This is a genomic window from Micromonospora sp. NPDC003816, from assembly GCF_042874705.1.
Lineage (GTDB): Bacteria > Actinomycetota > Actinomycetes > Mycobacteriales > Micromonosporaceae > Micromonospora.
The window spans coordinates 57672-114210 of the sequence record NZ_JBIANP010000008.1; the positions used below are offsets into that span (position 1 = coordinate 57672).

The following is a 56539-nucleotide window of genomic DNA, read 5'->3' on the forward strand; positions in this document are numbered from 1 at the left end:
CGGTCGGATCGACATCGCCGACCTCTACTCCTACGCGAGCGTCGTCAGCCTCGCCGGCTACATCGACGAACGCGTCGCGGCGGAGTCCGGTCCGGCCGCGCCGGGCGCGGCGCACCTCGGAGAGATGGACCAGTCGCTGCAGGACGTCCTGGCAGAGATCGGCGACGCGGAGCTCACCACCATGTTCGCCGCCGAGACCGGCGGTGCGGGGAGGAACCAGGGATGACGTCGAACGCCGAGCTGAGGAAGGACCTGCTGCGGTACCTGCTCATGCAGGTCAAGCAGGAGGCGCTGGACGTCGACCGGGCGAAGGAGTTCATCCGGGCGATCGGAGACGAGGGCCGGGACGCCGACGACCGCGTCGCCGTCGTCGGTATGGCCTGCCGCTTTCCCGGCGCGTCGGACAAGGAGCAGTTCTGGCGCAACCTGGTGGAGGGCCGGGAGTCGATCGGTGACTTCCCGCCGCTGCGCCTGGACGACCTGCGCCGCGTCGAGGGCGGCACCTCGGCCGTGCGCCGGGGCGGCTACCTGGACCGCATCGACCTGTTCGACGCGGAGTACTTCGGCATCCCGCCGCACGTGGCGACGCAGCTCGACCCGTACCACCGCAACCTCCTGGAGGTGCTGGTGGAGACGATGGAGGACGCCGGGTACGCCAAGAGCGAGTTGTACGGGTCGAGGACCGGCGTCTTCGTCGGCAACGATCACACGCACCGGCTGATCACGTCCTACCTGCCGTTCCTGTCGGAGCTGGACTTCGCGGCCATCACCGGCTCGTGGTCGGGCATCCTGGCCAGCCGGCTGTCGTACCTGCTCGACTTTCGCGGACCGGCCTCCGTCGTCGACACCGGATGTTCGTCCGGGCTGGTCGCGGTGGACGCGGCGATCAAGGCCCTGCGCAACGGCGACTGCGACACCGCGTTCGTCGCCGCCGTCAACCTGTTCCTGTCGCCGTCCAGCCTCGGCAACGAGACCGAGTCGGCCGGCCACCGGGTGCGGGCGTTCGACGCGGCGGCCGACGGCACGGTGTGGAGCGAGGGCGTGGCCGGGGTCTACCTCAAGCCGCTGTCGCGTGCGCTGGCCGACGGCGACCACGTCTACGGCGTGCTCCTCGGCAGCGCGGTCAACAACGACGGCCGCAGCAACGGCCTCACCGCCCCGAACGCGCAGGCGCAGAAGAACCTGCTGGTCAGCGCGTGGAAGCGGGCCGGGATCGCGCCGGAGTCGGTGTCCTACATCGAGGCCCACGGCACGGGTACCACGCTGGGTGACCCGATCGAGGTCAAGGGTCTGACCAGCGCCTTCGCCGAGTTCACCAGCCGCCGGCAGTTCTGCGCGATCGGCTCGGTGAAGACCAACATCGGCCACACCGTCGGGGCCGCGGGACTGGCGTCGCTGATCAAGACCCTGTTGTGCCTGGACCGTCAAACCATTCCGCCGTCGATCCACTTCGACGTGCCGAACGAGCTGCTCGACCTGGCCAACGCCCCGGTCTACGTCGCCGACCGGCTCACCGGGTGGGAGCAGGGCGACACCCCGCGTCGGGCCGGCGTGAGCAGCTTCAGCCTGAGCGGGACGAACTGTCACGTCGTGCTGGAGGAGGCGCCCGCCCGCGCGGCGGTGCCCGCCCCGGCATCGCCGCCGCAGGTCTTCCCGATCTCGGCGCGTACCGAGGACCTGCTGGCGCGCACCGCGGCGCGGCATCTGGAGCACCTCGACCGTCATCCCGAACTCCGCCTGGCCGACGTGTGCTTCACCCTGCAGGTGGGCCGCGAGCACCAGGCCGTGCGGGCGGCCATCCTGTGCGAGAGCCGGGCCGGTCTGCGCGACGGGTTGCTGCGGCTGCTGCGCCCGGAACAGGTCGACGACTCGCCGCCGGTGGACGGTGCCGTCGTGCTGCGCGAGGACGCGCCGGCCCGGTCCGGCGGCACGCCCGGTCACCTCCGCGACGCGGTCGCCGCCTTCCTGGCGGGTCGCGCGCGGCCGTTCGCCGGCCTCCACCGGGACGCGGACGTGCGGCGGGTGCCGATGCCACCCCAGATGTTCCAGCGCGTACGCCACTGGGACGAGACGGTCCGGGCGCAGCCGGCTCCCGGCGAGGAGAGGTCGGCACCGGCGGACCCGGTCGACCGGCTCCGGGGCATCCTGTCCCGGCCGCCGCACCTCGAAGGGCTCCGGGAGTCCGACGTGGACGCGGTGCCCCGCACGGTGATCGCCGGGGTGTGGTCCGGCATCCTCGGTTACCCGACGATCCGTGGCGCGGACGACTTCTTCGCCCTCGGCGGCGACTCGATCTCGTCCGTGAAGATCACGCAGTTGCTCAACGCGGTGCTCGACGTCGAGATCCCGCCGACCACCCTGCTGGCGAAGCCGACGTTCGACGAGTTCGCGGACGTGGTGATCCGGGTCCACGGGGTGGACGAGCACCTGGTCCGGTCGCGGCTGAGCGGGGCGGCCCGCCGCCCGGCGCACGCGGAGCACGTGGTGGAGTCCTACGAGCTGCCGCTGACCGCCGCGCAGCGCAGCATGTTCGTCTCCAGTCAGGTCGACGAGGAGTCGGTGACGTACAACGTCAGCGGCCTGACGATCCGCTCCGGCACGCTCGACATCGGCGAGCTGGAGGCGTGGCTACGCGTCCTGGTGCGACGGCACGACAGCCTCCGCTCGACGTTCCATCTGCGGGACGGGGAACCGTTCCAGCGGGTGCACGCGGAGGTGCCGGTCGCGGTGGAACACCGCCGGCTCGGTGCCCTCCCGCCAGGTGAGAGCCACGAGAGCGCGGCCCGCCGGGCGATGCGGCTGTTCGTGCGTCCGTTCCGACTCGACAGCGCCCCGTTGTTCCGCTTCGGCTACTTCGAGTTCGACGACGGCGTGTCGTGCGTGGCGATCGACATCCACCACATCATCACCGACGGCACGTCGATGGGCATCCTGTTCCGGGACCTCGGCGCCGTCGCGGACCGGGCCGCGCTGCCGCCGTTGCCGGTGAGCTACCGGTCGGCGATCCGTGGGCTGCTGGAGCGGCAGAACAGCGCCGGCATGGCGGCGCACCGCGACTACTGGGTCGCCCGGTTCGCCGACGGCGCGCCGACGCTTCAGCTCACCACGGACTGGCAGCGGGCGGAGGTCGCCACGGCGGCGGGCGCGACGCTCTTCGCGTCCGTGGACGGCGAGACGCTGGAGGCCGCCAAGCGGTACGCCCGCCACCACAACCTCACCCTCTACATGGTGCTGCTGGGCGTGTTCCAGCAGGTGTTGTCCCGGCTGAGCGGACAGGGTGACGTCGTGATCGGCGCGCCGGTGATGGGTCGGCCCGACCTGGCCTACCAGGATCTCGTGGGCATGTTCGTCACCACGCTGCCCATCCGGGTCACCGCCGCGCCCACGACCGGCGTCGGCGACTTCCTCACCGGCCTGCGGACCACCCTGCTGGAGGCGTTCGCGCACCAGGAGTACCCGCTGGAGTCCCTGGTTGAGGAGCTGAACCCGCCACGGGTGCCGGGCCGCCGGCCGCTGTTCGACGTCTGCTTCGTGCACCAGAACACCGACATGGGTCTGGAGCCCGACGACGAGCGGATCCTCCCGTTCGACGACGGCAGCGCCAAGTACGACATCACCCTGAGCACCCGGGAGGCCGACGGCGCGCTGCTGCTGGAGTGGGAGTACTCCACCGCACTGTTCCGCGAGGAGACCATGGCGCTCTACTCGGAGCGCTACGCGACGCTGCTCCGGTCCTTCCTCGCCGCCGCCGACGGCACGCCGGTGGGCACGCTCGACCTGATCCCCGTCCGGGAGGCCGAGCTGATCCGGACGTTCGCGACGGTGCCCGCGCCGACGCCGGACACCCGCAGCATCGCGCGACTGTTCGAGGAGCACGTCGCCGCCGATCCCGGCCGCACGGCGCTGATCGCGGACGACCGGAGCCTGACGTACGGGGAGCTGAACGCCAGGGCCAACCGGATCGCGCACGGTCTGGTCCGGCTGGGCGTGGCCCCCGGCGCACCGGTGGCGCTGCTGTTGGACCGTTCGATCGACATGGTCGCCGCCATCCTCGGTGTGCTCAAGGCGGGGTGCTTCTACCTTCCGCTGAACACCGACTTCCCGTCCGAGCGGCTGCGGGTCATGGTCGAGGACGCGGGGGCCGGTCTCCTGCTCACCTCCGACGCGCGCAGCGGGCAGGCGGCGGAGCTGGTCTCCGAACGGCTCCGGATCGTCGGCGTCCACCAGCTCGCGGAGTCGACGGCCGAGCGCGGGAACCCGGGGCTGCCGGGCAGCAGCGCGGACGAGGCCTACATCATGTACACCTCCGGGACCAGCGGTGCGCCGAAGGGGTCGGTGATCCGGCAGCGGAGCGTGCTGCGCGTGGTCCACCAGTCGGTCTGCTACGCCGCTGATCCGAGTGACGTCTTCCTCATGATCTCGGACTACTCGTTCGACGGCTCCATCTACGACATGTTCGGGGCGCTCACCAACGGCGCGTCGCTGGTGTTGCTGGACAAGGCGTCCGTGCTGGACCTCGACCGGCTCGGTGCCGCGATCGAGCGGCACAAGATCACCAGCTTCTTCATCACCACGGCGATGTTCAACGCGCTGATCGACCACGCGTCGGACTCGCTCGGCGGCGTCCGCAGGGTGATCTTCGGCGGCGAGATCGCCTCACCGGCGCATGTCCGGCGGGCGTTCGAGCTGCTCGGGCCCGGCCGGATCAGCCACGCCTACGGCCCGACGGAGACCACGGTCTTCGCGACCATCCACCGCCTCGACGTGTGGGACGCCGACGACGCCCTCCCGATCGGTACGGCCGTCAACGACACCTCGCTGTGGGTGCTCGACGAGCGGTTGGAGCCGGTGCCGGTCGGCGTCAACGGCGAGCTCTACATCGGTGGATCCGGCCTGTCCGACGGCTACCTGAACCAGCCCGAGATGACGGCCCAGCGGTTCGTGTACTCGCCTGCGGTACCGGGGGAGCGGCTCTACAGGACCGGCGACATCGTCACCTTCAAGACCAACGGTCTGCTCTACTACACCGGCCGCCTCGACCAGCAGATCAAGCTCAGGGGCTACCGCATCGAGCTGGCGGAGATCATCCAGGTCGCCCTGAACGAGCCCTTCGTCCGCTGGGCGCACGCGGGACTGTACGAGACCACCGAGGGCAGCCGGAGTCTGTGTCTCTGGGTCGGGTATCTGGACGACCAGGACCACGGGCCGGCGCTGCGGGCGGCCCTGTCCCGACGGCTGCCCGACTACATGGTGCCGTCCTTCATCGTCAGGGCCGACACGGTTCCGCTGAACGCGAGCGGGAAGGTCGACGTGGCGGCGCTGCCGAAGCCCGACTTCACGGCGGGGGCGACGGCTGTGGCACCGGAGACCGACTCGCTGCGCGTGGTCGCCGACGCGTGGCAGCACGTGCTCGGTGTGCCGGTGGAGGACATCGACGCCGACTTCTTCGCGCTGGGCGGCGACTCGATCAAGGCGATCCAGATCGTGGCCCGGCTCCGCGAACAGGACATCACGATCCGGGCGGCGGACCTCCTCGGCAACGCGACCATCCGGTCGCTGGAGGAGAAGCTGTCCGAGTCCGCCGGCGCCGGGACCGGAGTGCGGGTGTACGACCAGAAGCCTCTCTCGGGACCGATCACGGCGAGCGCGATCCAACTGGCGTTCCTCGACGACCCGGCGGCCCGCAACCGGGTCTTCAACCAGTGCCTGCTGGTCACGACGGCCGAGCCGGTGTCGCTGGATCGGCTGGTACACGCGGTGCAGCGGCTCGTGCGCCAGCACGACATGCTCCGCGTCGAGGTCGACGAGCAGGGTGCTCTGGTCCTGCGTGACGTCGACGCCCTGGGGCTCGTCCACGGTGACCAGCCGCCGGCCGGTCTCTCCGACGAGGCCCTGGCGGACTACCTGCGGACGGTCCAGGCGCGGGTCGACGTGCGCGGTGGCCCGGTCGTCAGCCTTGCCGCCGGGCTGGGGGAGGGGGGCGTGCAGTTCGCCATCGCCATCCACCACCTGGCCGTCGACGTGGTGTCGTGGGGCGTCCTCTTGGAAGACCTGGCCACCTGCCTCGCCGACCCGGACGCCGAGCTGCCCGCCAAGACCATGCCGTTCCCGGCGTGGACGAGCGAGGTCAAGCAGCGCGCCGAGGACGGCGGCCTCCGTGCCCAGTTGCCCTACTGGCTCGACCTGGCGCGCAGCGCTGGTGCGGCGGGCGAGGTGTTCGTCGAGCGTGACGTGAAGCGGTCCGAGACCGCCTCGACGGTGGTGCGCCTGACCGAGACCGACGACTTCGCCCTGTTCGACGCCGCACGGAAGGCGCACGGCGCGAGCCAGGTGGAGACCGTCCTCACCGTGGTGGCACGGGCGTTGGCCACCGTGACCGGCGAGCAGCGGGTGCTGTTCACCCTCGAAGGGCACGGCCGCGAACCCATCGCGGGTGACCACGAACTCAGCCGGACGGTGGGCTGGTTCACCAGCACCTTCCCGCATCTGGTGCAGGTGGAGCAGAGTGTGGCGGACACCGTGGACACGGTGCGGCGGTCGTTCGAGCGACTGCCGGACAAGGGTGCCGGCTTCGGCCCCCTGCTGCGCTTCGACACCGGCCTGGACGCGGAACGGGCCGTGCTGACCGCGGTCCGGCCGCAGATCGGCTTCAACTACCTGGGCGGTCAGGACAGCGCCGACGGCATCACCTTCACCCACCTCCCGCTGGACATCACCACCGACGGGGAACACCGCTCGCCGTACGCCCTCGACATCGTCGCCTCCCGCAGCGGGGGTGAACTCCTGATCGAGGTGCGGTACCCGCGCGCATGGGAGGCGAGCGGCGTCGCCAAGCAGATCATCGCGGCCCTGGACGAGTCGTTCCACGAGGTCCGGGACGCCCTGAGGTCCGGTGAGCCGAGAGGCTTCCAGGTCTCCTCGCCGATCCGTCAGGACGTGCTCGCCGACATCCTGCTGGACGTCGAGGGCGGGATCTGACGGTGGGCACCACGACGATCGCGCGTCCGGGCGCCGGCCGCCGGACACCACGACCTGAGCACCGCGTCAGTGTCAAGTAGAGAGCCTGGTTCATGGTTGACAAAGACAACATCGAGTCCATCTCCGGCCTGGCCGCGATGCAGAAGGGCATGCTCTTCAGCCACGCCGTGGACACCGGCTCGGACGCCTATGTGGAGCAGTTCGACTTCGTGATCTCAGGCGAGGTCGACGTCGCGCACCTGCGGACGGCGCTGGCGGGTGTGTCACGCACCTACAGCGTCCTGCGGACGATCTTCTCGTACCGCAACACCGACCAGCCGTACCAGATCGTGTTGAAGGAGTGGGCGCCGCAGCTCGACGTCCTCGACTACCGGGACCGGGGCGACCAGGACCGGGACGTCGAGGAGTTCAAGGTCGCCGACCGCGCGAAGGGTTTCGACCTCAGCGCGGACGTCCTGCTGCGGGCGACCCTGATCCGGCTGGGCGACCGCCGCTGGCGTCTCGTGTTCACGTTCCACCACATCATCCTGGACGGCTGGTCGCTCAGCCCGCTGTTCGGGACGCTGATGGGCTACTACGAGGAACTGACCCGCTCCGGCGCGTACCAGCCGCAGCTCGAGGCGATGCCGTACCGCGACTACGTCGCCTGGTACGAGCGGCAGCACGACGAGGACGCCCGACGGTACTGGGCGGAGGCGCTGGAGGGCTACGAGAACGAGGCGGTCCTGCCGGCGAGCCCCCGTCCCGGCGGCTACCGTGGCGTGACCCACCGGTTCACGCTCCCCGCCGAGCTGCACGACGAGCTGAAACTCTTCGGACAGAAGGCCGGGGTGACCCAGAGCGCCGTCTTCCAGGCGGCCTGGGGTGTCGTGCTGCAGAAGTTCACCTACGCCGACGACGTCGTCTTCGGCAGTGTGGTGTCCGGGCGCGGCATCGAGATGGCCGGCGTCGGTGACGCGGTGGGGTTGTTCTGCAACACGCAGCCGGTCCGGGTGACGACCACGCAGGACCAGCACTTCACCGGCCTGTGCCGGGACGTGCAGCAGTCGTACCTGCGGGCGAGCGCCTTCGAGCACTACGCGTTGCACGAGATCCAGGGCCTCACCCCGCTGCGGAACCGGCTTCTCAACCACGTCGTGGCCTTCGAGAACTACCCGCTGTCGGAGCAGTTGCGTGACTTCGCCGGCGACAGCGGCGAGGGGCTCGCGTTCGACGGGGTGGAGGTCTTCGAGCGGACGAGCTACGACCTGCACATCGTGGTCAATCCCGGCGCCGACTTCGCGATCACGTTCGTCTACAACGAGAACGCCTACGCGCCGGAGTTGATCCGGTCGCTGGAGCGCTGTCTGCTGAACGTCTTCACCGCGGCGGTGCGCAACCCGCGGGCGCGGGTCGCGGACATCGCCCTGTGGGAGAGCGGTGCGGTGGATGCCCCGGCGCTGGGGAGTCCTCGTTCGCGCATGTTGGACTCGTCGGTGGTGGACGTGTTCGCCGAGCGTGCCGCGACCCACGCCGGGAGGACCGCGCTGGTGTGGCGGGGCAGGGAGCTCAGCTACGCGGAGGTGGACCGCTGGTCCGATGCCGTGGCCTGGGAGCTGAGGAGCCGTGGTGTGGCGCCGGGCGCGGGGGTCGGCGTGCTCGCGGACCGCCGTCCGGAACTGATCGTGGCGATCCTCGGCCTGTTGAAGAACGGGAACTTCTACGTCCCGATCGACACCAAGGACGCCAAGCCCAGGATCGAGTACGTCGCCGCCGACGCGGGCGTACGCGACCTGTGCACGGTGGCGGAGTTCGCCGACCGGGTGCCGGCGGGGGCCCGTGCGCTGCTCGTCGAGGAGCCGGCCGGGGAGGTGCCCCCGTTTCCCGGTCGGCGCGACCTGAACGGCGCCACCGCGTACCTGATGTACACGTCGGGCTCCACCGGCAACCCCAAGGGCTGCAAGATCACGCACCGCAACATCATGCGTCTCTTCGCGGACCAGGAGTTCTTCGACTTCGACGACCGTCAGGTCCTGATGTTCACCGGTTCGCCCGCCTTCGACGCCAGCACGTTCGAGATCTGGGGGACGATGCTGTTCGGCGCGACCCTCGTACTCGCCGACGAGCTGGACGTGCTCGACGGTGACCTGATGCGCGAGGCGATCAAGCGCAACGAGGTGACCGCCATGTGGCTCACCGCGCCGCTCTTCAACCAGCTGTGCGACTACGACCCGGCGATCTTCGACCGGCTGGGACACCTCGTCGTCGGCGGCAGCGCGTTGTCGGTCCAGCACCTCGCGAAGGTCCGCGGCGTCTGCCCGGGCCTGCGGATCACCAACGGCTACGGTCCCACCGAGAACACGACGTTCTCCACGACGTACCAGGTCCGCGACGAGGATCTCCGCCGCGAGCGGATCCCCATCGGCCGTGCGCTGGCGCACTCCTCTGCCCACGTCCTGGACCGCGGCCTCAACCCGCTGCCGCCCGGCGCGATCGGCGAGCTGTGCGTGGGAGGTGACGGCGTGTCGACCGGTTACCACAACCGGCCGGACCTCGACCGGGTCGCCTTCGTCACGGTGCCGGCGTTGTCCGGCCGGCGTCTCTATCGCACCGGTGACCTCGTGCGGGAGTTGCCCGATGGGTCGCTGGACTATCTCGGACGAGCGGACGACCAGGTCAAGATCAGCGGCTTCCGGGTCGAGTTGGGCGAGGTCGAGAGTCTGCTCCGGTCCGTCGAGCATGTCGAGGACGCCGCCGTGATCTGCGTCGAGGTGGACGGCGAGAAGAGCCTGCGCGGCTACTACGTCGCCGGTGCGCGGATCGCACCGGAGGTGGTCCGGCAGGGCATGGCGCAGCAGGCCGCCCCGTACATGATCCCCGCCGGGCTGGTGCAGCTCGACCGGATCCCGTTGACCAAGAACGGCAAGGTCGACCGTACCCGGCTGGCGCAGATCCGCCCCGAGCCGGAGTCCCGCCCCGAGGCACCGGACCTCGGACCGGTCTCCGACGTGACGCGGATCCTCTTCGAGATCATCTCGGACCTCGTCCCGGTCGAGACGATCGACGTGAACCGCAACTTCTTCGATCTCGGGATCAACTCGCTCAACCTGTTGACCATCAACAACCGGCTGCGCAAGGCGCTGGACCGGAACGTACCCCTGGTGCAGCTCTTCCAGCACACCTCCATCGCCTCCCTCGCCGCCTATCTCGACGGCGCGGACAGCGCCGACGAACCGGCCACCCCCACCGACGACGCCGACGCCGAGGACGCCTTCGCCGAGCAGGACGAGGAGCACGCTTTCGCTGCCAGCGCGCTGCTGCGCGAGATCGCGGACGAGTTCGCCGAGGAACTCGCCGCCGAGCTTGAAGAGGAGCGCTGACCATGCCGCAGAGCAAGGCCGTCACGCGTCGTGACACCGGCCTGGAGATCGCCGTCGTCGGCATGGCCGGCCGGTTCCCGCAGGCCGAGGACATCGACCGGTTCTGGGCGAACCTGGTCGACGGCGTCGATGCCATCTCCCGTTTCACCGATGACGAGCTCGTCGGGGTGGGCGTGGCCGGGGCAGCGCTCGCCGACGAGAAGTACGTCCGGGCCAAGGGTGTGTTCCCGAACATCGAGTACTTCGACGCGGAGTTCTTCAACTACGCCCCGGCCGACGCCACCCTGCTCGACCCCCAGGTCCGTGCCCTGCACGAGGAGGTCTTCCACGCCCTGGAGGACGCGGGCTACTCGGCGGAGGGTCGGCCCGAGGCCATCGGGCTGTTCCTCGGTGCCACCAACAACCTCCCCTGGGAGACGCACACCCTGACCAGCCACATCCTGGAATCCGGGATGACGTTCACCGGCATGCAGCTCAACGACAAGGATTTCGCCGCCACCCGGATCGCCTACGCCCTGGACCTGAAGGGCCCGGCGTTCACGCTGCACACGGCGTGCTCGACCTCGTTGGTCGCCATCGACATGGCGTGCCGCAACCTGTGGACCGGGTCGTGTCAGATCGCGCTCGCGGGTGGGAGCGGGCTGACGCTGCCGCACAAGAACGGGTACCGCTACCAGGAGAACATGATCCACTCGCCGGACGGCCACTGCCGGCCGTTCGACCGGGACGCGGCCGGCACCGTCGAGGGCAACGGCGTCGGTGTCGTGGTGCTCAAGCGCCTGGAGAACGCCCTCCGCGACGGCGACCACGTCTACGCGGTGATCAAGGGCTCGGCGGTCAACAACGACGGCAGCCGCAAGGTCGGCTACACCGCGCCGAGCATCGAGGGACAGGCCGAGGTCATCCGCAAGGCCTATCGTGTCGCCAACGTCCGCCCCGCCGAGGTGTCCTACATCGAGACGCACGGCACCGGCACCTCGCTCGGCGACCCGATCGAGGTCGAGGCGCTGCGCAAGGCGTTCGGCACGGGTGCGCCGGGCACGACCGGGCTCGGCTCGCTCAAGGCGAGCATCGGCCACCTCGACACGGGCGCCGGTGTCGCCTCCCTGATCAAGACGTGCAAGATCCTGCAACACCGGACCGTGCCGCGCAGCCTGCACTTCCAGGAGCTGAATCCGAACGTCGACCTCGACGGCAGCCCGTTCTACGTCGTCGCGGAGAAGCAGGAGCTGCTGCCGAAGCGGTCGAAGACCGACGAGGTGCTGCCCTTGCGCGCGGGTGTGAGCTCGTTCGGTATCGGCGGCACCAACGCGCACGTGGTGCTGGAGGAGGCACCCGGGGCGAGGCCGGTCTCGGGCAAGGGGCGGGCGTACAACACGTTCGTCGTCTCGGCGACGTCCGCGCAGGCCATCGGGCGGATCAAGCGGAACTTCGTCGACCACCTGGCCGCGTACCCGGATATCGACGGCTCGGACCTGGCCTGGACCCTCCAGAATCGCCAGCGCCGCCTGGCCTACCGGTACGCCGTGGAGTTCGGGAACGTCGAGGAGCTGCGCCAGCGGATCCAGGAGTCCCTGGACACCGAGGAACCACCCGCGCAGGTCCACAAGAACGCGCGTCGCGACGTCTACTTCCTCTTCAGCGGTCTCGGCGCGCAGCACCTGCGGATGGCCCGTGGCCTCTACGAAACCGAACCCGACTTCCGGACGCACCTGGACGAGTGCTTCACGATCAGCGCGGACCAGGGCAACGATCTGCCCCGCGAGGTCTTCTTCGGCGACTCCCCGGCGGCGGAAGAGCAGCTGAACAACATCGGGACCACCCAGATCCTGTTGTTCATGCTGGAGGCGTCGATGGCCCGGACGCTGATCGGGTGGGGCCTCAAGCCGAAGGGGATGATCGGGCACAGCACCGGTGAGTTGGCGGCGGCGTACGTGGCGGGCGTGTTCTCGCTGGAGGACGGCATCCGTCTGGTCCACGCCCGGGGCAGCCTGATGGACACGACGGTCGAGGGCGCGTTGACCTCGGTGCGGGCGTCCGAGGACGTGGTCCGGGGCATGCTGACCGACGAGTTGGCCATCGCCGCGGTGAACGGCCCGGAGGACTGCACCGTCTCCGGCACCCCGGCGGCGATCGCCGAGGTCGAACGGCAGTGCGCGGAGCGGGAGATCAGGTTCTCGCACATCGAGGCCGACCACGCCTACCACTCGCAGTACATGGACTCCATGCTCGTCCGGTTCCGTGAGGTGCTGGAGCAGGTGACCCTGCACCAGCCGAAGATCGCGTACCTGTCGAACGTGACCGGAACGTGGATCACCGCGACGCAGGCGACCGACCGTGAGTACTACTGTTCGCACGCCCGGGAGACGGTCCGGTTCGCTGCCGGCGTCGAGGCGATCCTGGAGCGGGGCGGCACCCTGTTCGTCGAGGTCGGACCCGGCAAGGCGCTGTCCTCCTTCGTGCGCGCCATCGCCCGGGACACCGAGGTCACCACGGTGAACATGCTGCGTCACCGGATGGAGGAGATCGGGGACGAGGAGCACCTGGCCCGTGCGGTCAGGAAGCTCTGGGAGAACGGAGTCTCACTGGACTGGACGACGTTCCACAGTGGTCGCTCGCCGCGTAAGGTGACGCTGCCGTTGTACCCGTTCGAGAAGGTCGAGTATCCGGTCGACATAGAGCAGTTTCAGCGGCTGGTCGAGGGCGAGACCGACGGTGGCCTGCGCGTCGCGACCGTCAAGTCCACCCGGCGGGCCGTCACCGGCGCCGTCACCGCGACCGGGCCGGCACCGGCCGCACAGCTTGCCTGGTCACGATCCGTGCGTCCGTCCTCGACCGGGAAAGAGCAGCCGAAGGTCCTGATCGTCCTCACCGACGACCGCCGTGGGATCAGGCGCGTACTGGACGAGGTCGCGCACTGGCGGACGCTCTACGTCTCGTTCGGCGCGCAGTACCGGTTCGACCGGCAGTCCGGCGCGGTGATCCGCCCCGGCCACGACGACGACCTCACGCGACTGCTCGACGACCTGGAACGGCACGCCCTGGCCGGTGACACGGTCGTGGTGGACCGCACGGAGTACGCGTCCCTGGTGACGACGCTGCGCGGCCTCTGCGCGGCCATCCCCGAGATGCGGGAGCGCTGCGTGAAGGACGTCGTGGTGCTGGACACCGCCGGCTTCCTGGGCACGCGCGGTGACCTCGTGCCACTGCTCATCGGTGTCAACCACGAACATCCGACGTTCCGGGTCCGGGCCGTGCGGTGCGACGCGTCCCTCGACGACCGGGCCGGACGCGCCGCGTGGCGCGAGCATCTCCAGACGGAGTTGGAGGCGCACCGGCCCGACGACGTCGCGGTCCGCTACGAGCGGGATCGGCGACTCGTGCCCCGGATGGTCCCGCTGGACGGTGCCGACGCGGCGGCCGGGCGGCCGACCAGGACGGTGGTCCTCACGCGCCGCGGTGACGTCGAGGACGTGGTGCGCGACCTGGTCGGGGTGAATCCCGCCCGGACCGTCGAGGTCCTGCCGTTCGACCTCGGCGCGGACCCGGCGGAGGCCCGGGTCGGCGTGGTGGACGAGCGGATCACGGTGCTGCCCGTGGTCACCGGGACCACCGGGGAGGAGCTGGCCGGCAGGCTCTCGACCGGGTTGCGGGCGCTGCCCGCCGTGGACGAGGTCGTCCTCTGGGACACGCCCCGCCGCGACGGCGTCACCGACGGTCTCGACCAGCGTCGGCTGCTCGACCTGCTGACCGAGGTGGCCCGGGACCGGCGGATCCCGTGCCACGTCCTGTCCCGCCCGGGTCTGGACCGGGACGGGTGGGACCGGGAGGTCACCACCTGGTTCGCGGACAACGAGCGCGACGCCGCCGAGGTGGGCGTCACCCGGCTCTACTCGTTCGCCGAGCTGTGTGCGGCCGACCGCTCGATCCTGGACCTGTTGCCCAGGATGCGCGAGGCCGGTATCCGCACGGCCTACCACGGTGTGGACCTCCTGCGGGCGCAGGCGGCGGCCAAGCTGGTCGATGCCGAGGTGGAGCCCGGCCGGGCCGACGCGCGGCAGGCGATCGCGGCGATGATCGAGCGCGAGATCCGGACGCTGCTCGGCTTCAGCGAGATCAGCGACCGCGCGGACATCTTCGACATCGGCCTGGACTCGGTGAAGCTGGTGCAGTTCACCAACGCCCTGGACCGCAACGGATACAAGATCCTCGCCAAGGAGGTCTACAACCACCCGACGGTCGCCGGCCTCGCCGCGTTCCTCGAGCGGACGGCGAAGGGCGGCGGAGCGGAGGACATGTCCTTCGACGGCCTCGCCGCGCTCCTGGAACAGCGCCTCGGCGCACCGTGTGCCTTCCGTGAGGTGAAGTCGGGTCGTGACGAGGACACGCTGGTCGTGCTCGGCGTGGCGGGTCTGGACGACGCGCTGAAGACCCGGGTGGTCCGGGAGTTCAACGAGCTGCGGGTGCCGCCCGAGTTCCTGCCGCACTACGTGGTGCGGGGTGGCCCGGAGGAACTCGACACGGGCCTGGACTTCGAGGCGTTGAAGGCGCGTGCGGGCCTGCCGTCGTACCCGGGAGGCTACGCCGCGGTCTTCGAGGAGATCGACCGTCGGCAGGAGGAGCTGCGCAGCTCCATCGGCGCCCGGCCGGTGAAGTGGACGTACCCGATCAGCGCGATGCAGAAGCAGCACTTCGCCACCGAGTCCCGCCTCCAGCTCTACCTGATCCAGTTCCGTGAGCTCATCGACCTCGACGTGCTCCAGCAGGCGCTGTGCGACGTGATCGGGCGGCACGGGCTCATGCGCAGCTTCCTGACCCGGTCGTTCGGGCGGTTCCGGTGGAAGGAGTTCGAGGCCCCCGAGGCCATCGCGCTGCCCCGCCTGGACATGTCCGGCCTGGAGCCGCACGAGCAGGAGGAGTTGCGGGCGGAGCTCGTCAAGCGCGAGTGGAGCATGGACTTCAAGGTCGTCGACAAGCCGATGTACCAGGTCGTCCTGATCACGTACAACGACAGCTCGCACGACCTGCTCTTCCAGTTCGACCACTCGATCTTCGATGCGGCGTCCGGCCAGTTGTTCCGGGGTGACCTGCTCAGGCGCTACGAGGAACTGGCCGCCGGCACGAGTCGGGCGATGCCGATCGCCAAGAGCTACCGGCACCTGCAGGACCAGATCGCCAAGGGCCCGGTCGACATCACCTCGGACGAGCTGATCGAGAAGTTCGACCTGGTGGAGTACGTCCGGTACGCGAAGACCATCCAGGACAGATCGGCCCGGTACGCGGACAGCCAGATCCGGGACGTCCGTTACTCGGTCGACCTGGACCGGCTGCGGGCCGCCGACGGCACCGAGCCGGACCTGTTCTATGTGGTCGTGCACCTCTACGCCCGACTCGTCAGCCGCCTGCTCGGCATCGACAAGGTGGCGTTGATCATGCTGCTCCAGTCGCGTGTCTTCGAGGACAAGGACTACTCCGAGGTGATGGGCATGGTCCTCGGCAGCCTCCCCGTGCTGGTGCCGGCGGAGCGCGGCACGATGCAGGACCTCGACGGGATCATCACCGACAAGGTTCGGATGATGAACAAGAACAACGTGAGCTTTCTGAACCTCGTGCAGAATGTCCGGTCGATTTTCAAGCATCGGAAAGTGCTGTCCGTGATGGGTAAGACGCTCCGACCGACCTGCTTGTTGAACTTTGTCGGAAATGTCGAGGATGAATACGACGCGATCTGGGACATGACCCTGGCGCAACTGACGGACGATCAGACCAAATTGGACTATGCGGACTGCTACTGTGTCTCGAAGGTGGGCAACGGACGCCTGGATCTGCTTGTCCTGAGCAAGTGGGTCGACGACCCGCGTGACCTGGTCCGTGTGCTGGATGACGAAGTCGAGTATCTGACCAGCGGCATTTCCGCTGGGTGAAGTGTTGATTGTCGAAGGAGGGTGATAATGGCTGTAATCGAACTGGACCACGTTACGAAGACGTACAAATCAAGGGGTCGTCGAACGGTCGCCAACGACGACGTGAGCCTGCGCGTCGACGAGGGCGAGGTGTTCGGCCTGTTCGGCCACAACGGCGCGGGCAAGACGACGATCGTGAACCAGCTGCTCGGCCTGTTGAAGCCCGACTCGGGCTCGATCGTGATCGACGGCAAGGACATCACGAAGAACCGGAACCTGGGGCGCTACCTGTGCTCGGTGCAGCCCCAGTCCAAGACCCCGCTCGGTGAGCTGACGCCGCGTTCGGTCACCCGGGTCATGGGTCAGCTCCGGGGGATCAGCGCCGCCGAGGTGGACCGCCGCACGACCGAGCTGTTCGAGAAGCTCGACATCATGCAGTGGGCGGACGTGCAGGGCACCAAGCTCTCCGGCGGGGTCCTGCGCCTCACCGGGTTCTGCATGGCCGCCGTCGCGCCGGGTCGCGCGGTGATCCTGGACGAGCCGACCAACGACGTCGACCCGGTCCGGCGGCGGTTCCTCTGGAGCGCGATCCGCGACCTGACCAACGACGGCACGGCCGTCGTGGTGGTGACGCACAGCATCCGGGAGGCCGAGAGCGCTGTCGACACCATGGCCATCCTCGACGAGGGCAAGGTGCTCACGCAGGGCAACGTCCGCCGGATCAAGGGCGAGACGGCCGGCAACCGGATGAAGCTGGAAGCGGTCGCCCTCGTGCCCAAGGACCGCTTCGTGCGGCCCGCGTGGAGCGAGAGCCTGAAGGTCTCGGCCGCGGAACTGACCCTCACCTTCGAGCGCGAACTCGCCGCCGAGGCCCTGAAGTGGGCCGCCGAGCAGCGTGACGGCGGCCTGCTGGCGGAGTACTCCCTCACGGAGATCACCCTCGAAGACATGTACATCGAACTCGTCGGCAACAAGGGAGCGGTCGCAGGTGTCCACCGGTAGCAAACTCAAGTACGTGATCGAACTCCAGGCCCGGAAGCAGGGCAGCTACCTGGTCGTCTTCTCGATCATCATGACCGTGATCGCCCTCGGCGTGGCGATCGGCTTCTCCTACCTGATGTCGTCGCCGGACGGCAGCGGCATGCTCTACCTCGCGACCGGCGCACCGACCATCGTGCTGATCATGACGGCTCTGGTCACCGTGCCGATGCAGAACGCGGGCGCGAAGATGACCGGCTACATCGACTTCGTCAAGGCGCTGCCGGTCAGCCGCAAGCTGTTCCTGATCGCCGATGTCGGGATCTGGGCAATGGTCACCATCCCGGCCATCGCCATCTCGGTCTTCGTCGCGCACCTGATCTTCGCGCCCGGTTACGCGATCTCGTGGAACATCATCCCGTCCTTCGTGCTCATGGTGCTGTCCTGCTTCGCCATCGGCTACGGATACTCGTTCGTCATCCCGGCCGAGCCCGCCATGGCCCTGTCGCAGCTGATCGCGTTCACCTCGCTGATGTTCTCGCCGATCAACTTCCCGATCGAACGGCTGCCCGGCTGGGTCCAGGCGGTGCACGAGGTGCTGCCGATCTACCACATGGCGGAGGTGATGCGGGCGTCGCTGGCCCACACGACGTTCGAGGCACGGCCGATCAGTTACATCATCCTCGGCGTGTGGACGGTCGTCGGGTTCTTCGGCGCCGCGAGGTTCCTGGAAAGGGCCTGACCGAGTCGGTCGGCGACACGGCCACGCGGTGTCACGGACGTGGCCGTGTCGTTGCTCCGTGGCGATCCGGGTGAACCGCTCGACAGCTAGACAGAGAGAGTGCCAGTGAGCATCGTGGAAAAACTCCCGCTCGTGTGCTTCCCGCACGCGGGTTCGGGAACGTTGTACTACAGCAAGTGGAAGTTCGCGCTCAGCGACGGGATCGACTTCCGGGTCGTGCAGTACCCGCTGCGGGAACAACGGGCCAACACCCCGATGCCGGCGTCGTTGCCCCTGCTCGCCCGGGACATCTTCACCGAGCTGGTCGACTCCTTCCGCGGGACGTACGCCATCTGGGGACACAGCATGGGCAGCATCATCGGCTACGAGGTGGCCAAGCTGTGCCAGCAACGCCTGGACAACCCGCCGTTGATGTTCTTCACCTCCGGGTCGGCCGCGCCGTGCGACCGGGGCTTCACCTCGGTGTCCGACCTGGACACCCAGGAGGGCATCAGGAGGGTGTTGCGCGAGTACGGCGGGCTCAGCGAGGAGAACCTCGCCGACCCGGACTTCATGAACTTCTTCGCGCCGATCATCGGGGGCGACCTGAGACTGCTCGGCGGCTACCAGGACCTGGCCTTCGCGCAGTTGCAGTGCCCGATGGTGGTGATGAAGGGCCGTGACGACCGGGTCGTCACCGACCAGTGGCAGCGGTACACCGAGTTCCCCGTGGAGACCACCGAGTTCGACGGCGGGCACTTCTTCGTCGAGGAGCGAAGGCCGGAGGTCGCCGCGTTCATGGAGTCGAAGATCCAGCTGATGTGGCAGCGGAAGAGGGCCTCGGTCAGCTGACAGGAGCCGGGGCGCCCGGCCGTACCCACGCGTCGGCCGGCCGCCCCATACGGCAGCGCACACCTCATCGACCGACCCCCGCCTCCCGACCTCGCCGGTCGGCCGGCATCACCCAGGCGGTGCGAACGCGCAGAACTCGTTGCCCTCCGGATCGGCCAGCACCCACCAGCTCACCGTGTCGTCCGGTTCCCGCAGCAGGCTCGCCCCGGCGGCGATCAGCGCGGACGGCTCGGGATCGACGAGATCGACATCCCAGTGCAGCCGGTTCTTGACCGACTTGCCTTCCGGCACGGTGTCGAAGATCCAGAAGTCCCACGGGAAACCGCCGGCACCGACGATCTTCGCGTACCCCTCGTCGCTGGGGTGTACCTCGCCGCCGACGACGCCGGACCACCAGGCGGCCTGCGCGGCCGCGTCGGCGGAGTCGACCACCAGCTCGAACGGTCCGGGAGCGACATCCTCACCGGGCGGGACGGCACAGAACTCGTTGCCCTCCGGATCGGCCAGCACCCACCAGTCGATCTCCGAGTCGGGCTCGCGGACGATCCGCGCCCCGGCCGCCAGCAGCGCCGTCGGCTGCGGCTCGGCCAACCACAGATCAAGGTGTACGCGGGTCTTGACGCTACGTGGCTCGGGCACCCGGTTGATCCAGATCGACTCGGCCGAGGAGCGCCCAGCCGGCGGATCGACCCTCCCGTCGCCGTCCCCGGTGTCGACCAGGCTTCCGCCGAGCACCCCGGCCCAGAACCCGCCGAGAGCGTTCGCGTCAGTGGCGTCGAGACAGAGGTCCTTGAAGCGCGCGAGCATACGCCGATCATGCCCCTTGTGATCGGTATTGTCCGCAGGGTCGCGGTGATTCACCGGCGGTTCCTAGCGCCAGGGATCGAGGGCATGCTTGCCGCGGGTCTGACCGGCTTCGAGTTGCCGCAGCACCGCCGGCCCCTCGGCCAGGGGATGCACCTGGGGGGTGCCTGGTGGGTACACGCCCTGGGCGATGAGTGCCTCGATCTCGTCGAGCAACCATCGATAGATGGACGGGACCACGGCCGCCAACGCACCGATGTGCAGGCCCTTGACCTGGACCTGGTGGGTGAAGACCAGGTCGTGCGTACTGAGGTGGGCGTTGCCGGAGGCGGCACCGAACACGACGACGCGCCCGGTGAAGGGTTTGGTGGCCGACAGGCTGGCCGTGAACGTGGCGCGGCCCACCGATTCCAGGACCAGGTCCACACCGCCGGTCAGGCGGATGATCTCCTCGGCCAGATCGGGGCGGTGGCTGTCGAGGACCTCGTCGGCACCGAGTGCTCTGACGGTGGAGTGCTTGTCCGGTGACGCTGTGGCGATCACGCGCCCGCCGTAGTGGCGGGCGAGCCGGACGGCCGCCTGCCCCACGCCTCCAGCCGCCGCATGAACGAGCACCACGTCACCTGTCTTGATCTCGCCCAGCGGCTTGAGTGCCGCCAATGCGGTCGCCCAGTTCAGCACCAGGCCGAGAGACTGGGCATCGCTCCAGCCGGAAGGCACGGGGAACACACCCGTGGCCGGCATGGTCATGTACTGCGCGAAGGCGCCCGGTCCAGTGCCGACGACGCGGGTGCCGAGTTCCAGCGGGCTCTGCACTTCCGGGCCGACACCCACGATCTCGCCGGCGGCTTCAAAGCCTGCCACATAGGGTGCCGGGGGACCTCCGCCGTAGGTGCCACAACTCTGCATGACGTCCGCGAAGTTGACCCCGGCGGCGCCCACTCGGATCAGGTACTCGTCGGCACCCGGCGTGGGACGGCGCTGAAGGGTCGTGAGCGTCAGATCCTTCGGTCCCTGGAGCGACCGTTGGACCAGTACCCGTACTGGCTGCGGGGCGTGTTGCTGCTCGTTGATCTCCATGTACCGGACCGTAGGAGCCTCACACTTGCGTGAAGGTCAAGTCCCGGTCATCGATCAGTCCGACGAGTCTCGCGCAGGTAGGTGTCGAGGGCCGCCTGCTGATCGCGGAGACTCGCGATGCGTGCGGCGAGCCGATCGCGATACGCCTGCACCTCCCGCAGGAACTCCGCACGCACCACACCCGCATCAGCGTCAAGGTCAGCAGTGACGTGGGGCAGGACATCTCGGATCAACCGTACGGGCAGCCCAGACTGCAACAGTGACCGGATAACGCGGACCCGGTCGACAGTGGAGCGGCAATAGTCACGGTACCCATTACGGCACCGACCAGGGATGATCAGGCCCTCGTCCTCGTAGTACCGCAACGACCGGGCACTCACACCGCTGACCCGGGAGGCTTCGCCGATCCTCATGCCCAGAGACAACGTCCGGGTGCTCCGCGATCTTCCAGCCTCCGCGCTGCCGCGAAGCGCAGGCCCCGCTCAGGGGCACCCACCTCCCGGACCCGCGACATCCAGCCGGCGGGTCCGGGCCCAGTCGCCAGGTGCAGCCAGGGAGCCGGTCGAGGTGCCGGTCAGCGGCGGCCGCGCTTGACCTCGTGGAAGGCGGACATGCGGAGCAGGGGGAGCAGGTTGTCCCAGAGGGTCAGGGTGTCGTCGAGGTCGGGTACCTCGGTGAGGATCGGGCCGTGCAGACCCCGGTCGGCGCCGGGGATCATCAACACCGGCGAGCCGATGTCCGGCCCGGCCGAGCCGAACGCCAGCGCGTGTGAGGAGTGCACCTCCGCGTCCCAGCGGTCGTCGTCGAGCGCGGAGGCCGCCTCGTCGAGACCGGCCGCCGTCACGGCCTCCGCGACCAGCTTGTCGCTGGGCGGGTTGCCGGCGTCGTGGGTACGGGTGCCCAACTCGGTGTAGAACCGGCCGGCGTCCTCGTGGCGGCCCTCCGCGCGGAGCGCCTCCACCAGCCGCAGCGCCCGGCTCGACGCCGCCATCGCCTCGGCGTACTCCGGTGGGGCCTGCCCCCCGCTGAGAATGCTCAGGCTGAACGCCCGCCACTCGATGCGCAGGTCACGGGCTTCGGCGGCGGCGACCAGCCAGCGCGACGTGCGCCAGGTCCACGGGCAGGCGGGATCGAAGAAGAAGGTGGCATCCACCGCCCGAGAGTAACGCCCACCAATCGGGCCGGCCTCCGGTGTGACCCGGACCACGCAAAGTGACGTTTACGTCGTGTCACGCGGTGGGTTTCGCGGCTTCCCGGCTCGGGCAGTGTTCCAGGCACGAGACGCCAGGGCGGCGAACCAGCAGGTCAGAAGCCCTGGCCGTGTCGTCGTGCGCCGGGGCACGAGACCTTCTCCCCGGCTGTTGGTCGAGACCGAGGGAGGGGTCATGGATCAGCCGTACAGCAGGCCCGGCGTCGTGGTGCCGGGCGGCGGCCCGGAGCGCGGCGGAGTGCCGGTATGAGCAGACGCCGACCTCGGGCACGTGTCGCGGCGGCGACCGCCGCGCTGACGTTGCTGGCACCGATGGCCGCGTGCGCCTCCGGCGACGACGGTGGGGTGCCCACGATCAACCTCTACTACCCGCCGGAGCAGAACTTCCAGCAGGTGGTCGACCAGTGCAACACGCAGGCCGGTGGCCGGTACCGGATCGACTACCGGGTGCTGCCGCGCGAGGCCGACGAGCAGCGGGTGCAGATGGTGCGCCGGCTCGCGGCCAACGACGACGGCATGGACGTGCTCGGTCTCGACGTCACCTGGACGCAGGAGTTCGCCGGCGCGAAGTGGGTCCTGGAATGGACCGGGCAGGACCGGGCCGAGGTCGAGGACGGCACCCTGGAGGGGCCGCTGGAGACCGCGCGGCACGAGGACAAGCTCTACGGCGCGCCGAAGAACACCAACGTCCAGCTGCTCTGGTACCGCAAGGACCTGGTGCCCGAGCCGCCGACCACCTGGAACGAGATGATCCAGATGGCGCAGCGACTTAAGGAGCAGGGCCAGCCGCACCAGGTGCTGACCATGGGTGCCCAGTACGAGGGCCTGGTGGTGCTCTACAACACCCTGGTCGCCAGTGCCGGCGGCAACATCCTCAACGCCGAGGGCACCGAGGCCGCGATGGACGAGGGTGCCGTGCGGGCGCTGGAGCAGCTCCGCGACTTCGCCACCTCCGGGGTGACCTCGTCGTCGTTCAGCAACGCCATGGAGGACCCGGTACGGCTGGACTTCCAGGCCGGTAACGGCGCCTTCCAGATCAACTGGCCGTTCGTCTATCCGGCGATGCAGGAGGCCAACCCGCAGTTGGCCGAGCAGGTCGCCTGGGCGCGGGTGCCCGGCATCGACGAGGGCACGCCGGGCCGGGTCACCATCGGCGGGATCAACCTCGCGGTCAGTTCGCACTCGAAGCACCCGGCGGAGTCCTTCGAGGCGGCCAAGTGCCTGCGTAACGCGGAGAGCCAGAAGTTCTCGGCGATCAACGACGGCGTGCCGCCGACCATCGAGAGCGTGTACGACGACCCGGAGATGGACGAGGCGTACCCGATGAAGGAGACCATCCTCGAACAGTTGCAGGACCCGGCGGTCCGGCCGCTGACTCCGGCGTACCAGAGCATCTCGACGGTGATGTCGGCGATCCTGTCGCCGCCGTCGGCGATCGACCCGCCCGCGACCGCGGACGAGCTGCGCGACGCCATCGCGGACGCGCTGGAGTCGAGGGGGGTTCTGCCGTGACCGAGCGAACCACGACGAGCGGCACCGACACGGTCGACGAGACGACCGACGCGGCCCGATCGGTGCCCGCGCAGCGGTCCCGTCGTTCCGGTAAGGCCCCGCTGAGCGAGAACAAGCGGGCCGAACGGAAACTGGGCTGGCTGCTGTGCGCGCCGGCCGCGCTGGTCATGGTCGCGGTGACCGGCTATCCGATCCTCTATTCGGTGTGGCTGTCGTTGCAGCGCTTCGACCTGCGTTTCCCCGACGAGCGGGAGTTCGTCGGCCTGGACAACTACGTCACCGTGCTGACCAACGACTTCTGGTGGACCGCGTTCGGCGTGACGATGCTGATCACGGTGGTCACCGTCGCCGTGGAACTGGTGCTCGGCATGGGGCTCGCGCTGGTCATGCACCGGACGCTGGTCGGCCGGGGCATCGTGCGGACGGCGGCCCTGATCCCGTACGGGATCGTCACGGTCGTCGCCGCCTTCTCCTGGCGGTACGCGTGGACCCCCGGCACCGGTTATCTGGCCAACCTCTTCTCCGACGGCGCACCGTTGACCGAACGGGCCAGTTCGCTGGCGATCATCATGCTGGCGGAGATCTGGAAGACCACGCCGTTCATGGCGCTGCTGCTGATGGCAGGGTTGGCGCTGGTGCCGGAGGACCTGCTCAAGGCGGCCTCCACGGACGGAGCCACCGCGTGGCAGCGGTTCACCAAGGTGATGCTGCCGGTGATGAAGCCGGCGATCCTGGTCGCCCTGCTGTTCCGCACCCTCGACGCGTTCCGGGTCTTCGACAACATCTATGTGCTGACCAACGGGGCCAACGAGACCTCGTCGGTGTCGATGATCGCCTACAACAACCTGATCCGGGGCCTGAACCTCGGCATCGGCTCGACCATGTCGGTGCTGATCTTCATCGCCGTGGCGATCATCGCGTTCATCTTCGTGAAGCTGTTCGGTACCGCTGCCCCCGGCAGTGACGACGGGGAGAGGCGCTGAGATGGCTGACACCACCAAGGCCAAGCTCCAGTGGGGCGTGATGAACACGATCGTGGTCGTGTTCGCCCTGATCCCGGTGCTATGGATCATGTCGTTGTCGTTCAAGACGCCGGCCACGCTCACCGACGGCAACTTCATCCCGCGCGAATGGACGCTGGAGAACTACCGCAACATCTTCGCCACCGACCAGTTCGTCCGCGCGTTGATCAACTCCATCGGCATCGCGCTGATCGCCACCACGATCGCCGTCGTGCTCGGCACCATGGCCGCGTACGCGATCGCCCGGCTGGACTTCCCCGGCAAGCGCCTGCTCGTCGGCGTCGCCCTGCTGATCGCGATGTTCCCGCAGGTGTCGCTGGTCTCGCCGCTGTTCGAGATCGAACGGCAGTTGGGGCTTTTCGACACCTGGCCGGGGTTGATCCTGCCGTACATCACCTTCGCGCTGCCGCTGGCGATCTACACGCTGTCCGCGTTCTTCAAGCAGGTCCCCTGGGATCTGGAGAAGGCCGCGAAGATGGACGGCGCCACCCAGGGCCAGGCGTTCCGGCGCGTCATCGCCCCACTCGCCGCACCCGGGGTCTTCACCACGGCGATCCTGGTCTTCATCTTCTGCTGGAACGACTTCCTGTTCGCCATCTCGCTGACCTCCACCGAACGCTCGCGCACGGTGCCGGTGGCGTTGTCGTTCTTCACCGGCGAGTCGCAGTTCGAGGACCCCACCGGGGCGATCTGCGCGGCCGCCGTGGTGATCACCGTACCGATCATCCTGTTCGTCCTCTTCTTCCAACGCCGCATCGTCTCCGGCCTGACCTCCGGCGCCGTCAAGGGATAGGTGATTACTCGTGGCTGACATCGTGCTCGACAAGGTGAGCAAGAAATTCCCGGACGGCACCACAGCGGTACGGGACGTCGACCTGGAGATCGCCGACGGCGAGTTCGTGATCCTGGTCGGTCCCTCCGGCTGCGGCAAGTCCACCACCCTGAACATGATCGCCGGGCTGGAGGACATCAGCTCCGGTGACCTGCGCATCGGCGGTGAACGGGTCAACGACAAGGCCCCCCGGGACCGGGACATCGCGATGGTGTTCCAGTCCTACGCGCTGTACCCGAACATGACCGTGCGGGAGAACATGGCGTTCCCGTTGCGGCTGGCCAAGCTGGACAAGGAGACGATCAACCGCAAGGTCGACGAGGCGGCCAAGGTCCTCGAACTGACGTCGCTGCTGGACCGGCGTCCGGCCAACCTCTCCGGTGGGCAGCGGCAGCGGGTCGCGATGGGTCGGGCGATCGTCCGTCAGCCCAAGGCGTTCCTGATGGACGAGCCCCTGTCCAACCTGGACGCCAAGCTGCGGGTGCAGATGCGGACCGTGGTGTCCCGCCTGCAGAAGAAGCTCGGCACCACCACCGTCTACGTCACCCACGACCAGACCGAGGCGATGACCCTCGGCGACCGCGTGGTGATCATGCGAGGTGGGGCGGTCCAGCAGGTCGGCCCGCCGCAGGAGTTGTACGAGAACCCGAACAACCTCTTCGTGGCCGGGTTCATCGGCTCCCCGTCGATGAACTTCCTGCCCGCCACCATCGAACAGGGCACCCTGCGTACCGCCCTGGGTGACGTGCCGATCGGCGACCGGATCCGCCGCGAACTGGAGGCCGCCGACGCCTCCCGGGACCTGATCCTCGGCATCCGGCCGGAACACTTCGAGGACGCCGAACTGATCGACGACGAGACCCGCCGCCGGGGCATGGAGTTCGAGGCGCCGGTGGACATCGTCGAGTCGATGGGTTCGGACAAGTACGTCTATCTGACCGTCGAGGGGGAGCGGGCCACCGCCGCCGAGCTGGAGGAGTTGGCCGCCGACACCGGTGCCGCCGACTTCGCCGGTGGCGGATCGAACCTGGTCACCCGCCTGTCGGCCGAGTCGACGGTGACCGAGGGGGAGAACCGGCGGGTCTGGTTCAACCTGGAGAAGATCCACCTGTTCGACCCGTCCGACGGCCGCAACCTCACCCTTCACGAGGGCCGCGCGGCCGGCACCCTGGACGCCTGACCGCGTACGCCTGACACACCTCGTGCCCCCGACGGACCCGTCGGGGGCACGATTCTGTCTACCCACGGCGCCCGCAGCAACGATGCCGACCACCAGGCACGCGGCAGCCGCCGATGCCCCCGCATCCGGTGACCTCCACGGGTGGACGGCCCTGAAGCGTGCAGGCACTAGGTATGCCTAGGCGGCCCGCGCACTCCGCTAAACCCCGGTGAGCAGTGAAGATAGGTACGTGTTGCCCGATGTGGCCGCACCGGTGTCAACCGACGATTGATCCATCAGCGGTTGACAAGGAGACAAGCCATGTTGATGGACCCGGGCACGATGCTGGCTCTGGCGAACGATCGTCGCCGCGAACTGATCGCCGAGGCCGACAGCGAGCGCCTACTCACCACCGCCCGCCGGGCCCGCCGGGCCCGTGACACCCCGGCCGTCCGTGGCCAGCCCGCCGGTAACCTCACGTCGTGCGAACCATCCGCGGCGGTGCCAGCCCAGTGATGATCGGGCGGGACAGCGAGCTGCGCCGGTTGGCGCAGCTCGCTTCGGCGCGTGAGCCGGCGGTTGCGCTCATCGCAGGCGAGCCGGGCATCGGAAAGACCCGGCTGGTGCACGAGCTGCTGACCACCGTGTCGGCGGAGACCGTGGTGCTGGTCGGCCAGGCGGAACCCGGCTCGCTGTCCCGGCCGTACGAGGTGCTCCTGGGCGCCATCGACGGCCGTCCAGGCAGCGACGAGGAGCAGCTCGCGGCACTAGCGGACCCGCGGCGCAGCCCGGTCGAGCGCCTGCACACCGGCCTCGCGATCCTGGCCGACCTGATCGGCGACTCCCCTGCGGTCATCGTCTTCGAGGACCTGCACTGGGCCGACTCGGAGAGCGCGGCGCTGTTCGAGCGGATCGCCGACCAGCGCGGGCCACGGCTGCTCATCGGAACGTACCGGCCGGACGAGGTGACCCGTCGCAAACCGGTGGCGGGCCTGCTGGCCCGGATGGAACGCCGGCACACCGTCACCCACGTCCGCCTGGACCGTCTCACCCCCGCACAGACCGCGGCGTTGCTGGCGGCGGCCACCGGCGCTCCGGCGCCGGTGCGCGCCGTGGCGGCACTGCACCACCGCACCGGCGGCAACCCGTTCTTCCTGGAGGAGTTGCTGCGTGCGCTGCCCGGGAACGACGTGGAGGCGCTGGTCGCGCAACCGCTGCCGTGGAGTCTCGCCGAGGTGTTACGCCGACAGGTCGACGACCTCGACCCGGTCAGCCACCGCATCGTCGAGGCGGCCACCGTGCTCGGCCACCGCATCCCGTTCGACCTGCTCGCCGACGTGACCGGTGTGGGCGAGGACCAGCTCATCGCCGTGTTACGCGACCTGGTCACCCGGGGCGTCCTGGTCGAGTCCGGCGACGACGAGTTCGCGTTCCGGCACGCACTGGTGCGCGAGGCGATCGTCGACCAGATGCTCGGCCGGCAGCGCCGCCGGCTACACGAGAGGGCACTCGACGTACTCCTGAACGGTGGTGCCTCCGACCCGGCCATGGTGGCGCACCACGCCCGTGGCGCCGGCCGGTACGACGACATGATCGCGGCGGCCCGTCGCGGCGCTGAGTTCTACCTCTCCATCGGCTCCGCCTACCAGGCCCTGCAACTGGCGGAGATGGGCCTGGACGAGGTGCCCGAGGCCACCGACCTGCTCGCCTCGGCCGCACGAGCGGCGTGGTTGGCCGGACTGCTGGATGACGCCCTGCGATACGGCCGGCGCTGGCGTGACCTCGCCGACACCACGACCGACCTTGCCGAGTCGCTGTACCTGCTGGTCCGCATCGCGTGGGAGTCCCGCGAGACCGACGAGATGCGCGCTCTGACGCACGACATCGGGACCCTGATCGCGCAGCTTCCCCCCGGCGCCGACCAGGCGCGGGCGATGACCGCGATCGCCCAGTCGGCGTACCTGCGCGGCGACTGCGACGCCGTGCTGCTCTGGTCCGACCGTGCGCTGGCGCTGGCGGAGCAGTTCGACCTGCCAGCCGTACGCCTGGCCGCGCTGGTCGAGAAGGGTGCGACGCTTGTCGAGCGCCCGCACAGCGCCGCCGACGGCCGCAAGATCCTGTCCGCTCTCGTCGACGAGGCCGAAGAGGCGGGCGAGTGGGTGTTGGCGGCCCGAGCCCTCGACGCCCTGGTGCACGGCGAGCCACCCACCTCGCCGACCGAGCAGGCCGAAACCCTGGAGCGGATGCGGGTCGACGCCGAGCGAGCCGGCTTCGAGTCACTCGCGGTGGCCACCTACTTCCAGGGCCGAGCCCGGCTCGCGGTGCGGGCCGGCGACCTGCGCGCCGCCACCGGGGCGCTGGAGGAGGGGCGCGAGCAGGACCGCAGCTACCGGCGCCGCGGCCGCTGGGCCGACTATCACGGGGTCTTCCTCGCCGGGCTCTATCTGGAGGCCGGCGAGCTGGACCACACCGAGCAGCTCGTCACGGACCTGGCGGCGCTGCCCGACAACTGGCCGGCGACGGTTCCCAGCCTCGCGTTCCACCTCGCCTGTCGTCGCGGCGACCTCGCGCGCGCCGAAGCGCGCCTGGAGGAACTCACCACGGCCCTGTCCGAGCAGCCGTGGCGCAGCAACGAGACGGCCCACGATCTGATCTCTGCCGCGCTGCACATCGGCTTGCCGACGCACCGGCTCGACCAGATGGCCGCCGCGCTACTCGATGCCAACGTCTGGGACGCCTACCGGACGCTCGTCGACGCTCAGCTCGCGGAGGCACGCGGCCAGCACGTCGAGGCGCTGGCCGGCTACCTGTCCATCGCCGACGCCCACATTCTGGTGCCGGCGACCCGTGGCACCGTACGCGTCGGCGCCGCCCGGTGTCTGCTCGCCAACGACCAGCGCGAGGAGGCCGCCGCGCAGGTGGAGGCCGCCGCACCCCTGCTGGCCGAGTGGCGTGGTTGGCGGGTGGCCCAGCTCGCCCACGTCCGCGCCCAACTGGGCATGGTGCCGGTCGACGCGATACCCGCGGTCACAGGTCCGACCGCCCTGACCCCCCGCGAGCGGGAGGTGGCAGTACTGATCAGCGACGGGCTGACCAATACCGAGCTGGCCCGGCGCCTCTACATCTCACCGAAGACCGCCGCCGTGCACGTGTCGAACATCCTGCGGAAGCTGGGCGTCTCGTCCCGGACCGAGGTGGGTGACCTCCTCGGGCGGCATTGACCGCCACCGTCGACCAGGGAGCCGGAAGCCGCTCTGCGAGCGACGCCCCGCACGGAGGCGCCGCTCATCCGGCGACACCCCGCAAGGCGTCGATCAGCGCGGCTTCCCGGGCGCTGCTCAGCCCGGCGCGGCGGTCCCGGTGCAGCCCTTCGGCACGTTCCCAGGCGAGGGTGTCGGCCAGCAGGTCGGTACGCGGGCGGTGGCGGAGACCGGCGGCCTCGGCCGCCGCGCCGCTGCGGGCCGCCCAACCGCGTGCGGCCGGGTCGGCGATCCACAGCGGCAGCGACTCCGGACCCATGTACTCGGCCACTCCCTGCGCCACCAGCCAGGCGGGGTCGGCGTGCACGAGCGGACCGGTGTGGCCGGCCACGGCCCGGGACCGGGCGACCCATTCGGCGAAGGGTACGGCCGGGCCGACCGCGTTGAACGTGCCGACCGTGCCGGCCCGTGCGCTGTCGAGCAGCCAGGCGGCCAGGTCGCGGACGTCGACGACCTGGGTCGACAGGTCGGGATCACGCGGTACGAGCAGCGGTGTGTCGGGGTCGCGGGCGGCGCGGGCGACCCAGTAGCCGGTCCGGCCGCTGTGGTCGCCCGGACCGCCGATCAACCCGGCGCGGGCCACCAGGGCGCGGTTGCCCACCTCGCTCGTGGTGATCTGTTCGCAGGCCGCCTTCGCCTCGCCGTACTCCTCGCGGTCGACCGTGTCGCGGTTCGTGGCGGGCAGCGTGGGCGCCGACTCGTCGGCGCCGGGGGTGTCGTGGTCGGCGTAGGCGCTGACCGAGGAGACGTAACTCCAGTGCCCGGCTCGGCCACCCAGGGCCCGCAGCGCCTCCCGCACGAAGCGCGGCTGCCACGACACCTCGACGACGGCGTCCCAGTCACGGTCGCGCAGCCCGTCGTACGCGCCGGGATCGCCCCGGTCGGCGGCCACCAGGACCGCGCCGGGCGGTACCGTCCCGCTCTCGCCCCGGGCCAGGCAGGTGACGGCGTACCCCCGGTCGACCGCCTGCCGGGCGACCTCGTGCCCGAGCCACGCCGTGCCGCCCAACACCAGCATCTCCATGTCCACGAGCCAAGCAGCGGCGTACGCGGCACGCCAAGATTCTTCGCCGACGGCAGAAGCCTGCGGGCGTACGCCACCGGTCCTAGGCTGGTGGTCATGTTCCGCGACGAGGATCTCGCCCTGCTCGCCCGGCCGCTGCACGCCTTCCTCACCGTGGCGCCCCGGGGCGACCGCTGGCCCGCGCCGCGCCCGGTGTGGTTCGAGGTCACCGACGACGGGGATCTGCAGATGTTCTCGCCGCCGGACGCGCCGAAGCTGGACCGGATCCGGGAGCGGCCCCGAGCCTCCGTGGTCGTGGCCGCACCGACCGGCGAGCCCGAGCACTGGGTGTCGGTGGAGGGCCCGGTCACGTTGCACGACGACGGTGGCGTGGAGTTGGCGACCCGGCTCGCCGAGCGGTATTACGACATGAGCGATCCGGCGCGTCAGAGCCTGGTCGACGAGTGGCGCAGCGGGGGAGTGGTCCGCATCGTGCTGCGTCCCGAGCGGGTGAACCGCTTCTCCATGTGACGGTTCGCGCCGCCGAATTCGGTGGCTCGTGCTCGGGTGGGTCGGCGACGATCGGCGGATGTCCGTACCCCTGCGTCAGATCCGCGCCCGATACTCGGCCGACACCATCACCGTCTACCAGGCGTATTCTCCGCAGATCGCGGAGCCGGCGGTGGCGGCGGGTCGCTTCGTGGCCCCGTTCAAGCGGGAACGGATGACGTGGATCAAGCCGTCGTTCCTGTGGATGATGTACCGCTGCGGCTGGGCCACCAAGGAGGGCCAGGAGCGGGTGCTCGCCGTGGACCTGCGCCGCGAGGGTTTCGAGTGGGCGTTGGAGCGGGCCTGCCTCAGTCACTACGACCCGGAGGTGCACGCCGACCGTACGGCCTGGTCGCGGCAGCTCAAGACCAGCCCGGTACGGGTGCAGTGGGATCCGGAACGGTCCCTGCGCCTGGCGGCGCTGCCGTACCGGTCGTTGCAGGTGGGGCTCTCCGGTCCGGCCGTCGCCGGGTACGTCGACGACTGGGTGGTGGCCATCCGCGACGTCACCGCCGACGTGCGGCAGGTCCGGGACCTGGTGCGTGCCGGCGACGACCGGGCTGCCGTCGCCCGGCTGCCGGTCGAGCAGGTGTACCCGTTGCCCGCGCCGATCGCCGCCGTCATCTGTGCCACCCGCTAGCGCAGTGACACCTCGACATGGGCGGGCCGGATCCTCCAGGGAGCCGGCCCGCCACCTGTCTTCAGATCCGCTTCGAGCGCCGTTCCAGATCGGCCTGGACGGGATCGGGACTGGCCGCAGTGGCTGTCAGCGGCCGGTGGAACCGTCGATCCTCTCGCGGATGATGTCTGCGTGCCCCGCGTGGCGTCCGATCTCCTCGATCATGTGGACCAGCACCCATCGCTGCGACGGCGGCAGGGCGTCGCGGCCGGGCGGCCGGGGTGCCGGCTGGGTCAGATCGGTCCAGGTGTCGATGACCTGGTTCGCCTGCGCGATCGTCGCCCGGTAGCCGGCGAGCAGGCCGTCGACGGTGTCGTCCCGAGTGGGCTGGAACGTGCGGCGCATGTTGGTGATCGGTTCTTCGAGGAAGTAGAACCTCTCGACGGCGGTCACGTGTTTGATCAGCCCGAGGAGGCTGGTGCCGGAGGGTACGCCGGCGGTGCGGACCTCGGGCTCCGGTACGTCGGCGACCTTGTCCATGATCGCGTTGCGGAGGTAGTCGATGAAGCCGACCAGGGTGTCCTTCTCGCCGGGGGCGGTCCACGCGGGCCCGGTGTCCTTGCGTCTCCTGGGTCGGGCGGTCGGCGACATCAGCTTCTCCGATCATGTCGGTGGATGAGCAGAACGTTGTCGGTGACGGTGGCGGTCCGGCCTCCCGGTCCGGTGGCCCGGCGGTGCGGCGTGTCGGCGCGTACGACGGACCATCGGTCCGGGTCGAGGGCGAGCTCGGCTGCGGTCTCGCCGGGTGAGGGGTAGTGCGTGTCGGGATCCTTGTTCCACGACCAGGGTGCGGTCGAGCCGTGGTCGACGATCAGGAGATGACCGCCGGTACGCAACGCGTGCGCCGCGGTACGCAGTACCCGCGCGCGATCCAGCGTGAAGGGAGTGTGCAGGTACTGCGCGGAGATCAGGTCGAACTGCCGGTGGGGGAAGCTCCGGGCCAGATCGTGCTGTTCGCCGGTCACCCGGTCGTCGATGCCGAGTTGTCGGGAGCGTGCCCGCACCCTTTCCACGGCGGCGGTGGAGATATCCACAGCGGTGACCTGCCAGCCCTGCCGGGCAAGCCAGATGGTGTCGCCGCCGACGCCGCATCCCAGGTCGAGGGCATCGCCGGGAGGCAGTGTCTCGGCTGTTTCTGTCAACACCGGGTTGGGGTGCCCGGTGCCGCCGCCGCGCCGGGCGCGGTAGTGCTGTTCCCAGAACGCTTCGGCCTTGAGCGCGTCGGTCATCGGTCCGCCCCGTCCGCGAAGAAGGTCACCAGCTCGGTGGTGACGAGCGTGGGCATGATCTCGCGCCACGAGTACCCCGACTGGGGCCCGCCGTGCAGGAGGACGAGCGGCTCGCCCGTGCCGCCGGTGACGTCGTGCATCTTCACGCCGTCGACGTCGGCTGTCTCGTGCGTGAACTGACGGTCGAACTCGGCGTCGTCCCGGGTGGCCGCGTCGTGACCTGCGGCGACGGTGCGCGACCACCGCGTTGCTGATCTCGAAGTTGCTGCTGATGTGAGCATCGGTTGCCTACCTCCGCTGCCAGCATGACCAGCGGCGTTGCCTATTTGCGAGAAACGTTGCGGATCCGCAAGATGGGTTCATGAACGCCACGTCGCACGACGTCCTTGCGGGCGTCGGCCCGCGCCTGCACGCACTACGCCAGGCCCGGAACATCTCGCTGGCCGCCTTGGCGGCGGAGACCGGCCTGACCGCAAGCACGCTCTCGCGTCTGGAGAACGGGAAACTGCACCCGACACTGGAGCAACTGCTGCCGCTGGCGCGGGCGCACGGCGTCGCGCTCGACGAACTGGTCGCGGCCCCGCCCACCGGCGATCCCCGCATCCACCTGCGGCCGGTACGGCGATCCGGCTTCACCGTCGTGCCGCTGACCAGACGTGCCGGAGGCATCCAGGCCTACAAGGTGATCTATCCACCGGCCGGGAAGTCGGCCACGACGACACTGCAGACCCACGAGGGGTACGAATGGTTCTACGTACTCAACGGAAATGTCCGGCTCGTCCTCGGTGACCAGGAATACCGGCTGGGCCCCGGCGAAGCCGCAGAGTTCGACACCCGGATCCCGCACCAGATCGGCAGCGCCGACTCTCAGGCCGCGGAGCTGCTCACGCTCTTCGGCGCCCAGGGCGAACGCGCCCACCTGTCGCCCTCCCTGACACCGCCCACCTGAACGAACCGGTCTGGACACGGCGGGCGGGCCCGCCGGGCGTCGGCGCGGCGAGCGACCTCTGCGAGGCTGCGCGAGGAGACCGGGTGCGCGATCGAGCAGTTGGCCTTCGCCGGTTACGGCTGGGGCGGACCTCAGGCTGCCCCCAGCCGGGACGGATCAGAGGGGGGCGATCGCGAGGTCGGTGACCTGGTCGTCCTTGATGCCGAACACGAACGAGAAGGACAGGGGTCCGCCGGGGAAGTCGCCGTCCCCGGAGGCCACCAGCCGGTCGTCCGCGAACGAGGTCGGCGTGAGCACGATCTTGGGGTTGATCAGATGCCCCTGGATCCACTCGCGGATCTCGGCCTCGCCGGCCCAGACCCTTCCGTCATCACGCACGGTGGCCCCGGCGCTGAAGACTGCGGCCAGCGCGTTCACGTCGTGCGCGTTGGTGGCCGCGACGAAGGTGTCGACGGCCTGGGGGAGAGTGATGTCGTTCATGTCCGTTCTCCGGTCTTCGAAGTCAGCGCTGCGGGACAGCTTCTCGTTCGCGCGCAGCTCCGCGAGGGCGTTCTCGTGCATCGCGACGACGACGTCGTAGCCGGAGTTGCCGAGCACGATCCGGTGCGGTGGTACGGGAGCGTTCATCGCGCTGATCACGGCCTGCACACCACGAACAGGGTCACCTGCCTGCTTGCCGTCAGCGTCCACGAAAGCCGCCTTGACGGTCTCGACCATCGGCACGTAGGCGTCGACGGTCTCGGTGACGGGCTCGTCGCGGAAGTAGGAGAAGGCGCTGGTGCGGAACGCTCCCGGCTCCACGGCGAGCACGCGTACGCCGAACGGTGCGACCTCCTGGCGCAGTGTCTCCGACAGTCCTTCGATCGCGAACTTCGCCGCCGCGTAGTAACCGAACCCCTCTGCGCCGACGAGGCCGGCCACCGACGACATGTTCACGATCCAGCCGTCGCCGCGTGCCCGCATGCCCGGCAGGACCGCGCGGATCACGTCGACCACGGCGAACAGGTTGAGGTCGAACGTGCGGCGGATGGTCTCGTCCGGGGCCCCCTCGATCGAGCCGTACCAGCCGCGGCCCGCGCTGTTGACGAGCACGTCGATCCCGCCGAACCGCTCCTCTGCCGTCGTGACCGCCGCGCGCACCTGGTCGGCGTCGGTGACGTCGAGCTGAAGCACCAGCACACGCTCACCGAACGGTGCAGCCCATTCCCGCAGTTCAGAAGGCCGACGCACCGTGACTGCCACCTGATCGCCCTGTGCCAGCGCGGCCTCGGCATAGACCAGGCCGAACCCTCCGGGCGTCCCACCGGTGATGAACCAAGTCCTCATGGACTTCTCCTTCCGCTATAGCGAGCAATGTAGCGCTACATGAGCTAATGTAGCAAGCATGCAGAGCGCGCGAGATCGACTCCTCCTTGCCGCAGCCGAGTTGCTGGAGAGCGGCGCCACGGTGTCCACGAGGGCGGTGTGCGAACGCGCCGGGGTGCAAGCCCCGACGCTGTACCACCACTTCGGCAGCAAGCAGGGCCTGATCGACGCCGTGGCGAACCACGGCTTCACCCAGTACACGGCGGTCGAGAATTCGGACGACCCGCTGGACGACCTGCGTAGTGGCTGGGACAAGCACGTGCAGTTCGGGCTGGAGCACCCCTCGTTCTACGGGCTGCTCTACGGCCGCGCCGAGCCGGGAAGGACCTGCGCCGTCACCGCTCCCGCGCACGCCGCGTTGCGCGAGCGATTCACCGCCGCCGCCGCCCGGGGCCTGCTCAAGGTGCCGGCGGCCGATGCCGCCGAGCAACTGTTCGCCGCCAACATCGGCATCACGCTCACCCTGATCAGCCAGCCGGAGCCGGACTTCGGGCTGTCCGGGCGTGCCCGCGAGGCCGCGCTGGCCGGAGTCCTGCACACGCCTTCCACCGCCGCCTCCACGACCCGCGCCAGCGCGGCCCTGACGTTGCGTGCGCTGGTCGACGACGACCCGGGCGACCTCACCCCGGGCGAACGCGGACTGCTCGGCGAACTCCTGGAGCGCCTGGCCCGCTAGAGCCGGCGCCGGCTGCCGGGGCCGCTGTTGACTCTCAGGCGACTTGAGACGCCAAGGTGGTGGTCATGAACGAGTGGTTGTCGATCGGGGATGTGGCCCGGCGTACGGGTCTGAGTGTCAGCGCCATCCGGTTCTACGCCGACGAGGGCATCGTCGCGCCTGCCGGGTACACCGCTGCCGGGTACCGGTGCTACGACGCGCGGGGCGTGGCGGCCCTCGAACTGGTGCGGACGCTGCGGGACCTGGGCGCGGGGCTGGACGAGATCCGTCGGTTGCTGGCCGACGAGATCACGGTGCGGGATCTCGCGAGGGCCCATCTGGCGCTCGTCGAGCGGCAGATGGGACACCTGCGTACCCGACGGGCGGTGTTGCGGGCGGTCATGCGGCAGGACAGCGAGGCCGGGCAGGTGAGTCTCGTGCACCGACTGGCGTCGATGTCCGACGACGACCGTGAGCAGCTCGTGGAGGAGTTCTGGGCCGAGGTCACCGACGGTCTCGACCTGCGGGAGTTCGTCGACTACCTGCGCCCGTGGCGGCCCCGGCTGCCGGCGGACCCCACCGGCGAGCAGTTGGACGCGTGGATCGAGCTGGCCGACCTGGTGCGCGACCCCGGTTTCCGGCAGGCGGTCCGCGAGTTCTTCGGCGAGACCTTCGCCAGCACGGCGGACCGCGAGCGGGCGGACCCGTCGGCGGAGGCGGACGTCGCGGCGCAGGTCGAGATCCTCGCGCAGGCCAGGGCCGCGGCCGAGGCCGGCGTACCGGTCGACTCCCGCGAGGCCCGGCAGGTGGCGACGCGGTGGGTGGCGCTTGCCGCGAGTCGCAGCGGCGACCAGGACCTGACCGAGGTGCGGCGGCAGATCGCCGCCGCCGACCCCGGTCCGCAGGTGAGCCGACACGTCGCGCTGCTCGGCAGGTACCACTCGCTGACCGCCACCATCAACGGCACGGCGCAACCCGTCGGGCACGCCCCGGCGTCGACCTGGCTGCACGCCGCCGTCGCCGCTCTCACCTGAGTCGCCTCGACCCCGGTCAGGGCAGGATCTCCACGTAGCCGTCGGTGCCGTGGACCCGGATCCGCTGCCCGTCCCGGATCAACCGGGTGGCTCCCTCGACGCTCACCACGGCCGGCAGGCCGTACTCCCGGGCGATCACCGCGCCGTGGGTCATCAGGCCGCCCACCTCCGTGACCAGGCCGGCGACGCCGAGGAACAGCGGCGACCAACTGGGGTCGGTGTAGGCGGTGACCAGGATGTCGCCCGGTGCGAGGTCGGCCTGCCCGATGTCCAGGACGACCCGGGCGCGCCCCTCGACGGTCCCGGTGGAGACCGGCAGACCGACCAGGGCGCCGGCCGGCACGTCGTCGCGACGGTACGCCCCGTTGAGGGCCTCACCGTCGGAGGTGAGCACCCGGGGCGGGGTGAGCGCGTGGTACGAGCGGAACGCCTCCCGGCGTTGCCGGACGAGCCCGGCGTCCACCCGGTGCGTGCGTGCCACCTCGTGGAACTCACCGAACGTGAGGTAGTGCACGTCGTCCGCCTCGGCGAGCACGCCGGCCCGTACCAGGCGCTCGGCCTCGCCCAGCAGGGCCTGCTTGTAGACGTAGTAGCGGCTGACGATGTCGTACTTCGGGTACTCCCGGTACCCGGCGAAGGTGCGGACCCGATCGATCATCCGCTTGGTCTCGTCGCCCTTGTCGTGTCCGTCGGGCAGGGCCCGCAACCGGGACAGGACCTGCTCCTCCTTCTCGTGCGCCCGCTGCCGCCCGTTCGCCACGCGTCGCCCGGCCTCGCCCGGTGCGACGTTGCGGACGTGGTCCAGCAGCACCGGCAGCAGCATGCTCGGACGCTCGCGCCACCGCGGCCGGGTGATGTCGATCTCGCCCACGCCCCGCATCCCGTACCGGTCCAGGTACGCCTCGATCGCGTCGCGTGCCTCGCCGCCGCCCTCGACCTCGGGCAGCCGGTCCAGGAAGCCGTCGTCGTCGACACCCTTGAGGAACGTCACCACATGCGGGTACGGGCGGATCACGTCCGCGACGTCGAGCAGCGCCAGACCCATCTCCGAGGTGACGTTGTCGGGTACGGCCAGCGTGAGCGTGTCGGCGGCGTTCTTCTCACCCAGCCACTCCCACAGCCGGTCGTGGAGCCACCAGGCGGCCTCCATCCCCGCCATGATCACCTTCATGCTCAGCGGGTCGGCGAGGACACGCTTGTGCTCCTCGAAGGCCGCCAGCAGGGCGTCGAACAGCTCGGGCCCGGTCTTCGTCGCGATGTCGCGCCGCAGCGCCGCGATCGACGTCTGGCTGCGCGTGACCAGGTCGACCACGACGGCCCGGTCGGTCGGGATCGGGGCAGGCGGTGCGCCTGGCGGGGGACCGGCGGCAGGGGCGTCCGGCGCCGTCGGGACGCCGTCGCCCCGATCCAGGACGGTCTGCAACGCGTCCCGGGTCAACGGGTCGGCCCGGCCGATCATGTCCAGGAAGGCGGCGCTGCCCGGGCCGGTCAACATGCGGATCGCGTCGACGAACAGCCGGCCGCCGGCCTCGAACATCGGCGCCATGGCCGTCAGCTGCCACACCGAGATGCCCAGCGGCTTCATCGGGTCGGTCATCATCTGCTGGTGCCCCACCGAGACATAGACGTGCTTGTCGGTGTCGTCGCGGTCGGGGACGGGGAACAACGTGGTGATCGGCCGGCTCTGCACGACGTGGAAGCGGCCGTCGGCCAGGCACCACTCGATGTCCTGCGGCCGACCGGCATGCGCCTCGATCCGTCGCCCGAGCTCCACCAGCGCCATGACCTGCGGGTCGGTCAGCGCCGGCTGCGTGCGCCGCGATGCCTCGACGGTCACCTGCGCGGTCCCGCCGGACGGCAGGGCCTGCACGGCGAACTGCTTCGTGCCCACCGACCTGCCGACGATCTCGCCGTCGCGTACCCGGTAGACGTCCGGGTTCACCAACCCGGCGACCAGGGCCTCACCGAGACCGAAGCCGGCGTCCACGGTGGCGACCCTCCGGTCGCCGCTGACCGGGTCGGCGGTGAACAGGATGCCGGACGCCTGCGGGAAGATCATCTGCTGCACCACCACCGCCATCCGCACCGACCGGTGGTCGATGCCGTGGCGCCGGCGGTAGGCCACGGCCCGCTCGGTGAACAACGACGCCCAACAGCGGCGGACGTGCGCCAGGACCGCCTGCGGCCCCACCACGTTCAGGTAGGTGTCCTGCTGTCCGGCGAACGACGCGGACGGCAGGTCCTCGGCCGTCGCGCTGGACCGCACCGCGTAGGCGGTCTGCTCCCCGTACCACGCGAGCGCGCCGGTGATCGCGGCCGTGACCTCGGCCGGAACGCTGGCCCCTTCGATGATCCGGCGGATCCGCGCGCTGTGCGTGCCGATGGCCTCCGAGTCGTCCGCCGCCGACCTCGCCAGATCGTCGAGCAGCGCGTCGACCGGCGCGTCCGCCATGATCCGCCGGAAGGCATCCGTGGTCACACAGAACCCGGCCGGCACCCGTACGCCGTCGACGCGGGACAGCTCGCCCAGATGCGCGCCCTTGCCACCGACCACGGCCAGCCGCGTCGCGTCCACCTCCTGAAGATCCACCACGTACCGCTCGGTCATCGCGACACCTCCGACCCCGCCGGGCGGCCTGGCCCGACCTCACCAGGACTGCCGTCAGTCGACATCAACACCCGCACGTCTGCCCCCGTTTCCGCAGGTTGTGGCCTCGGCCGGCCGATTCTGCGGCATACCGGGGGCCTTGCCGCAAGCCCCCCGGTGCGCTATACGTTAAGAAGGGCAAGGAGAGATCTCCTTGCCCTTCGTCGTCGGTGGGCCAGACGACCCGGCGTCCGGACTCAGCCCAGCCGGGTACGCCACCCGATCACCGCGAGGTCCGTCTCCAGACAGCCGATCCGCATCCAGCCCACGACGGCACGTCGACGGTCATCGCAGGTTCCTCTCCCGCACCGTGGTCAGCAGACGGTCCACGGCAGCCCGGTCGGGCTGCTCCGGCAGCGCGGTGGCAGCGGCCGCGTCGGCGAGGGTGGCCTGTAGGTCGGCGGCCCACGCGGTGACCGACTCCCAGGCCAGGTCGCCGCGCCGCACCGCGAGGAGCTCCTCGCGCAGGTGCCGCACATCGACCAGGACCTCACCGGTACGCAGGACGTGCGCCCCGGCGAGCAGCAGCCGGATCATGTGCATGGCCTGCTTGTGGTTCGTCTCGCCGGTCCGCTCCCGCCGTGCCGTCACCCGGTCGAGCTGGTCACGGGCATAGTTGCCGTAGGTCTCCGCCACCCGCCGTGACAGGAAGGCCCGCCGCATCGCCAGCAACTCCTCCCCGTCGACCGTGATCGCCTCGATCAGCGGGGACCAGAGCACCTCCAACACCGTCGGATTGCCCTGCAGGGCCAGGACGCAGAGCCGCTCCATCTCCCAGGAGAACTGTTCCTCGGCCGGTCCGTCGAGATGCGTGGGCGGCTTGTCGAGGAGCCAGAACGCGCGGGTGGGTGCCACGAACACCCCACGGCGGTCGTGGTCGGAGTCCGGGCCGTGCAGCCCGTACGCCCGCGACCCGACCACGACCGCGAGGACGGTGTGCCGTTCGACCAGATCGATCACGACGGCAGGCTACCCATGAACTATGCTCCGGTGAGCGTCGCGTGCCGGTGGCAGACCGTGTCAGGCATGGAGGCGCCCTACCGAGGGAGACCGACGGTGTTCACGTCGCATCCTTCGTCTCCGCGTGACTGAGCGCGAGACGACCAGGCTCGTCGCCTGGAGCTACGAGCTTCGCCAGGTCCACACCCGCCTCCGCAAGGCGCTCGACCTCGTCCGCACCGCGGTCGCCGACGGCACCTCCGGCGAGGCGGCCACCCGTGACCTGCTGCTGTACTGCCACGGGTTCTGCGCTGCCCTCGACGGACACCATCGGGGCGAGGACGCCACACTGTTCCCGGCGATCGAGGCGGCCCACCCGGAGTTGGCGCCCGTGCTGCGCTATCTCCGCCAGGACCATTCGATGATCGCGCACCTGCTCGGCGGCCTCCAGGCAGCCATCGACCGGGCCGCGCCCGTCGCCGAGCTGGATCGCCACCTGGAGGGTGTCGCCGCGATCATGGAGAGCCATTTCCGGTACGAGGAACGACAGTTGCTCCAGGTCCTCGAAACGCTCTCCCTGGACGCCTCACCCGACGAGGTCCTGGGTCCCCTCTGAGCCGGCGTCGCAGCGGGCACCGGACATCCGGGTAGAAATCCCGTCGCCGTTCGGTGGCCGCTGCGGCGACAATGCTCGACGCGAAGGGCGGACGGTGAGCGACGGGGAGGCTGTGGGGCGTGGGTCGACGGTTGGACGGACACCCCTGGCGGGTGCTGGTCAGTACGGTCCGGCTCGGGCACCAGCAGTACCGCGTCGTACGCCCGGTGAGGCTGCCGGGATCCGCCGGCCTCTACGAGGGTCGTCTCGGCGCCCAGTTCTGCCTCGACGCGCCCACTGCGACGATGTTCGCCCTGGCCTGGGGTCTGGCCGCCCGATCACCGCACACGATCGTCTACCTTCCGTTGCGCCGTGCCGGTGCGCGTCACGACTGCGGGTGGGGACGTCCGCTCGACCTCGTGCTGGTGCACCACCGGCTCGCGTTCCCGCCGTCACGGTGGAAACAGGTCCGGTCCCGGCTGGGCCCGGGACGTCCGCACACCGTGGACCTGCCCGGGAACGCGTGGCCCGTGCTGTCGGACACGGAGCACGAGCGGGGCTGCCATCGGGAGTTCCGTGACCATCTGCGGTGGGACGTGGCCGCCGAGACGTTGGTGCTCACCGGCAGCCGTACGGCGTACGAGCTGGCAGCCGAGCAGGTACGCGCCCTGGCCGAGGAGTGCCCGGCACATCGCGCCCGCGTACCCGGGACGCACTGCTGTGCCGAGATCGTCGTGGGCAGGCCCTGGCGGTACCGGGACCGGCGTCGGCCCTACGCCGACCTGCACGCCGAGTTCTGCGGGTAGCGCGGCTCAGCGCCGGGGCGCGTCGTCCTGAAGCAACCCACGGGCGGCCATGAAGGTCCGCAACGTCTCGGCGTCCCCGGCGGACATCAGTCGGCGGGGGATCACCGTCGCCGGCATCCGGTCGACGTACACGACCCAGAACTCGGGGGTGTCCTTCACCCGGGAGACACCCTCCCAGGCGATGCCACCGGACTCCGAGCCGCTGCGCATCATGATGTTCTCGTCGGTGATGTCGTAGCTGCCGTCCACGGCATAGCCGCCGGACCGGCGCCGGGCCCGCAACCGCACCCACGGCCAGTACAACATCGCCAGCAGACCACCGACGGCCATCGCCATCCACAGCGGCGTGATCTGCTCGCCCCACGACGACCCCCGCGAGACCACCAGCCCGATCACGCCGACCGTCAGCAGCACCGCGCCGACGGAGGCGTACCTGCGCAGTTGGTCGCTGCTCATCGCGGCGGCCACGCGGCCGGGGTAGGCGGGATCGGCGGGGATGTCGAAACGGATGCGCACGCCGCAACGATAGTGCGCCCAGCCGCCGGCCACCGGCAGCAGGCGCTCAGGCGGACGTCGACTGCGGCGGTGTGGCCTTCTGCGGGTGGAACGTCTCGTGCCGGGCCAACATCGCGACGAACTCGACGATCTTCCGCTCCCGGGTCCGGGCCTGCTTCACGGAATTGAGGCGGTGCACGAGCGCGTACCGGTTGGTCTTCGTGAGCACGTCGAACATGGCCTGGGCGGCGGGCTCGGCGGCGATCGCGGCGAGGAGGTCCTCGGGCACCTCGGCCTCCGAGGACGGGGCGTACGCGGCGGCCCACCGCCCGTCCGCCTTCGCGGCCTCCACGGCGGCGCGCCCGGCGGGCAACATCCGACCCTGCTCCTCCAGCCGCGCCACGTGCGACACGTTGCGCTGCGACCAGATGCTGCGCGGCCGGCGGGGAGTGAACCGGATGCAGGACGTCTCCTCGTCCCGCTTCTTGGCCTGCCCGTCGATCCACCCGACGCACAGCGCCTCGTCGACCGCCTGCTGCCAGGTCAGCGTGGTGACCGTGCCGCCCTTCTTGGTCAGGGCGAGCCAGACACCGGGCGACGTCGCATGGTTGGCGGACAACCACGCGCGCAGCTCCTCGGCGTCCGCCACGATCAACTCATCCAGCTCGGCGCTCGCCATGTCCGTAGGCTAGCCCCTTCGCCGGAGCGGCACCGTCACCTGCCGCGCGTCGGCCGACCGCGACCACCATCGCCGTTCACGGCGCCGCTCACCGCTCGTCGGTCAGCGTCTTGCGCATCTGCTGCGTGATCACCCGGTAGCCGGAACTCTGGTAGAGCCGCCGAGCACGGTCGTTGTCACCGAACACATTGAGTTCGAGGGCCGAGACGCCGTGCCGGCGGACGACGTCCTCGCCGGCGGCCAGCAGCTTGCGTCCGTATCCCGCACCCCGGTGCGCCGACTCGACCTCGATGTCGTAGAGGAATGCACAGTCAGCGATGCCCCGAGGATGGGTGAGCCCGATCCACAGCACCCCGATGGCGGTCCCGTCGTGGAGTTCGCCCTTGAGGAACAGCATGCCGGCGGTGGCGAAGCCGTCCGGCAGCAGAGTCTCGTTGCTCTGGCGGGCCATCTGCAGGGCATTCTCGGCGGACCAGTTCCCGGCCGCCACCTGCTCGTCGGCGTAGGCGCGGACGAGGCTGGAGTACCACTGACCGAACTCGATCTCGGTCATGCTCCGGACGGTCAGCTCAGACATGGACGTGATGCTGACACACGGCTGCCCAGCACCCCCCGCAGGTCGTCGGGCAGACCGTCGATCGCCAGCAGCGTGGGCACGAGTTCCGGTGCGGTCATGTAGGCGCGGAAGGCGTCCGCGATCGTCACGCCGTGGGCCGGCCGGTCCGTCACGGTGACCGCATCTCCGGCACGGATCTCGCCGGGCGCCAGGACGCGCAGGTAGGCGCCGGGGCGGTTCTCACGGGTGAACGTCTTGAGCCAGTGGGGCTCGGCCATCTTGGCCTGGAACGTGACGCACGGGATGCGACCGAAGGTCGGTTGCAGCACGAGGTCGTCGCCGATGGTCCATCTCTCGCCGATCACCGCGCCGTTCACGTCGACGTCGACCGTCGTGAGGTTCTCGCCGAAGACTCCGCCGGGGAGCACCCGGCCGAGTCGGGCTTCCCACCAGTCGTAGTCCTCGCGGGCGTACGCGTACACCGCCTGGTCGTCACCGCCGTGGTGCTCGATGTCGAAGATCTGGTCACCGACCAGTCCACTGTGCAGCCCGGTGGTCTTCGGGCCGGGTGCGCGGACCGCCACGGGGCCGTCGATCGGCTGTTTGTTGATGCCGGTGATGCCGACCCGTTTGGCGGTGCTTCGCTCCGGCACGGCCAGGTTGACAGAGAGGATTCTGCCCATGGGCGGCAACCTATCGGTTGTCCGGTCTGAGCGCGCCGGATTTTTCTCGCGTACGCGCCGAGGTCGTCCCGCCGCCCACGTCGGGCCGTCACCGGTGGCGCGGGCCGGTCGTCAGGGCGGACCCGGGTGTGGGTCGAGCAGCGCGGTCGACGGGCGGCAGACGGCGGCGGCGACGGCGCTGAGCCCCGCCGGTGTCACGGAGTGACCGAACATCACCGTCGGCCGCCCGGTCGAGTGGCAAGCTGGCATCCGTGGACAGGAAACAGGTGACCGGCTGGCTCGCGGCCTACGAACAGGCGTGGCGGACGCCGGGGACGGACGTACTCGCGACGATCTTCACGCCGCAGGCGAGCTACCAGCAGGGACCGTACCGGACACCGGTCATCGGCCTGGAGGCCATCGCGGCGATGTGGGAGGACGAGCGGACCGGCTCCGACGAGGTGTTCCACATGACCAGTGAGATCGTCGCCGTGGAGGGCGACACCGCGGTGGCGCGGCTGGAGGTCCGCTACGGCGACCGGGTCCCCCAGGAGTACCGCGATCTGTGGATCATGCGTTTCGCCGAGGACGGTCGCTGCGTCGCATTCGAGGAGTGGCCCTTCTGGCCGACGCAGTCGACCGCCGACCCCGCCGCCGAGAGCTGACCAGGGGTCTGCTCAGCGCCCGGTGACGCCGTCGACGAGCTCCCGCAGGATGTCGGCGTGCCCGGCGTGCCGGACGGTCTCGCTCGTCATGTGGGCGAGCACCCAGCGCAGGGTGCGCGGCCCGTCGTCCACCGGCTGGGCGGTGCGGCTGTCGATGCCGTCCGCCGCGTGGATGTGCGCGTCGCTCTCGGCGATCGCGCGACGGTAGTCGTCGACGATCTGTGCCCCGGTGAGGTCCGGATCGACTGCCATGGCGAAGTCGACGTCGGCGTGACGGGCGTCGCCGGCCAGGGTGTACCCGAACCAGTAGCGTTCGGCGTCGGTCAGGTGCCGGACCAGTCCCAGCAGCGTGGTGTCCGAGACGACCAGACGGCGTCGTAGCTGTTCGTCGTCCAGACCGTCGACCTTCTTGAGGACGCAGGACCGGGCGAAGGCGAGGAACGCCAGCGCCGTGTCCAGTTCGCCGCCGTCGTTGAGAGGGACACGTTCGCGTTGGGACTCCAGCATGGATCCGACCCTACGTCGCGGCGGCGGCCGGAGGGAGTCGGCGCAGCGCGCGCAGGGCCAGCACGGCGAGTGGTACGCCCACCGCCAGGACGGCGACGACCTCCACGGACGCGATCGTGGTGAGTGCGGTGCGCTGGATCTGGTGGTGGTAGTCGGTCAGGGTCACGGCCCGCAGGGCGACGGTGGCCACGGCGAGCAGGGTGAGCGCCAGTGACCAGGGCAGCGCACGGGCGGGGCGACGCGGTCCGCGTACCGTCAGGTGGACCACGATGGCGACGGTGACCGCCGCGCAGGACAGGCCCGGCCAGTCCAGCAGCCGGAGCGCCGGTGCGACCGCCTGGAGGGTGAACAGCGGTACGGGAACCAGGAGGATGCCGATCGGCAGGGCGAGCAGCCAGGGTCGACGGGGCACCGGTGGGGCACCCTGGTGGAAGGCCGTCATGCCCAGGAGCAGCAGGACGTCGACGAGCCGCATCGCCCAGGGGGAGACGGTCAGTGGGGTGTCTCCGGCGGCCTGGGTCACGACGGTGGTGATCGCGGGGGGCACCACGGCGATCAGGGCGACGGCCTGGGCCACCCGCCGCTGTCCGAGGACCAGCGCCAGGTACGCGGGCAGCCAGGCGTAGCCGGCGAGATTCCAGGTGGTGAGCCAGACGCTCGACGAGGTGGTGGGTGCCCAGTCCGATGCCGGTGCCGGCAACCAGGCGATCTTCCCGGCGAGCCAGAGCGTGACGCCGATGCCGGCGGTGACCATGACGGCGTGGGTCAGCATCGTCATCAGGGTCGCCAGGCGTACGGCCTGGCCCCAAGCGTACGAGCGGGGTGACGCGTCTGCGCCGCCGAGGCGCAGCCGGACGGCCAGGGAGGCGATGCTGGCGACCTCCGACAGGCTGGGTCGTCCGTAGTCGGCCAGGTATGCGGCGGTCTCGGGGTCGCCGGTGTCCATGCTGTCCAGGAAGGCGGCGACCATGTCGTCCTCCCACTCCTGCCGGTAGGCGGTGGGCAGCAGTCGTAGGACGCGTCGGTAGCGTTCCTCCAGCCGGTTCACGAGGACGTCCCGGTGATCGGGTCGCGTCGGTCGCGCAGCCGGGTCGAGGCGAGGCGTGCGTTGGCGGCCAGCCGCTGGGCCTCGGCGTCGAGGGCGTCGCGGCCGGGTTCGGTGAGTCGGTAGTAGCGGCGCAGCCGTCCCTGCCAGGCCTCCTCGCGGTCGAGCTCGACCAGGCCGTCTCCGACGAGCCGGTCCAGTGCCCCGTACAGCGAGCCGATCTTCAGTTGCACCCGTCCCTGGGACAGGTCGGCGACCTCGGCGACGATCCCGTAGCCGTGACGGGGGGCGTCCAGCAGCGCGGTGAGGATGAAGAAGGCCGGTTCGGTCATCGCCCGAGAACTCATCCACCTAATATAGTGGCAGGCAAGATATGATGGAAGCAGGAATCGACGACGTGCGGGAGTGGTCATGGGCGACGGTGACGCGGCAGACCCCGGCGACCTCGGCGGACCGGACTTCGCTCCGGTGGTGCCCGTGGTGCAGAGCAGTGCCTTCGGCGCCCCACCGGAGCATCGGGCGACCATCGTCCTCGGCCCCGGATATCACGGGTACGCCGTCCTGACCCGGAACCCACCGCAGCCCGACCCCGATCCGCCTGTCTGACACCTCCCGGATCATGCTGCCCTTCGATCCGTCGGGTGACCGTGGCCAGCAGCCCCGACCCGGCGGACCGTGATCGGCGACAACGGCTACTACGTGACCGTATCGATCATCGCGAGCTGACCCGCCGGCGGTGACGCGTCGACAGCCGTCGGCACCTGACCGGCCGGTGCCTGGCCGTGAGCCGTCACGAGTCGGGCTGGTCCGGCTGACTGCTGGTGTTGTACGCGTCCTTGGCGGCGATCACGGCTGCCTGAAGGTGCTCCGGATCGACGCCGTGGACGTTGAGCGGCGGGTGCAGACGCCGCACGAGTTCGGCCTCGATGATCGTGGGCTCCGGGTCCTCGGCCCACGTCAACCGCAGGTGCGCGGACATCCACGCGGTCAGCCGCGCCTCGTCCTCCGGAACCAGGACGACCCGATCGGTCCACGTGGTCCGGTAGCCCTCCGCCAGCAGAAGCCCGGCCAGCGTACGGCGCAGCGTCGAGCTGCCCGACCGCCGCAGATGGTTGCGCAGGATCCGACCCCGCAGACTGGTCGCCCGCCCGAGATACAGCATCCGCAGCGACGGGACGTGCTCGTTCGGCGGCCCGGGAAGATCGGGCAGGACCAGCGGGTCGGCCCACCAGGCGTACACGCCGCTGCCACGGCTGAGCCGCTTGGTGGCGACATCGAGCTCGACCGGTACGCCGGAGAGCAGCCGCAGGGCCTCGTCGATCCGGTCGTCGTCGGAGGGAAGGTCGTCGGGTCGTACCTGGTGAACGGTCATCGAGACCATCCTAGGTCCCGGGCCGATCGTGGCCGGGGCCGCCGGACCTGCGCGGACGTGGGGTCCTGAGCCGGAGGGGTTTCGCCGGACGTCGGCAACGGGTAGCGGGTTGTCCATGGATCGCAATCTCGCCAAGGCCCTCCGGGTCGCGTGGGAGCTGCCGGAGTTCCGCGACGGGCTGCGTCACCTCGTCGATCTCGACGAGGTGGCACACCTGCTGGCGAGGTTGTCCGTGGCGGACCGGGACCACGAGGTGGAACGCAGCCTGTTGACGCTGCTGCGTACCGGCCTGGACACGCCCGAGATCCGGGAGGCGGTGTTGCTGCTGTTGGAGAACGACGACGTGCGTCGCCCTCTGGTCGCCGCGGTGCAACCGCTGGTCAAGAAGCCGGGCCAGGCGGCGGCCATCGCGTCGGCAGCCGAGGACCCGACGGTACGCCGTGAGGTGCGGGCGGCTCTGGACAGTGCCCGCGTGCGTGAGCTGATCTGGCAGGCGATCGACGACCAGCAGAGCAACAAGCGGTTCGGTCTGATCCGTCGGGCGGCGGTGCTGTTCGTCCGGCACGCCAGCGTCCGGCGTCTCACCTGGGCCCTGCGCCGGCACGGTGTACTCCGGGAACTACGTCGCGACTCGTGAGTCTCGTGGCCGTGCGCTGCCCGCGCCACCGGGTCGTGCTCAGGTGGCCGGTAGGCGTACCTCGAATCGGCAGCCACGGTCGGTGTTGCGGACGTCGACCCGGCCGCCGTGTGCCTCCACGAGGCCCCGCACGATGGCCAGGCCGAGCCCTCCGCCACCGCCCGATCCGGCGGCCCCGGGTGTGCGGGCCCGTTCGCCTCGGAACGCGACGTCGAAGACCCGGTCCAGGTCCTCGCCGGGGATGCCGCCGCAGGTGTCGGAGACGGCCAGCCACACGTTGTCGGGATCGTGGCCGGCGGCGATGTGCACGCTGCCGTCCTCCGGTGTGTACCGCACGGAATTGATCAGCAGATTGCTGACGATCCGGGCGAGTTCGCGTTCGCCGGCCCGGACGTAGGGCCAGCCGCTGTCCGCGGCGATCAGGTGGATGCGGCGGCGGGCGGCGAGCGGCGCGACTCCGGCGATCGCGTCGGACACCACGTCGCGGAGCGGCACGGTGGTGGGCACGAGTCGCAGCGCGCCGGCGTTGATTCGGGACAGCTCGAACAGGTCGTCGACGAGTTGGGCCATCCGGTCGGTCTCCACCCGGATGCGTCGGTGGTATTCGTCGACGACGGCCGGGTCGTGGATGATGCCGTCCTCGAGGGCCTCGGCCATGGCCCGCAGCCCGGCCAGGGGAGTACGCAGGTCGTGGGAGACCCAGGCGACGAGTTCCCGACGACCGGCCTCCAACCGCCGTTCGCGGTCCCGGGCCGTCTGCGCCCAGACGGCCGAGGCGGCCAGCCGACTGCCGAAGACGGTGCCGACGGCGAGGCTGATCACGGCGGCGGCGCTGACCGTGACCAGGACGACCCACAAATCGTGCGGGGAGAGGAACATGGCCTGTGCCACCGTGACGATTCCGGCGACCACGGCGAGCACGGTGACGGTGAGCAGCACCAGGATGTGCACGAGGATCGACCGGCCCCGTAGCAGCCGCAGCGCTGCGGCGCCGGACAGGCCGACGGCGCCGCCGGCAGCGAGGGCATAGAGCCCGATGAGCAGCGTGTCGGTCACGCGCCGGTGTCCTCGTCGAGCGGGTCGTAGCGGTAGCCGACGCCCCAGACGGTGCGGATGCGCTGTGGCTCGGCCGGGTCGTTCTCGATCTTCTCGCGCAAGCGGCGGACGTGAACGGTGACCGTGGACTGGTCGCCGAACTGCCAGCCCCAGACCTTGTCCAGCAGGTCGCTGCGGGACCAGGCGCGCCCGGGATGACGCATGAGGAACATCAGCAGATCGAACTCCCGGGAGGTCAGCGCCAGCGGTGCGCCGTCCAGCCTCGCGGTGCGTCGGGCGGTGTCCACGGTCAGCGCCGCATCGACGAGCTTGGCCGAGGCCGTGGGCGGGGCGGCGGGTGCGGCGGTGCGGCGGAGCACGGAGCGGATGCGCAGCACGAGTTCGCGGGGGGAGAAGGGCTTGGTGACGTAGTCGTCGGCGCCGACTTCGAGACCGAGGACCCGGTCGGCCTCCTCGCCGAGGGCGGTGAGCATGACCACCGGCAGGTCCGGCAGTTGTCGCCGGATCCGGCGGCACACCTCCAGACCGTCGATGCCGGGCATCATGAGGTCCAGGACCACGAGGTCGGGGCGCGCGGCGGCGATCGCGGCGAGACCGTCGGCGCCGTCGGCGGCCAGTTGGACCTCGCAGCCGGCCTGTTCCAGATAACGCCGGACGACGTCACTGACCGTCGGGTCGTCGTCGACCACCAGCACGCGATGTCCCATCCTGAGCACGCTATCCACCGGAGGTCGCGGACCGCCCCTCGCCCGGCCTTTCGGATTCCTTACGATCCGCCGCCATGCGCCGCCGCCCGCGAGAAAGGCACACCAGCAGCGTCGTGCCGGCGATGACCAGCAGGACGGCGAGGAGATTGCGGCCGTACGGCAGGGGCAGGACCGAGGTGTTGTCGGCCACGCGCCCGAACCCCAGGACGAGGGGGAGCGCCACCACGGTGATCGCGGCGGCGCTCACGGCGGCCATCCGCACCGTCATCCGGTGCCGCAGCGGGACCCGGGTCGACGCGGCACCGACGGCCAGGACGGCCGCCATCCACACGACGTCGTGGCCCACCAGGACGGCGGCCAGGAAGAACAGCACGCCGCCCAGTGCCAGGTCGGGATCGGTGACGGCACCGACGACGGCGTACGCCATGAGCAGGCACCCGCCGACGACCAGGACGGTCCGGGTCCTCATCGGTACTCCTCGACGGTGATCCGGCTGACCCATTTGGTCTGGAGCACACCGGGCCGGTTGGGCGCGATCAGCCGGGCCGGGTAGCCGTGGTCGAGGTGCAGCGGTGCGTCGCCGAGCCGCAACGCGATCAGGGTCAGCGGGTCATCGACGTGTTCCGGCGGCACGGTGCAGGCCCGGTAGGCGCCGCTCACCTGCAACGACTCGACCAGTGCCGTGGTGTGCCGGGGATCGGCGTCCACCAGCGCGACCAGGTCACGCAGCCGTACTCCGGTCCACGTCGCGGTGGCACTCCAGCCTTCCACGCAGGCGATCGGCAGGCGCGCGGTGTACTGCGGCAGTGCGTGGAGAGCGGCCAGGTCCAGGCTGACGCGGCGACCCGGTGCGGTGATCTGGAGGCGGTACGCCGGGTCGAGGGCGGTGGTGCGTACTCCGGCGCCGTCAGCGGTCCGGTTCACCGGTAGGCCCTGTGGTCCCGTGCCGGGGTGGCGGGGGGCGAGTACCGCGATGCCGGCCAACGGGCGGATCGTCTGCCCGACCGTGGTCAGGGTGATCAGCCCGCTCGCGGTGGCGACGCCGCCGAGCAGTGCGCGTCGGCTCAGGCCGTCCTGCCGTGGTTCGTCGCGGGGGCGGGCGAGGGCGGCGCGGACGGCGGGCAGGTGGACACCGACGTGCACCAGGAGTGCGCCGAGCGCCAGCCAGGCCATCCGGTAGTGCCCGGCGGTGAAGAAGAACGGCATCGGCGCGTACCAGCGGGAGATGTTGAGGACGCCGCTGACCAGCAGGAACAGGGCGGAGGCGACGAGTACGGCGAGGCTGGTGCGTTCGGCCGCGTGGGCGAGTGAGCGGGCCGGCGGCCAGCCGAACAGGCGGGGGTAGACCGACCAGAGTTTGACGCCGAGCAGCGGTATCGAGGCGAGACCGGTCGCCACGTGCAGGCCCTGGGTGAAGCGGTAGAGCCCGATCGGGCGCGACGGCCACCCGAACCAGTCCGGTGGGTGTTGGATCAGGTGGCTGAGCAGGCCGGTGGCGAAGCAGATGCCGAAGGCCAGTCCGAGGGCGGCGCCGAGTTGGCCGGTGAGCCGGGTGGACCGTGACCGGGACGGAAACGCCCCGGGGCGGGCCGGTCCCCGCCGCAGCGTGGCAGGTGGTGGCGGCAGCGGGGCCAGGCACCACTGCGCGATCCGTCGGGGGACGCTCGCGGGGCCGGTCACCGGGGGGTCAGGGTGGCGAACCACCGGCCTGCCTCCGTCCAGGTGTGCAGGACGCGCATCGCCGTGGCGTCGGCCAGTCCGGGCAGGTCGTCGAGGGGTACGCAGGCCCAGCGCAGTGCGCGGCCGTCGCTGTGTGGGCTCTGGACCTGCGCGGTGCCGGCCCAGGCGGGCGTACCGGCGGGTGCCAGTTCCACGTGCAGGCGTCCGTCGGCGGCCAGCAGGTGACGGCACCGGTGCAGCAGCCGGGGCGGGTCACCGCCGATACCGATGTTGCCGTCGGCCAGCAGCAGGTGCCGCCAGCGGCCGGTGCCGGGCACCGGGCCGAAGACGTCGCGGCGCAGGGCGGGTGCACCGCGTCGGCGGGCCAGGCGGACGGCGCTGGCGCTGAGGTCGATGCCGAGGGCCGTGCGGCCGGCGTCGACGAGTGCGCTGGTGAGTCGGCCGGGGCCGCAGCCGACGTCGAGGGTGTGGCTGGTGCAGGCGGCGATCAACGTGTCGTCTCCGGCGATGACGTCACGGCACCAGGCGGCCGGGTCGAAGCGGTACTCGGCGCCACTGGCGTGCCGGGCGGTGAATCCGGCCGGGATGCCGGCGGCGGCCCGGTCGATCGCGGTGTCGAAGACCGCGACGGCGTTCACCGGGTCACCGCTGCGGGACGTGGCATCTCAGTGGCGACGGTCCGGGCGAACCGGCTGCCCGGTGGACACAGGGCCGCCACGGTGTGGGCGTCGGCGGCGGTGTCCACGTCGGTCAGTTCCGGCATCAGGTGCACCCGCAGGCCGCGACGGCGTAGCGCGTCCAGGGTGTGCCGGCCGGTGGTCGTCGTGGAGGTCGCGATGGTGCGCAGCACGGTGGCGTGGTGGGGGTCGCGCAGGCCCAACGTCCACCAGCCGCCGTCGGTGGCCGGGCCGAGGACCGCGTCCGGACCGCCGGTCGCGCCGAGCAGTTCTCGGGCCGCGTCGAGGTGCTCGGTGCGGAGTTGAGGGGTGTCCATGCCGACCAGGACGGTGGGTGTGCCGGGTCTGCGGGTGCTCGTGAAGGCGTGGGCGAGGCGGTCGCCGAGGAGAGCGCCGCGCTGGGGGTGCGTCACCCATCCGGCGGGGGTGGGGTGGGTGCCGTCGAGGACGAGGGCCCGGGTGCCGGCTGCGGTGGCGGAGACGGTGTCGAGGGTGTCGGCCAGGGCGGCGGCGGCGATCCGGGCGGCCTGCGCGGGCGTGCAGGGTGGGCAGAGCCGCGTCTTGACCCGTCCGGGCGTGGGTGCCTTGGCCAGCACCAGGATCTGGAGGTCGTTCACCGGGCCAGCACCGCACTCATGTCGCGGATGGCACGGGCGGTGCCGAGCAGGGTGCCGGTCACCTTCGAGCGGGTGCCGGCGGCTCTGGGGTGGTAGGCGACGTCGATCTCGACGACCCGCCAGCCGGCCCGGTCTGCCGCGATCAGCAGCTCCAGCGGGTACCCGAACCGGCGGTCGCGCAGCCCGAGGGCGAGCAGGTCGTCGCGGCGCACGGCCCGCATCGGGCCGATGTCGTGCACGTGCAGGCCGGTGGTGCGGCGCAGCCGGTGCGTGAGGACGGCGTTGGCCGCCCGCGCGTGCAGCGGCCACACCCCGCGCGCGGCAGGGCGGCGTCGGCCGGTCGCCAACTCCGCCTGCCCGTTGCGTACGGAGGAGGCCAGCCAGGGCAGTTGCGCCGGGTCGAAGGAACCGTCGGCGTCCATCACGCACACCACTCCGTCGACGGGGTCCGCGGCCAGGACACCGGCGTGCACGGCGGCACCGTAGCCGGGTTCGGCCACGCTGATCACCTGCGCGCCGTGGGCGCGTGCCACGTCGGCCGAGCCGTCGGTCGAGCCGTTGTCCACCACGATCGGTCGGTAGCCGGCCGGTATCCGGGCCAGCAGGGCGGGCAGCGCCGGGGCCTCGTTCCGGCAGGGAAGCACCACATCGGTCATGTCGCGGACGCTAATGAGGATCTCGCGGGCCAGGTATTACCAGCCGATGATGAAGTCTTACGGAGCGCTGACGGCTCGTCCGCGCGGCTCCCTGCGGGGCCCGGCTGGCTCTAGCGTCGGCGCGTGCCTCACGTACTCGTCACCGGCGGAGCCGGTTTCATCGGGACCCATGTCGTCGCCGCGCTGCACCGCGCCGGTCATCAGGTGTCCGTGGTGGACGCCGGCCACCCGGGCGCGCACCGCACGCCGCTGCCGGACACCGTGGACGGTGCCCCGCTGCGCCGGGTCGACCTGCGCGACCGGGCCGCCGTCGCCGGCGCTCTGACCGGCGTCGACGTGGTGGTGCACCAGGCGGCCATGGTCGGGCTCGGCGTCAACCTCGACGACCTGCCCGAGTACGTCGGGTGCAACGACCTCGGGACCGCCGTCCTGCTCGCCGAGATGGCCCGCGCGGACATCCACCGGCTCGTGCTGGCCAGTTCGATGGTCGTCTACGGTGAGGGCGCCTACCGCTGCGCCCGGCACGGTGCGGTCCGCCCCGCTCCCCGTGCGGCCGCCGACCTGGCCGACGCGCGGTTCGAACCGCCCTGCCCCGACTGCGGCATCGCGCTGGATCCGGGGCTGGTCGACGAGGAGGCGCCGCTGGACCCGCGCAGTGTCTACGCCGCCACCAAGGTGGCCCAGGAGCACCTGACGTCGGCCTGGTGCCGGCAGACCGGTGGCACGGTGGTGGCGCTGCGTTACCACAACGTGTATGGCCCCGGCATGCCGCAGGACACCCCGTACAGCGGGGTCGCGGCGATCTTCCGCTCGGCGCTGGCCGCTGGTCGGGCCCCGCGCGTCTTCGAGGACGGCTGTCAGCGGCGGGACTTCGTGCACGTCGACGACGTGGCGGCGGCCAACCTGGCGGCGGTGGCCGCGACCGGATGCCGGGTCGGGTGGCGCGCCTACAACATCGCCTCCGGGCATCCGGCCACCATCGGGCAGATGGCCACCGAACTCGCCCGGGCCGCCGGGGGACCCGCGCCGGTGGTCACCGGCGATTTCCGGCTCGGCGACGTCCGCCACGTGGTGGCCTCACCGGCCCGTGCCCGAGCCGAACTCGGCTTCCGCGCGGCGGTCCGTCTCACCGACGGCGTCGCGCAGTTCGCCCACGCGCCGCTGCGCGGATGAGCACGGCGCTGCGGCGCGACACGGCACGGGCCGACGTGATCGCCGTGCTGGTCGCCGTCGGGCTGTTCGCCGTGGCCGCCGTGGTCGGCGGTGCGCTCTACCTGCTGGGACGTCCGGTGTACGCCAGCGCGGCACCCCTGTACGCGCACTGGCGGCCGCACATCGGCCCCGGCACTCCGCTGGCGGTGGCGGTGGCCGTCCTGGTCTGCTGGCGGGGACCCGCGCTGACCGCCCGCCTGCCCTGGCGGCGGCTGCTCGTGTCGTCCTATGCCGCCGCAGTGGCCTGGACGCTGTCCCTGGCGCTGATCGACGGCTGGCAGCGCGGCGTCGCCGGCCGGTTGGCCACCCGCCACGAGTACCTGCACGAGGTGCCCGGCGTCACCGACATCCCCGCCATGCTGAGTACGTTCACCACCCGGATCCTGGACTTCCAGCCGGACTCGTGGACCACCCACGTCTCCGGCCATCCACCCGGCGCGCTGCTGGTGTTCGTCTGGCTCGACCGGATCGGGTTGAGTGGCGGCGGCTGGGCCGGGGCGCTGTGCATCCTGACCGCCGCGCTCACCGCCGTGGCCGTACCGCACACCGTGCGACTGCTCGGCGGCGACGACGCGGCGCGCGTCGTCCTGCCGTTCGCGGTGGTGTTCCCCGGGGCGGTGTGGGCCGGGGTGTCCGCCGACGGCCTCTTCGCCGGTGTGACCGCCACCGGCGTCGCGTTGCTGGCCCACGGCGTGACCCGGGGCAGCGCGGTCGGCGCGTTCGTCGGCGGTGCGCTGCTGGGTTTCGGCTGCTACCTCTCCTATGGCCTGGTGTTGATGGTGCCGATCGCGGTGGCCGTGGTGATCCTGGGGCGCCGGCACCGGTCCGCCGCGTGGTGGGCGCTGGGGGGCGCGGCTCTGGTCGTCGGGGCGTTCACGGCGGCCGGCTTCGACTGGCTGGCCGGCTATCACCTGGTGATCGAGCGCTACTACCAGGGCCTGGCCAGTCGGCGCGCCTACGGCTACTGGGTGTGGGCGAACCTGGCGCTCCTGCTCGTCGCCGCCGGTCCGGCCGCCGTGGTCGTCCTCCGCCGCGCCACCGTCGCCGGGTGGCAGGCGGTCGCGTCGCTGCGGTCGAGGGCCGACGTCATCGGGCTGCTCGACGGCAGACCCGGGTACGCCGCCTGGCTGCTGCCCCTTGCCGCGGCGGCGGCGATCGTGGCCGCGGACCTGTCCGGCTACAGCAAGGCCGAGGTC

At 70.5% G+C, this 56539-nt stretch carries 51 protein-coding genes and 1 pseudogene (2 of these 52 only partly in view); 26 read left to right on the forward strand and 26 right to left on the reverse strand.

Going from position 1 to position 56539, the window contains the following annotated elements:
- The 7 genes from ACFYTT_RS23495 to ACFYTT_RS23525 all read left to right on the forward strand — a co-directional run.
- Nucleotides 1–226, forward strand: the 3' end of a protein-coding gene (locus ACFYTT_RS23495) for an SDR family NAD(P)-dependent oxidoreductase (RefSeq protein WP_387262209.1). Its footprint begins 4472 nt before the window's first position; 226 of the gene's 4698 nt are visible here — the last part of the coding sequence; the start codon falls outside the window, past its left edge; the stop codon is at nt 224–226.
- Nucleotides 223–6978, forward strand: a complete 6756-nt coding sequence (locus ACFYTT_RS23500; protein ID WP_387262211.1) for an amino acid adenylation domain-containing protein — start codon at nt 223–225, stop codon at nt 6976–6978. Before ACFYTT_RS23495 ends, ACFYTT_RS23500 begins: the two co-directional genes overlap by 4 nt.
- Before the next feature lie 92 nt (nt 6979–7070).
- A complete protein-coding gene (locus ACFYTT_RS23505; protein ID WP_387262215.1) occupies nt 7071–10337 on the forward strand; it encodes an amino acid adenylation domain-containing protein in 3267 nt (1088 codons plus the stop codon).
- Nucleotides 10338–10339: 2 nt separating this feature from the next.
- Nucleotides 10340–16261, forward strand: a complete 5922-nt coding sequence (locus tag ACFYTT_RS23510; protein WP_387262217.1) for a beta-ketoacyl synthase N-terminal-like domain-containing protein — start codon at nt 10340–10342, stop codon at nt 16259–16261.
- Between the two features lie 27 nt (nt 16262–16288).
- Entirely contained in the window at nt 16289–17242 is a 954-nt protein-coding gene (locus ACFYTT_RS23515) for an ABC transporter ATP-binding protein (protein WP_176094555.1), read from the forward strand.
- Nucleotides 17229–17960, forward strand: coding sequence for an ABC transporter permease (locus ACFYTT_RS23520; RefSeq protein WP_131051683.1), 732 nt, complete (start codon nt 17229–17231; stop codon nt 17958–17960). The genes ACFYTT_RS23515 and ACFYTT_RS23520 overlap by 14 nt, the downstream gene beginning before the upstream one ends.
- Nucleotides 17961–18065: 105 nt before the next feature.
- On the forward strand, nt 18066–18791 hold the full coding sequence (locus ACFYTT_RS23525; protein WP_387262220.1) for a thioesterase II family protein: 726 nt from the start codon (nt 18066–18068) through the stop codon (nt 18789–18791).
- Between the two features lie 108 nt (nt 18792–18899).
- Here the strand turns inward: ACFYTT_RS23525 and ACFYTT_RS23530 are convergent, their stop codons facing one another.
- Entirely contained in the window at nt 18900–19598 is a 699-nt protein-coding gene (locus ACFYTT_RS23530; protein ID WP_176094554.1) for a VOC family protein, read from the reverse strand.
- Between the two features lie 63 nt (nt 19599–19661).
- Nucleotides 19662–20675: an NADPH:quinone oxidoreductase family protein gene (locus ACFYTT_RS23535; RefSeq protein ID WP_387262223.1), complete on the reverse strand. Its 1014-nt coding sequence runs from the start codon at nt 20673–20675 to the stop codon at nt 19662–19664.
- 29 nt (nt 20676–20704) lie between these two features.
- Between ACFYTT_RS23535 and ACFYTT_RS23540 the strand changes: the two genes are divergently transcribed.
- Complete coding sequence (locus tag ACFYTT_RS23540) at nt 20705–20938, forward strand: hypothetical protein (RefSeq protein WP_387262498.1); 234 nt, start codon at nt 20705–20707, stop codon at nt 20936–20938.
- Nucleotides 20939–20947: 9 nt separating this feature from the next.
- On the opposite strand, the pseudogene ACFYTT_RS23545 reads toward ACFYTT_RS23540, so the two are convergent.
- Both ACFYTT_RS23545 and ACFYTT_RS23550 read right to left on the reverse strand, forming a co-directional pair.
- Nucleotides 20948–21088, reverse strand: a pseudogene (locus tag ACFYTT_RS23545) (MerR family DNA-binding transcriptional regulator); the annotation flags it as partial.
- 161 nt (nt 21089–21249) lie between these two features.
- Nucleotides 21250–21828, reverse strand: a complete 579-nt coding sequence (locus ACFYTT_RS23550) for a DsbA family protein (protein ID WP_176094553.1) — start codon at nt 21826–21828, stop codon at nt 21250–21252.
- Between the two features lie 303 nt (nt 21829–22131).
- On the opposite strand from ACFYTT_RS23550, the gene ACFYTT_RS23555 reads away from it, so the two are divergent.
- The 6 genes from ACFYTT_RS23555 to ACFYTT_RS23580 all read left to right on the forward strand — a co-directional run bounded on the left by ACFYTT_RS23555 (nt 22132) and on the right by ACFYTT_RS23580 (nt 29631).
- Nucleotides 22132–23397, forward strand: coding sequence for an ABC transporter substrate-binding protein (locus ACFYTT_RS23555; protein ID WP_176094552.1), 1266 nt, complete (start codon nt 22132–22134; stop codon nt 23395–23397).
- Nucleotides 23398–23459: 62 nt separating this feature from the next.
- The gene (locus ACFYTT_RS23560) at nt 23460–24380 is read left to right on the forward strand and encodes a carbohydrate ABC transporter permease (protein ID WP_176095912.1); all 921 of its coding nucleotides are present in this window, start codon (nt 23460–23462) and stop codon (nt 24378–24380) included.
- A gap of 1 nt (nt 24381) precedes the next feature.
- Nucleotides 24382–25212, forward strand: coding sequence for a carbohydrate ABC transporter permease (locus ACFYTT_RS23565; protein WP_131054661.1), 831 nt, complete (start codon nt 24382–24384; stop codon nt 25210–25212).
- Between the two features lie 10 nt (nt 25213–25222).
- Nucleotides 25223–26431: an ABC transporter ATP-binding protein gene (locus ACFYTT_RS23570; RefSeq protein ID WP_176094550.1), complete on the forward strand. Its 1209-nt coding sequence runs from the start codon at nt 25223–25225 to the stop codon at nt 26429–26431.
- 300 nt (nt 26432–26731) lie between these two features.
- A complete protein-coding gene (locus ACFYTT_RS23575; RefSeq protein ID WP_176094549.1) occupies nt 26732–26926 on the forward strand; it encodes a hypothetical protein in 195 nt (64 codons plus the stop codon).
- Nucleotides 26893–29631, forward strand: coding sequence for a helix-turn-helix transcriptional regulator (locus ACFYTT_RS23580; protein ID WP_387262228.1), 2739 nt, complete (start codon nt 26893–26895; stop codon nt 29629–29631). Before ACFYTT_RS23575 ends, ACFYTT_RS23580 begins: the two co-directional genes overlap by 34 nt.
- 64 nt (nt 29632–29695) lie before the next feature.
- Here ACFYTT_RS23580 and ACFYTT_RS23585 read toward each other — a convergent pair whose 3' ends face one another.
- Nucleotides 29696–30694 (reverse strand): NAD-dependent epimerase/dehydratase family protein, encoded by a 999-nt coding sequence (locus ACFYTT_RS23585; protein ID WP_387262231.1) that lies wholly within the window; start codon nt 30692–30694, stop codon nt 29696–29698.
- Between the two features lie 96 nt (nt 30695–30790).
- On the opposite strand from ACFYTT_RS23585, the gene ACFYTT_RS23590 reads away from it, so the two are divergent.
- Both ACFYTT_RS23590 and ACFYTT_RS23595 read left to right on the forward strand, forming a co-directional pair.
- Complete coding sequence (locus ACFYTT_RS23590; protein WP_387262234.1) at nt 30791–31204, forward strand: pyridoxamine 5'-phosphate oxidase family protein; 414 nt, start codon at nt 30791–30793, stop codon at nt 31202–31204.
- A gap of 58 nt (nt 31205–31262) precedes the next feature.
- Nucleotides 31263–31862 (forward strand): DUF4291 domain-containing protein, encoded by a 600-nt coding sequence (locus ACFYTT_RS23595; protein WP_387262237.1) that lies wholly within the window; start codon nt 31263–31265, stop codon nt 31860–31862.
- Between the two features lie 126 nt (nt 31863–31988).
- On the opposite strand, the gene ACFYTT_RS23600 is transcribed toward ACFYTT_RS23595, so the two are convergent.
- The 3 genes from ACFYTT_RS23600 to ACFYTT_RS23610 are packed head-to-tail and all read right to left on the reverse strand — an operon-like array spanning nt 31989 to nt 33411.
- Nucleotides 31989–32492 carry a DinB family protein gene (locus ACFYTT_RS23600; protein ID WP_131051113.1) on the reverse strand — a complete coding sequence of 168 codons (504 nt, stop codon included), beginning with the start codon at nt 32490–32492 and terminating at the stop codon, nt 31989–31991.
- Entirely contained in the window at nt 32492–33130 is a 639-nt protein-coding gene (locus ACFYTT_RS23605) for a class I SAM-dependent methyltransferase (protein ID WP_387262240.1), read from the reverse strand. Before ACFYTT_RS23605 ends, ACFYTT_RS23600 begins: the two co-directional genes overlap by 1 nt.
- Nucleotides 33127–33411 (reverse strand): hypothetical protein, encoded by a 285-nt coding sequence (locus tag ACFYTT_RS23610; protein ID WP_201272258.1) that lies wholly within the window; start codon nt 33409–33411, stop codon nt 33127–33129. The genes ACFYTT_RS23605 and ACFYTT_RS23610 overlap by 4 nt, the downstream gene beginning before the upstream one ends.
- Nucleotides 33412–33491: 80 nt before the next feature.
- On the opposite strand from ACFYTT_RS23610, the gene ACFYTT_RS23615 reads away from it, so the two are divergent.
- On the forward strand, nt 33492–34079 hold the full coding sequence (locus ACFYTT_RS23615) for a helix-turn-helix domain-containing protein (protein ID WP_387262243.1): 588 nt from the start codon (nt 33492–33494) through the stop codon (nt 34077–34079).
- A 156-nt stretch (nt 34080–34235) separates the two neighbouring features.
- Here ACFYTT_RS23615 and ACFYTT_RS23620 read toward each other — a convergent pair whose 3' ends face one another.
- Nucleotides 34236–35405 (reverse strand): SDR family NAD(P)-dependent oxidoreductase, encoded by a 1170-nt coding sequence (locus tag ACFYTT_RS23620; RefSeq protein ID WP_387262246.1) that lies wholly within the window; start codon nt 35403–35405, stop codon nt 34236–34238.
- Nucleotides 35406–35463: 58 nt separating this feature from the next.
- On the opposite strand from ACFYTT_RS23620, the gene ACFYTT_RS23625 reads away from it, so the two are divergent.
- Complete coding sequence (locus ACFYTT_RS23625; RefSeq protein WP_357215506.1) at nt 35464–36120, forward strand: TetR/AcrR family transcriptional regulator; 657 nt, start codon at nt 35464–35466, stop codon at nt 36118–36120.
- Between the two features lie 65 nt (nt 36121–36185).
- Nucleotides 36186–37133, forward strand: coding sequence for a MerR family transcriptional regulator (locus ACFYTT_RS23630; RefSeq protein ID WP_387262249.1), 948 nt, complete (start codon nt 36186–36188; stop codon nt 37131–37133).
- Nucleotides 37134–37149: 16 nt separating this feature from the next.
- Here the strand turns inward: ACFYTT_RS23630 and rph are convergent, their stop codons facing one another.
- Entirely contained in the window at nt 37150–39741 is a 2592-nt protein-coding gene (gene rph / locus ACFYTT_RS23635; protein ID WP_387262251.1) for a rifamycin-inactivating phosphotransferase, read from the reverse strand.
- 324 nt (nt 39742–40065) lie between these two features.
- The gene (locus ACFYTT_RS23640; protein ID WP_387262254.1) at nt 40066–40740 is read right to left on the reverse strand and encodes a DNA polymerase beta superfamily protein; all 675 of its coding nucleotides are present in this window, start codon (nt 40738–40740) and stop codon (nt 40066–40068) included.
- Between the two features lie 124 nt (nt 40741–40864).
- Between ACFYTT_RS23640 and ACFYTT_RS23645 the strand changes: the two genes are divergently transcribed.
- Together ACFYTT_RS23645 and ACFYTT_RS23650 are read left to right on the forward strand one after the other, a co-directional pair.
- A complete protein-coding gene (locus ACFYTT_RS23645) occupies nt 40865–41335 on the forward strand; it encodes a hemerythrin domain-containing protein (RefSeq protein WP_131051106.1) in 471 nt (156 codons plus the stop codon).
- A gap of 119 nt (nt 41336–41454) precedes the next feature.
- Nucleotides 41455–42120 carry a hypothetical protein gene (locus tag ACFYTT_RS23650; RefSeq protein ID WP_387262257.1) on the forward strand — a complete coding sequence of 222 codons (666 nt, stop codon included), beginning with the start codon at nt 41455–41457 and terminating at the stop codon, nt 42118–42120.
- 6 nt (nt 42121–42126) lie between these two features.
- Here the strand turns inward: ACFYTT_RS23650 and ACFYTT_RS23655 are convergent, their stop codons facing one another.
- From ACFYTT_RS23655 to ACFYTT_RS23670, 4 genes are all read right to left on the reverse strand, one after another.
- Entirely contained in the window at nt 42127–42636 is a 510-nt protein-coding gene (locus tag ACFYTT_RS23655) for a YcxB family protein (protein ID WP_131051104.1), read from the reverse strand.
- A 46-nt stretch (nt 42637–42682) separates the two neighbouring features.
- On the reverse strand, nt 42683–43294 hold the full coding sequence (locus ACFYTT_RS23660) for a YdeI family protein (RefSeq protein WP_131051103.1): 612 nt from the start codon (nt 43292–43294) through the stop codon (nt 42683–42685).
- Nucleotides 43295–43382: 88 nt separating this feature from the next.
- The gene (locus tag ACFYTT_RS23665; RefSeq protein ID WP_387262259.1) at nt 43383–43871 is read right to left on the reverse strand and encodes a GNAT family N-acetyltransferase; all 489 of its coding nucleotides are present in this window, start codon (nt 43869–43871) and stop codon (nt 43383–43385) included.
- Complete coding sequence (locus ACFYTT_RS23670; protein ID WP_387262261.1) at nt 43859–44533, reverse strand: MOSC domain-containing protein; 675 nt, start codon at nt 44531–44533, stop codon at nt 43859–43861. The genes ACFYTT_RS23665 and ACFYTT_RS23670 overlap by 13 nt, the downstream gene beginning before the upstream one ends.
- A gap of 251 nt (nt 44534–44784) precedes the next feature.
- On the opposite strand from ACFYTT_RS23670, the gene ACFYTT_RS23675 reads away from it, so the two are divergent.
- Nucleotides 44785–45177: a nuclear transport factor 2 family protein gene (locus ACFYTT_RS23675; RefSeq protein WP_131051096.1), complete on the forward strand. Its 393-nt coding sequence runs from the start codon at nt 44785–44787 to the stop codon at nt 45175–45177.
- 12 nt (nt 45178–45189) lie between these two features.
- Here the strand turns inward: ACFYTT_RS23675 and ACFYTT_RS23680 are convergent, their stop codons facing one another.
- The 3 genes from ACFYTT_RS23680 to ACFYTT_RS23690 are packed head-to-tail and all read right to left on the reverse strand — an operon-like array spanning nt 45190 to nt 47076.
- A complete protein-coding gene (locus ACFYTT_RS23680) occupies nt 45190–45684 on the reverse strand; it encodes a DinB family protein (protein ID WP_387262264.1) in 495 nt (164 codons plus the stop codon).
- A 10-nt stretch (nt 45685–45694) separates the two neighbouring features.
- Nucleotides 45695–46732, reverse strand: a complete 1038-nt coding sequence (locus ACFYTT_RS23685) for a hypothetical protein (protein ID WP_387262267.1) — start codon at nt 46730–46732, stop codon at nt 45695–45697.
- Nucleotides 46729–47076, reverse strand: a complete 348-nt coding sequence (locus ACFYTT_RS23690) for a PadR family transcriptional regulator (protein WP_236145535.1) — start codon at nt 47074–47076, stop codon at nt 46729–46731. Before ACFYTT_RS23690 ends, ACFYTT_RS23685 begins: the two co-directional genes overlap by 4 nt.
- A gap of 64 nt (nt 47077–47140) precedes the next feature.
- Here ACFYTT_RS23690 and ACFYTT_RS23695 point away from each other — a divergent pair, with 64 nt between their 5' ends.
- The gene (locus ACFYTT_RS23695) at nt 47141–47335 is read left to right on the forward strand and encodes a hypothetical protein (RefSeq protein WP_387262270.1); all 195 of its coding nucleotides are present in this window, start codon (nt 47141–47143) and stop codon (nt 47333–47335) included.
- Nucleotides 47336–47519: 184 nt separating this feature from the next.
- Here the strand turns inward: ACFYTT_RS23695 and ACFYTT_RS23700 are convergent, their stop codons facing one another.
- Nucleotides 47520–48101 carry a GIY-YIG nuclease family protein gene (locus ACFYTT_RS23700; protein WP_387262273.1) on the reverse strand — a complete coding sequence of 194 codons (582 nt, stop codon included), beginning with the start codon at nt 48099–48101 and terminating at the stop codon, nt 47520–47522.
- Nucleotides 48102–48216: 115 nt separating this feature from the next.
- Here ACFYTT_RS23700 and ACFYTT_RS23705 point away from each other — a divergent pair, with 115 nt between their 5' ends.
- Complete coding sequence (locus ACFYTT_RS23705) at nt 48217–48738, forward strand: hypothetical protein (protein WP_387262276.1); 522 nt, start codon at nt 48217–48219, stop codon at nt 48736–48738.
- Nucleotides 48739–48777: 39 nt separating this feature from the next.
- Here the strand turns inward: ACFYTT_RS23705 and ACFYTT_RS23710 are convergent, their stop codons facing one another.
- Genes ACFYTT_RS23710 through ACFYTT_RS23740 form a run of 7 tightly spaced genes read right to left on the reverse strand, consistent with a single transcriptional unit; the run spans nt 48778 to nt 54131 of the window.
- Entirely contained in the window at nt 48778–49794 is a 1017-nt protein-coding gene (locus tag ACFYTT_RS23710) for a sensor histidine kinase (RefSeq protein ID WP_387262278.1), read from the reverse strand.
- On the reverse strand, nt 49791–50501 hold the full coding sequence (locus ACFYTT_RS23715) for a response regulator transcription factor (protein WP_131051085.1): 711 nt from the start codon (nt 50499–50501) through the stop codon (nt 49791–49793). The genes ACFYTT_RS23710 and ACFYTT_RS23715 overlap by 4 nt, the downstream gene beginning before the upstream one ends.
- A gap of 10 nt (nt 50502–50511) precedes the next feature.
- The gene (locus tag ACFYTT_RS23720) at nt 50512–50970 is read right to left on the reverse strand and encodes a hypothetical protein (RefSeq protein ID WP_387262281.1); all 459 of its coding nucleotides are present in this window, start codon (nt 50968–50970) and stop codon (nt 50512–50514) included.
- Nucleotides 50967–52181, reverse strand: a complete 1215-nt coding sequence (locus tag ACFYTT_RS23725; RefSeq protein ID WP_387262284.1) for a molybdopterin-dependent oxidoreductase — start codon at nt 52179–52181, stop codon at nt 50967–50969. Before ACFYTT_RS23725 ends, ACFYTT_RS23720 begins: the two co-directional genes overlap by 4 nt.
- Complete coding sequence (locus tag ACFYTT_RS23730) at nt 52178–52819, reverse strand: class I SAM-dependent methyltransferase (protein ID WP_201272257.1); 642 nt, start codon at nt 52817–52819, stop codon at nt 52178–52180. The genes ACFYTT_RS23725 and ACFYTT_RS23730 overlap by 4 nt, the downstream gene beginning before the upstream one ends.
- Nucleotides 52816–53475 (reverse strand): TIGR04282 family arsenosugar biosynthesis glycosyltransferase, encoded by a 660-nt coding sequence (locus ACFYTT_RS23735; RefSeq protein WP_131051083.1) that lies wholly within the window; start codon nt 53473–53475, stop codon nt 52816–52818. Before ACFYTT_RS23735 ends, ACFYTT_RS23730 begins: the two co-directional genes overlap by 4 nt.
- Nucleotides 53472–54131 carry a glycosyltransferase family 2 protein gene (locus tag ACFYTT_RS23740; protein ID WP_131051082.1) on the reverse strand — a complete coding sequence of 220 codons (660 nt, stop codon included), beginning with the start codon at nt 54129–54131 and terminating at the stop codon, nt 53472–53474. The genes ACFYTT_RS23735 and ACFYTT_RS23740 overlap by 4 nt, the downstream gene beginning before the upstream one ends.
- A 123-nt stretch (nt 54132–54254) precedes the next feature.
- Here ACFYTT_RS23740 and ACFYTT_RS23745 point away from each other — a divergent pair, with 123 nt between their 5' ends.
- Together ACFYTT_RS23745 and ACFYTT_RS23750 are read left to right on the forward strand one after the other, a co-directional pair.
- A complete protein-coding gene (locus tag ACFYTT_RS23745) occupies nt 54255–55304 on the forward strand; it encodes an NAD(P)-dependent oxidoreductase (protein ID WP_131051081.1) in 1050 nt (349 codons plus the stop codon).
- Nucleotides 55301–56539 carry the 5' portion of a hypothetical protein gene (locus ACFYTT_RS23750; RefSeq protein ID WP_387262288.1) on the forward strand. 138 nt of this gene lie beyond the right edge of the window, so the window shows 1239 of its 1377 coding nt (coding positions 1–1239); its start codon is at nt 55301–55303; its stop codon lies off the right edge, out of view. The genes ACFYTT_RS23745 and ACFYTT_RS23750 overlap by 4 nt, the downstream gene beginning before the upstream one ends.

What these genes read in the sequence shown, in the direction of transcription:
- ACFYTT_RS23500 (WP_387262211.1), top strand. Translation starts at nt 223, where the DNA reads ATGACGTCGAACGCCGAGCTGAGGAAGGACCTGCTGCGGTACCTGCTC.
- ACFYTT_RS23505 (WP_387262215.1), top strand. Translation starts at nt 7,071, where the DNA reads ATGGTTGACAAAGACAACATCGAGTCCATCTCCGGCCTGGCCGCGATG.
- ACFYTT_RS23510 (WP_387262217.1), top strand. Translation starts at nt 10,340, where the DNA reads ATGCCGCAGAGCAAGGCCGTCACGCGTCGTGACACCGGCCTGGAGATC.
- ACFYTT_RS23515 (WP_176094555.1), top strand. Translation starts at nt 16,289, where the DNA reads ATGGCTGTAATCGAACTGGACCACGTTACGAAGACGTACAAATCAAGG.
- ACFYTT_RS23530 (WP_176094554.1), bottom strand. Translation starts at nt 19,598, where the DNA reads ATGCTCGCGCGCTTCAAGGACCTCTGTCTCGACGCCACTGACGCGAAC.
- ACFYTT_RS23535 (WP_387262223.1), bottom strand. Translation starts at nt 20,675, where the DNA reads ATGGAGATCAACGAGCAGCAACACGCCCCGCAGCCAGTACGGGTACTG.
- ACFYTT_RS23555 (WP_176094552.1), top strand. Translation starts at nt 22,132, where the DNA reads ATGAGCAGACGCCGACCTCGGGCACGTGTCGCGGCGGCGACCGCCGCG.
- ACFYTT_RS23565 (WP_131054661.1), top strand. Translation starts at nt 24,382, where the DNA reads ATGGCTGACACCACCAAGGCCAAGCTCCAGTGGGGCGTGATGAACACG.
- ACFYTT_RS23575 (WP_176094549.1), top strand. Translation starts at nt 26,732, where the DNA reads ATGTTGATGGACCCGGGCACGATGCTGGCTCTGGCGAACGATCGTCGC.
- ACFYTT_RS23585 (WP_387262231.1), bottom strand. Translation starts at nt 30,694, where the DNA reads ATGGAGATGCTGGTGTTGGGCGGCACGGCGTGGCTCGGGCACGAGGTC.
- ACFYTT_RS23590 (WP_387262234.1), top strand. Translation starts at nt 30,791, where the DNA reads ATGTTCCGCGACGAGGATCTCGCCCTGCTCGCCCGGCCGCTGCACGCC.
- ACFYTT_RS23595 (WP_387262237.1), top strand. Translation starts at nt 31,263, where the DNA reads ATGTCCGTACCCCTGCGTCAGATCCGCGCCCGATACTCGGCCGACACC.
- ACFYTT_RS23600 (WP_131051113.1), bottom strand. Translation starts at nt 32,492, where the DNA reads ATGTCGCCGACCGCCCGACCCAGGAGACGCAAGGACACCGGGCCCGCG.
- ACFYTT_RS23605 (WP_387262240.1), bottom strand. Translation starts at nt 33,130, where the DNA reads ATGACCGACGCGCTCAAGGCCGAAGCGTTCTGGGAACAGCACTACCGC.
- ACFYTT_RS23610 (WP_201272258.1), bottom strand. Translation starts at nt 33,411, where the DNA reads ATGCTCACATCAGCAGCAACTTCGAGATCAGCAACGCGGTGGTCGCGC.
- ACFYTT_RS23615 (WP_387262243.1), top strand. Translation starts at nt 33,492, where the DNA reads ATGAACGCCACGTCGCACGACGTCCTTGCGGGCGTCGGCCCGCGCCTG.
- ACFYTT_RS23620 (WP_387262246.1), bottom strand. Translation starts at nt 35,405, where the DNA reads ATGAGGACTTGGTTCATCACCGGTGGGACGCCCGGAGGGTTCGGCCTG.
- ACFYTT_RS23625 (WP_357215506.1), top strand. Translation starts at nt 35,464, where the DNA reads ATGCAGAGCGCGCGAGATCGACTCCTCCTTGCCGCAGCCGAGTTGCTG.
- ACFYTT_RS23630 (WP_387262249.1), top strand. Translation starts at nt 36,186, where the DNA reads ATGAACGAGTGGTTGTCGATCGGGGATGTGGCCCGGCGTACGGGTCTG.
- rph (WP_387262251.1), bottom strand. Translation starts at nt 39,741, where the DNA reads ATGACCGAGCGGTACGTGGTGGATCTTCAGGAGGTGGACGCGACGCGG.
- ACFYTT_RS23660 (WP_131051103.1), bottom strand. Translation starts at nt 43,294, where the DNA reads ATGGCGAGCGCCGAGCTGGATGAGTTGATCGTGGCGGACGCCGAGGAG.
- ACFYTT_RS23665 (WP_387262259.1), bottom strand. Translation starts at nt 43,871, where the DNA reads ATGTCTGAGCTGACCGTCCGGAGCATGACCGAGATCGAGTTCGGTCAG.
- ACFYTT_RS23670 (WP_387262261.1), bottom strand. Translation starts at nt 44,533, where the DNA reads ATGGGCAGAATCCTCTCTGTCAACCTGGCCGTGCCGGAGCGAAGCACC.
- ACFYTT_RS23680 (WP_387262264.1), bottom strand. Translation starts at nt 45,684, where the DNA reads ATGCTGGAGTCCCAACGCGAACGTGTCCCTCTCAACGACGGCGGCGAA.
- ACFYTT_RS23690 (WP_236145535.1), bottom strand. Translation starts at nt 47,076, where the DNA reads ATGAGTTCTCGGGCGATGACCGAACCGGCCTTCTTCATCCTCACCGCG.
- ACFYTT_RS23695 (WP_387262270.1), top strand. Translation starts at nt 47,141, where the DNA reads ATGGGCGACGGTGACGCGGCAGACCCCGGCGACCTCGGCGGACCGGAC.
- ACFYTT_RS23700 (WP_387262273.1), bottom strand. Translation starts at nt 48,101, where the DNA reads ATGACCGTTCACCAGGTACGACCCGACGACCTTCCCTCCGACGACGAC.
- ACFYTT_RS23705 (WP_387262276.1), top strand. Translation starts at nt 48,217, where the DNA reads ATGGATCGCAATCTCGCCAAGGCCCTCCGGGTCGCGTGGGAGCTGCCG.
- ACFYTT_RS23715 (WP_131051085.1), bottom strand. Translation starts at nt 50,501, where the DNA reads ATGGGACATCGCGTGCTGGTGGTCGACGACGACCCGACGGTCAGTGAC.
- ACFYTT_RS23720 (WP_387262281.1), bottom strand. Translation starts at nt 50,970, where the DNA reads ATGAGGACCCGGACCGTCCTGGTCGTCGGCGGGTGCCTGCTCATGGCG.
- ACFYTT_RS23740 (WP_131051082.1), bottom strand. Translation starts at nt 54,131, where the DNA reads ATGACCGATGTGGTGCTTCCCTGCCGGAACGAGGCCCCGGCGCTGCCC.